We start from the raw sequence: 57,671 nt of genomic DNA, 5'->3' as shown, positions 1-57,671 counted from the left end.
CTGTACCCCGTCGCCGAGGCATTTCGGCGATATAGCTTTGCCCTCGCCCCTATCGGCACCGGCGCATCCGGCTTTCGCATCGGGCGGGCACACCGCCGCCGATCTTGCCGTGCGACAGGCCCTGCTTTCGGCGGGCTGGCGCGAGGAGGCCAATGGGGGCGTGATCGTCGAGGCAGGCTATGCGGTCCGGGCGCCGCGCCTTGCCGTGATGGGGCCTGACAAGGCGCCGGTTTCGAACGCTTCCTCCGCGCATGCCCGCAGCCCCAGCTTCTGCCGCCGACAGGCCCACGTCCTGACGCTGGCCTTTGTCGATCCTGCGAGTGGGAAGGTCATCGGCCGCAGCGGCGCCCGCGTGGACCGGTGCGGGGCGCGCAGCGATGATCTGCTGCCCATGCTCGCTGCCGCCGCCATTCCCCTCAGCCCCCCTCGGCAGCCGGAAGCCGCAAAGCGAACCGCGTCCCGCTAGGGGATCGTTGTTCGCACAGGATCGTCCCGCCGTGGCGGCTGACGGCGCCGCCGACGAAAGCCAGACCGAGCCCGGATGAGGGCAGCGTGTCGTCGGGGCTGGTCTTCTGCCCGAACCGCGCGAACAGGTTGTTGCGCCGAGCCTCCGGAATGCCCGGCCCCTCGTCCTCGATCTTGCATTCGACCCAGCCTTCGCCGGGATACGCCTCGCACCGCACGACGGCGCCGGGCGGACTGAACTTGACGGCATTGTCCAGCAGGTTTGTCAGCGCCCGCAGCAGGATATCGGGCTCGCCGCGAACGAGCAGTTCCTCCTGCGCAAGGGCAACGTCGATCGTGATGTCCCGCCGGGTCGCGAGCGCCCAGAGTTCGTCCGCCGCCTGGGTCAGCAGATCGGCCAGATCGACGTCTTCGGGCACGAAGGGTGCGACCTGAATCCGCGCGAGGTGCACGAAATCGTCGGACAGCTTCAGTGTCTTGCGGGCGAGCGCGGAGAGTCGCTGGGCAAGCGCGGGATCGCCGATCGAGGCCTGGTGCCGGGTCAGCAGCGCGATGATCGAACTGAGCGGCGAGCGCATGTCGTGGCTGAGAAATTCGAGGGCCTGCTGGCGGGCCTGCTCTGCCGTGCGCGCCGCCGTGATATCCGCCAGCTGGGTGATGAAGCCGAGATGCGCGCCCGCGTGATCGAGAAGCGGGTAACGGCGCACCGAATAGATCCTGTCGCGCCAGTGCAGCAGGGCTTGGGCGTCCCCGTCCTTCCCCTCGTCGCCGCCCTCCAGCGCATGGCGAAGACGGGCGCGCAAGTCGGAAGGCATCGCGTCGCTGTCTGCCGCGTTCCCGAACAGCGCACGGGCGGCATGGTTGGACAGGATGGTCCGCTCGTCGAAATCGGTGACGAGCAGCGGGTCGTTCACACTGTCGATCGTATCGCTGACCAGCCTGCGCAAGTTTCGGGTCTCGCCGATTGCCAGTCGCAGGCGGGCGACCTGCCCCCCCACCGGATCGTGATAGCCGGTGATCGGGGCGCCCGGCGGGAACGGGGCGGGCTCTGCCGCGAAGAGGTCCAGCTCTTCGCCCAGCGCACGATCGAGCGCCTGCAAGCGGCGCCAGCTCCACAGGGGATAGGCCAGCAGGAGGCCGAAAAGCGCGGGCAGGGGCGCGATCCAGATGCCCTGCCACAGGAGCAGCAGGACCGGCAGGCACAGCACCACGCCGATCGCCAGCAGCCAGCCCGCAAAAGCGCGGTTCGGGCGAAGCCACCAGAACGAGACCAGCAGCAGCACGAGCGGCAGCATGCCCGCCAGCAGGCGCTCTGTCTGCCCCGGTACGCGGATCGCCCGGTCGGCCAGCAGGGCGTTCAGCACATTGGCCTGAAGTTCCACGCCGCTGATCAGTCCCCCTTGGCGGGAGGGCACGCGGAAGCGGTCACCCAGCCCGGCGGCAGTCGCGCCGACGAGGATGATCTTGCCCTTGAGGAACTGCGCGGGAACTTCTCCGGCCAGCACGCTGGCGAAGGACACCGTGCGGAAATCGCCGCCGGTCGGCCGAAAGGGGATCAGCAGCGGCTGCCCGGTGACCCGCGCGGACAGCGGGGAGGGGTGCCCTTGCGCGATCCGGTAGGTCTGTTCCATCAGGTGTCGCCATGAACCGGTATCGGTCGGGAACAGCAGCCGGACAGACCGGGCGACGCCATCGTTGTCCGGTATCATGCCGACATGGCCCAGCGACCGGGCGCTGCGGGCAAGCAGAGGTTCGGGCGGCGAGACGTCGATGGCGCGCCCGTCGGTTCCGGGCACCTCGAACAGCACGGGAAGCGCCACCCGGCCGAGCTGCTTCATCGCACGGGCCAGATGGGCATCTTCCTGCGGGGATGCCGGCTCGGTGAACAGGACATCGTAGGCAACCGCCGCAACCTGCGCGCGGGCAAGGCGGTCCAGCAGTTGCGCATGGCGTTCCCGCGACCACGGCCAGCGGCCGAGTGCGGCAACGCTCGGATCGTCGATCGTCACCAGCACGATGCGGTCGGAAGCGGGCGGGGCCGCCGTGCCGATCAGGGCATCGTACAGGACATTGTCGAGCCGGTCGGTGGTGCGGCTCAGCTGGAGCACGGCGACCACGCCGCAGGTCATCGCCAGAATGAGCGCCCATTCCAGCAGGAGGCGGATACGCAAGGCTCAGTTGCCTGCCGATGCCGTGACAGTCAGCTTTTCAGGCGATGTCCAGTTGCTGATCGTGCCGTCGTCATCGGTCTGTGTCAGGCCGACGCGCCATAGATAGGCCCCCGGTCGCAGCCTGCGGATAACCGCCTCGGTTCCGGTCAGCCCGACGTCATCGACCACCGGCACTGCACCGGGGCGGTCGGGTGTCACTTGCAGGCGATAACGGCGCGTGCCCGAACCTTCTCCCGACCACCGGAAGGTCAGCCCGTCAGGCGCCTGGCGGACCTCCGCCCTGATCGAGGCGAGGTGGCGCAGGAAGGCATAGCTCTGGCGCATCCCGCGCAGGCCTCCGGCGCCTACGGCCGCGACCCGCACGAACTGGTTGCCGTTGGGAACATCGGCAAAGGAGACCTCCGGCGTTGCCGAGACCGCTTCGGCATAGGTGTCCAGAAAACCGGCATCGCTGCCAAGCTGCACATAATATCCGGTAGCCCCGGCCACCGGCGCGAAGGAAAATGCGACCTGCTCCTCGGTCTGCGGGCGATCGGGGTTTTGCAGCGCAGGGGCGGGCAGCAGGGCGATCGCAGTGGTGTTTCCGGCAGCGCCGGTGATGGCACCGCCCCCCTGCCCGATCAGCTGCGGCTGCTCGCCGCGCGGCCCGGAAACCGCGACGGCACCTTCGAGGACGGACGTCGCCGTGGCTCTTTCTTCCGGATCGAAGGCAACCTCGTACTCGGTGCCGCGCACCGCAGTCATCGCGACGGGCGTGTCGATCAGGAAGCGACTGCCGGACGTCCTGAGCGGCGTATCCTTGGTGTCGATCCAGCCCCGACCCACGCTGAACTGATAGCTGATGGCTTTGTCGATGGCATACTTGCGCAGGTTCGCGATCGTCACCTGCGTTTGCGAAGGGAGGGCGATCCGCGATCCGTTGGTCAGCATCAGGGTGGTGAAGCTGTTGGCGCCGGTGCTGATCCGGGCGCCTTCGCTCAGGACCGTGCCGGTTCCGGACGTCAGCACCTGACCTGCCCGGACCAGCTGCACCTGCCCGCGCAGACTGACGACCCGCGCCGTCTCGGGCGTCCAGCGCAGCCAGCGGCGCGGCACCCGGAAGGTGCGCCCGCGCGGCAGGTGATAGGGATCGGCCACATGCCAAAGCCGCCCGAGATCGCGCCAGCTGCGCTCGGAAACCAGATAGTCCCGCGCCAGTTCGATCAGCGTATCCCCGGCGCGAACGGTATAGACGGCATCTTCGGGCGCGGTGGCGGGCACTGAAGCAGCAGCCGGAGCGGCCAGCGCGAGGAGCAGCGGGATCATGACAGGTCCGCCGATGTGAAGCGCTCCAGACGGTAGCCGTAGCCGGCAATCGAGGCGATGCGAAAGCCGTGCTCCGGGCGAAGCCTGAGTTTGGTGCGGATTCTCGACACGTGCATGTCCAGCGTTCGGGTGGGCAGATTGGGGTCCGCGCGCCAGATCACTTCGAGGATATAGCTGCGGGCGAGGGGGCGGTGGAGGTTCTCGAAGAACAGCAGCGCCAGCGCGAATTCCTTGCTGTTGACCGTGACCGCCTCACCCTGAAACGTGATCACTTCGTGCAGCCGGTCGAACACGTAATCCTGAAAATGCAGGAACTGCTCGATCGGATTGTCATGCCGGAACCGGCGCGCGACAGCCTGCACGCGGGCCGCGATCACGCCGCCTGTCTCGGGCTTGACGATATAGTCGTCCGCACCGCTTTCCAGCGCGCGGGTGATGGCGTCCTTGTCGGACTGGTTCGTCAACATGATGATGCCGATGGCGTCCGCCGGGTTCGCGCGGACGCGGCACAGGAGATCGAAGCCGGAGATATCCGGCAGCTGCCAGTCCAGCAGCAGGAGATCGTAGGTCGTCTTTCTGAGCGCGGCGAGGAGGCTGGCGCCATTATGAAACTCATCGCAGGTGTGCCCGGCGGCCAGCATGGCCTCCCGAACAAGGCCCGCCATTTCCGGATCATCGTCGACAACTGCTAGGCGCATTTCATTTCCCGAACCGATCTGGTCCCCTGACACTCGGATGCCCGATACTTCCGGCTATGCTTAATCGAAAGCCATCTTAGCGGTTTGTCCGGTATTCTTAAGCCATGTTACAAGGTTTTACGTCTGTGGCACCGGCTTTCTGCTAAGTCGTGGGTCAATTGATCACGCAGTGGCCGTGCATTTCTGTTGAAAGGGCGAGCAAGACTATCCAGCGCAGGCCGTGGGGCCTCCCGAACATCGCGGGCAGGACCATGGCAGCGAACCTATGTGCCCATATGATTTTGTAGGAACCGAACTCCAAGGGCACCCCGCCTGACGAGAAGGGGGGAGTTCATTTTTGCGTTTTCCATCGAGTGTGAACCCTTCCTTGCATAATCATAATCCATGGTCGGCAACGGTGACGCAAAGCTGCCCGGCCACACCTGTCCGCTGCGTTGCCCGGCAATGCAGGGACCTATGGCCGGTGCCCGACATTGACCCCCCGCTTGGGCACCGGCCGTTTCTTTCCCGTTTCGAAAGCCACGGGCCTGTCACCATGTCATCCCGCGTTCCCGGATATGGTCCACACGAAGTCGGAGACGGTCATGGCCTTTGAATGCATGGCCTACAGGGATGCCAAGGGCGGCCTTCATTCGACGCCGGTCAAGGCAACGCTGGAAGATCTGGCGAATGTGCTCGGGCGCGTCGGTGAGGAAGGCGGCATGACCGCCGGTGTCGCCAAGCTGATCTTCGAGAAACGGCGCGAGATCGAACGTATTTTCTCCGAGCACGACCGGATGGCAGGCTCGGACCAGGCACCATCGGAGACGGCAGTCTGAGCCGCGCAATGGCTGCCGGAACAACAGGGAAAGGGGCAAGAGGATGGCAAGCAGGCAGGGAAACGTGGAGCACGATATAGAGCGCTCCACCATTACCGTTCATGGCAGGTTCTGGGCCTTCGTCATCGAATATCTGGCGGCGACGGGGCAGATCGATGCTGCCGATTTTCTGGCACGGATGGCGGATTTCACCACGCGTCCGGGGGATATGACCGCGATGGAGCGCAGCATCGTGGATGCCTGGCGAAAGCAGATCGAAAGCGGGTCGCACGCCCTCGTTCAGACCGTTTGAGGGGCGAAATCGCACGACAGGGCGTGTCGGCGCGTGCCGAAACAGGCCCGAAGTATCAAGGGGCGTGCTGTTCTCTCCGCCCATTCTGCAAGGTTCGACAGATGCCGGTCATGGCGCTCGAATGGTCTGTTCCCCTCAGTTTCCTGCTCTGTGGCGTGATGTGTCTGCTGGCGGAGCGTATGGGGATCGCCACGGCCCGATGGGGGTGGGGGCTGCTTTTGCTGGGCGGCGGCTATGGCCTGATGCTGATCCGCACCGCGAACTTCTCGCCGATAAAGCCGCTGGGTGAGGATCTTCTGTTGCTGGCAGGAGCCTCGGTGTTGACCCGGAATTTTATGGCACGGTTCGCCATCCGGCGCTCGATGGTCTTCGATCTGGCGGTGATGACCCTTACACTTGGTATGAGCGCCTTGCTGCTGAGGATCGAGCGCAGTGTGCGGCTGGAGACGTTCTACGTCCAGCTGGGCTGCATCCTGCTTGTCGTCCGGTGCATGTGGAACGTCAGGCCCTTTATCCGCACCACGCCCGACAAGGTGTTGTTCACTACGGCTGCGTTGCTGGTCACGGTGCTGTGCGTGCAGGTCGGCGGATATCTGACCGCGACGAATTCCGGAAATGTCGTGGGCGCGTGGAGCGCTTCACTATGGGGGCAGTCGATTGCGCTCGCAGGCCTTTTCATCAGCATTGTCCTGACGCTGGCGACCTTTCTGGCAGAATCCCTCGATCTGGCCGAGCGGTTCAGGCAGGACGCGCATGTCGATGCGCTGACGAAACTGCTGAACCGCCGCGGTTTCGAGGATTACGTGAACAAGGCCGGGATGGGCACTGTCCACCGGGGCGCGATGGTCATAGCGGACATCGATCACTTCAAGGCCGTCAACGACAGTCTGGGGCATCAGGCCGGAGATGGAGTGATCGCCACGTTCGCGAGGCTGTTCGCCGAAGGTGTAGCCGACGAAGGGCGCGCGGCCCGGATGGGCGGAGAGGAATTCATGGCCTATCTGCCCTTCGCCTCGCTGGAACAAGCCCGAGAGGTTGCGGAAGCGATACGCATGGCGTTCGGCCATCGCGTATGGGGCATGGCAGACCCTTCATGGCAGTGTACCGCCAGCTTCGGGGTGATCGCGGTGCATCCCGGTGAGACCCTCGCCACGGCCGCCCGCCGCGCGGACGAGCTGCTCTATGCGGCGAAACGGAACGGTCGCAATCAGGTTGTGGCGGACGCCCTTTCTGCGGCCCCGAACGATGCCGGGGCCGACACTGGCGGTCAGGTACTTGAGATCACGCGATTTCGTTGACGGGGGTCACGGCGTGCCCATCACGGAACCAGCCGCAAATGTTGGCGATCACGAGATCGGACATCGCGCTGCGTGTGTGCGTACTGGCAGAACCGATATGCGGCAGCAGGACGGTATTCTCCGCAGCGATCAGCGCGGCGGGCACGGCCGGTTCGTGTTCAAATACGTCGAGCCCGGCGGCCAGAATGGTGCCGTTCTCCAGCGCGGTGATCAGTGCGGTCTCGTCCACCACCGAACCGCGTGCGACATTGATCAGGATGCCGTTGGGGCCGAGCTTTTCCAGAAGATCGGCATCGACGATATGGTGCGTCTCGGGCGTGGCCGGAACGATCACGATCAGCACGTCCACCGCCTGCGCCAAGGCAGAGGGGCTGTCGCAGTATTCATAGGAAACGCCCTCCCGCCGGCGACGACTGTGATAGGCGATTTCGACCTCGAAGCCGGCAAGGCGCCGGGCGATGGCCAGCCCGATGTTGCCAAGGCCCAGAATGCCGACTTTGCGTCCGCGCAGGCTGGTGGACAACGGGAAGGCTGACTGCTGCCAGCGTCCATCCCGCACGTAGCGATCCGCTTGCGGGATCTTGCGAACGGTTGCCAGCAGCAGACCCAGTGTCAGGTCCGCCACCTCATCGTCGAGCACGCTGGGAGTGTTGGTCACGACAACGCCGTGCCGGGTCGCGGCAGGGACGTCGATCCTGTCGTAGCCCACGCCGAAATTCGCGACGATCTCAAGCTCGGGCAATCGCGAGAGCAGCGCCTCGCCCATGCGGGTCGGACCGTTGGCGATGACCCCGCGTATGCGCGGACCCGCCTCGGCCAGTAGCGCGTCCGGATCGGTGGCTTCCCACAGCTTGTGGACCACGAAACCTTCCAGATCGTGCGCGTGCCCCGATGCGGGAAGCGGGTTGGTCAGCAGCAGCTCGATAGGGGGCATTTCGTTCTCCGCTAAGGTGTTAGATGCACGTTTCTAGCACGAAGACTGGCAACGGCCAGCCCCGCGCTGTAGGTTGACAGCGTCTGACGCCAAGGCACTGGTTAAAAACGCAAGGTTCGCTACAAGATGGGCATGCGCACGCTCTATCCCCCGATCGAACCCTACGCCTCCGGCCACCTCGACGTTGGCGATGGGCACAAGGTCTATTGGGAACGCAGCGGGACACCCGGCGCCAAGCCTGCGGTCTTTCTGCATGGCGGGCCGGGCGGGGGCATCTCGCCCGATCATCGCCGTCTGTTCGATCCTTCGCGCTATGACGTGCTGCTGTTCGACCAGCGCGGGTGTGGCCGGTCCACCCCGCACGCGGAACTGGATGCCAATACCACCTGGCATCTTGTTGCCGATATCGAGCGGTTGCGCGCGATGATGGGCGTGGAGCAATGGCTGGTGTTCGGCGGCAGCTGGGGATCGACGCTGGCGCTCGCCTATGCCCAGAGCCATGCGGAGCGGGTGAGTGAACTGGTGCTGCGCGGCATCTTCACGATCCGGCAGAGCGAGATCGACTGGTATTATCAGCATGGCGCCAGTCGCATCTATCCTGACAAGTGGGAGCGCTTCGTGGCGCCGATCGCAGAGGGCGAGCGCGGCAACATGGTCGCGGCCTATCGCGCGGTGCTGACCGGCGAGGATCGCGCGGCCCGCCTTGCCGCCGCCCGCGCGTGGAGCGTGTGGGAAGGCGAGACGATCCGCCTGCTGCCCGATCCGGCCTTGTCCGCCACCCATGACGGGGACGATTTTGCGCTGGCTTTCGCCCGGATCGAAAACCACTATTTCGTCCATGGCGGCTGGCTGGAGGACGGACAACTGATCCGCGAGGCGGGCAAGCTGGTGAACATTCCCGGCGTCATTATCCAGGGCCGCTACGACATGGCCTGCCCGGCAGAGACCGCCTGGGCGCTTCACCGTGCGTGGCCCGAGGCACGCTTCGAGATGATCGAAGGCGCAGGCCACGCCTATAACGAGCCGGGCATACTGGATGCCCTGATCCGCGCGACCGACGGGTTCGCGCGCTAGGGCTGTGGGAATTCCGCGAGAGTTGACGATACCGGCGGCTAGGTAGCGCATGGCCTCGAAATGTTGGCCGGTTTTGCAAGCGCGCATGGCGAGGCGCTTGAACTCCTTGAGTTTGCCAAAGAAGTTTTCGATCAGGTGGTGCCCATTTGTAATCTCGGCGTCGATGACGAGTGGGTTCTTGCGTTGCGGTCGCTGTGAGATAACGACTTTGGCGCCTCGCCGGTCGAGTGCCTCGCCGCTTCTGGGGTGGAGCGTACGGCAGACGAAGCAATAGACCGGATTCAGGCGCTTCGCCTGTTCGCAAAACGCCGCCAAGGCTGAATTCCAGGACGATCGGCGCGAGGCCATTGCACGCGATCGAAAGTCCGGCCGCGCGCTGGAAGGGGCATTCGGGGCGTTCAGCGAACCGCCTCTTCGCAACAAAGCCTACCTGACTGGAAAATGCTCTAGCTGGCGCCGAGCCCCTTTTCGTGAACGACCTGGTATGCTTTCATCGCGCCCAATCGTGGATCATGCAAGGGTTTGAGCCATGCGGGCACGTTTCCTGCGGATAGTTGCGCCATCATCCCGTCTGGAGCCGCCTTGCTATAAAGTTGCGGCTCCGCGATACCGGGGCAGTACAGCACGTAATCACTGCGATAGGCTTGCGCGATCTTGTAGGCCTCCTGCGGACGCCCCATCCAGAACCGAATGACGTCGTTCATGGCGATCTTGTTGCGATGATGGCCACTGGCCACGACTGTTACGTCCGTAGAGAACAGCAAGGCTGGCCCGATATCCAGCGGAGCCAGCACGTTTCGACCTGAATGCAGGCCGTCAAGAACGGCGCCGATCTGTTCCAGTCGACGTGGCAAAAGGCATGCGCTCTCTCTTTTCGAAAGTATAGTATCCTGTTCTACGGCATTTTTATCAACGAAGCTCGACCAGTTGAAGAAAATTTCCGGAGCAATAAGCAAAATAGTCGCGACGGTAGCTATAATTCGCGCAGGCGGGGCTGCAATTTTCCTGGCCCGTATCAACAGGTTGTTTACAGCAAAAGATGCCGGAGGAATTGTCACGATCGTGGCGACACAGGATGCCCGCTCAACCAGCATGGATATCCCGACGGCAAGCCCCATAAGCGCTATGTACATGGAGCAGTTGCCGCGATGTTCCGGGTAGGTGCGCCACAACAGGACAAGGCCAAAAATGCCGACCGGTAACAACGCCAGCATTTTGACGACTACCTGAGCGGACTGGTCCCAGATAGGAAGGCCCTCTGCAACGTGTTGATACCAATAACGATGAACGAGCGGCGGCAGATCATTAAAGGCTCCGGTCACGCATTGTGGTGCCGGCGCCGCAAGAATGACCGCGCAGACACAGGCCGTTGCAGCCAGCCCCAGAAAGCGTGAAAGCGGGCCGGTTGCGATTTTCCGTGTCAGAGATGTTCCCAGCGCTGCGGCTACGAATGTCGCCAGATGAAAGGCGGACAGAGAGTCGCACCATACCTCGAAACCTTGCGGAAGGCGTGTCGCCGTCCACAGGGCGCCGGCTGTCAATGCAAGTGCCCATGTGGCACTTTCCATGCGCAAGCCGTCGCGGTCTTCCTCGCGCTGAAACACCCATCCCAGCCCCAGTGCCATGATGGTCCCGACGACCATCGGCAGACCTTCCATCGATATGACCAGCCAGGTCGCTGCGCTTGCGCCCAGCAGCCAGCCGCCGCGCCGGCTGTCCGCCGAAAAGGCGCCGACGATCATCAAGCCGGCGCAAACCGCCTGCCAGGCATGATGGTCCACTCGATAGAATTGGAATTGGGGAACGACCGTACCGGCCAGAAGGGTCATCAAGCAGGCGATCAGGGCCTCGCGCCGCCCGAAAAGGCCGTCGACAAGGCGTGCGAGCACCATGATGAGCAGCAATAGCGTCAGCAGCGGTACTATGGCCGCCGCGAAGATTTCCGCTTTGGCTTCTCCCATCCAGGGCCGCAGGACTTCGATGAAAAATGCAATCGGCAGATCGACCAGACGCGACCAGTGCATCGGCACGCCGCTGGGAACGTTCATGCGATGCTGCGAGACATCGAACCAGCCCTGTCCATTCACCCAGTCTCGGACTTCAACCATGCGCAGCAGATCGTCAGGGTCGGGAAATCGCAGATCGGCGATCTGTTTCCATGACGCGAGGGCAAGAGCGATTATGCTCCCTATCCAGACGGGCAGGACAACCTTGAAAAACAGGCCGGATCGATCTCGCGCAGAAGGTAGACTGCCTTCTGCTTTCGGCAAAAAGGTCAAATTTTTCCCTTTGCTCAAATTGTGTTCGTCGTCGGACGAAATACGACATGCTTGCGAAGCCACCACGTCGCTTGAAAGCTGAGGGCAATCGCCAGCAGTTTTGCTATTCTTGGATCCCAGTTTGCTTGTGTACAGGCCCATATCGTGCCGACTGTGATGCCCAGGCCGATCAATGCCGAGCCGGCAAAGCCCAACCGCTGCCGTCTGCGTTTTTCGCCCCTTGGCGCAAGCCTGTCGCTGAAAACGACCTGGCTGGAGCCGATCCAGTGTCCCAAAAGTCCAGCCAGATAACCGATGGCGCCTGCGACGGTGGAAGGTATTGTCAGCCAAAGCAGGGCCAAGAAGGTTGCGGTATCTACGGCTAGCGCCCCGACGCTGATAATCAGGTAGCGAAAATAGCCCGCTCGCAGGATCCGCCATGGCGGGGCTGTCCTAACCGAAGGCTCCCGACCGAAGTCATAGCGGATCGGATTCACTTTTCAGGCTGCTCGGATGATCTGCGAGGGCACCATGCGGTGCGATTGCAGCGCAGCGGCGCGGTCAGCGCCGATGGGCGGATTGCCTTCCTCGGGCGTCACGCTCTCAAGACGGAGGCGCTGCCCTTCGTTGCCGCTTTCATGATACTCGGCGTCTTCGTTGACATTCCAGACGTTATGGATGCGTTTGCCCGCCACGATGTTCTCCACCGTCAAAATGGCGGTCATCATCGCGTGATCCTGGTTGTTATAACGATGCATGCCGTTGCGACCGATCATGTGCAGAGTGGGATACCGTCCTTCCAACTCGTCGCGCATGGCAGCCACGTTGTCCGAATAGCTATCGTCATAGACCGGATAGGCCTTTTCCTGCCGCACGACACACCCGCCGACCACGCTATCGGGATCGACGAGCCCGAGTATATTCATTTCGGCTTTTGCCAGCTCGATCAGATCCTCATCGGACGATGACCACAGGCCATCTCCTTCGAAGCAGAAATACTCAAGGCCCACACAGGCCATTGCAGGGTCCGGCACCATTTCGGGGGACCAGCTGCGAAAGTTCTGGATACGACCGACCTTGACCTTGGAATCGTGGATATAGATCCAGTTGTCGGGAAACAGATCGTCCGAACGGATCATCAGGGCAACTGTCAGGAAGTCTCTGTATTTGAGATTCGATGCTTCCATGGTCGTTTCCGGCAGGGGGTGAAGCCGAGAGGCCAGCTCACGCATCGGTGCCGAACTGATGACGTGCCTGGCATGGATCAGCGCTTCGCTGCCGTCTTTGCGGCTTGCCGTAACGCACCAGTTCCCCGCCGCGTCTTGCGCCAGCTGCTTCAATGAATGCCCCATCAGGACGTCATTGCCACCTTCCAGAACATGGTCGCGGGCTGCGTCCCACATCATGCCCGGCCCAAGCCGGGGGTAGCGGAATGTTTCCAGGAGGGTCTTCGCCTGCCCGTTCATCCCGTCGTTGGGGCGTCTGTTGAGACCCAGGGAGCGTTTCAATCCATCCAGCACTGCCTTGCCAAGGCTCAACCCCTTGATCCGTTGAGCAGCCCAATCCGCCGACATTTCATCGCACGGCATGCCCCAGACTTTTTCGGTGTAGGTTTTGAAGAAGATGGAATAGAGCTTCCAGCCGAATTGACTGGCTGTCCAATCCTCAAAACTGCAAATAGTCTTTCTGGGAAGGATTTGGGCCTTGGCGTAGCTCATCATGCAAAGGGTCGAGCGCCAGACACCCAAGTTCCAAAGAGCCTCGAAAGCCCGCAAGGGATAGCTGTAGAACTTCCCTTCGTAATAGATTCTGCTCATGCGGGGGCGCTGAATAAAATCATCGGGCAAAATCTCGTTCCAGAGATTTACGACTTCCTGACTTTTTGAGAAAAACCTGTGGCCGCCGATGTCAAAACGAAACCCCTCGTGCTCGACGGTCCGGCTTATGCCGCCCACATAGCGTTCATCGCGCTCAATAACGGTCACGCGATATCCAAGTTTCGTGAGCTTGTAGGCAGCCGTCAAGCCTGCAGGGCCGGCCCCGATAATCGCAACATCGACAGGATTCTGAAAATCCGAACTCATAACGCCCCCAGACAATCGACAGATCCGGTATTGCCGATTTATCCTTAAATAATGTTTAATTCGAAGGGCGAGGGTGGGGGCCGGATTCCATTTTCGACAGGGATTTCAAGGACGACATTATGGGCAGGCTCGCCGAGCGCGGCATCGGCAATGCCGATTGCGATCGAGCATCGACATGAGCCGATATACTCTTGTCCGATTTTGAGGGGGGAGAGGTCGAATCGTCGCGGCCTCATAAACCGCGGGTCGTCGCTCGCATCAGTGCCTGTCGCGGGCTGAACGACAGCTTCAAGGTATGCGTTTCGATGTGCCACGGCGCGAAGGTGCGAAGCATATCGCCCGTGGGCTACCGGCGACATCCAGGCTTGGGCGAGGGCGGGGCATGTTTGTTTGCGAGCCTCGATATCTTTCGGCAAAATCTCCAGCTCAAATCAGCTTCGATCCTGTCAGAGTTCGTTTGAAAATTCGGGGAATGCGAATTTGGCGGCATCTGCCCTCTCACCCACCCTGCTACCCGCAGGATACTACCGTTGGGTGGCAGGGTAGGGGGGAGGGCGGGTGCCGCATCAAAATGCCCGGCAGGTATTTCCCAAACGGTCTCTAAGGCGTCCCTTATTCGGGATCGTTCAGCATACGGGTAACGAGTTGCAGCCAGTCTTCGAGCAAGGCGCGGAAGTATTCGGGGCGATCAAACAATACGGTCTGCACGCCCATGCCGCGCAATAGCGACATCGTAAGGCGCACAGCACTGTCCAGCTTGCGGTCTTCCACATCGCTGCCGCGGTTGAGGATATAGAAGCAGTCGTCCACCTGTTGATGAAAGCGCTCCGTCACCGGCGTCAGCGCGTCGCGCAGTTCGTGGTCGGTGCGCGAAGCGACGATCAGTTCGATCGTGACGGCAAAAAGCTGGCCTGAGAAATACCGGTCCCATAAGTGACGAAACACCGTTGCCGGGTCGGAATGACGCTCGCGGATGCGCTCGGTCTGTGCGCGCAGGTCCAGGATCAGCGCGTCGAGCATATGCGTCATGGCGGCCTGAAACAGCAGGCTCTTGGTCGGGAAGTGATGCCCCTGTGCGCCGCGCGATACGCCCGCGCGCGCCACGATGCGATCCATCGTGGCCCCGGTGCATCCCAGTTCTGCAATGCATTCTACCGTAGCATCCAGCAGCTTTCGGCGAGTTGCCAGGCTGCGCGACTGCTGCGGCGCGGGCGAAGACGCGACGGGAGTTTGCGTTGCGGATGATATGCGGGACGGCTCCATCCTGCTCTCCCGTGGCTTGGCGGATATATCGGTCATCGTTGGCGACATGGGTTGCAGAACTGTGGCTCATTGGCAACGCTTGATTGCGTTTATACCCAAAAATCAATCTCGCTAGCCTGCTCATGAAGTGGTCCAGTCAGACTGATATTGGCTACGTGATTGCGTTTTCTTGCAGAATCCTAAGGGCGCGCGATATATCTGCAAAACAGAACCGATCTGATGAGACTGTTTTGTGCTGGACAGCGCATGACGAATCTGTAACACCAGCAAAAGCAGTCTGATCAGACTGTAAATGAGGTTCAAGGGGATAAGCATGACGGGGAAAACCATGCGCCGGTTCGGCGTCGCACTCTCGCTGCTGCTCGGGACGGTGAGCACGGCAGCCATGGCACAAACGGCGACAGACACCGCGCCGCCAGCGGATGCGGCGGGCGGCGACATCGTCGTTACCGCGCAGAAGCGCGCCGAAACGGTGAACACCGTGCCGCTGGCCGTCACCGCCGTGGGGCCGGAGCAACTCAAGGCCGCCAACGTTACCGACGTGAAGGGGCTGACCGCCGTAGTGCCCGGTCTGCAGATCCAGACCGTGGGCGTTGACAGCTTCGTGGGCGTGGCCATCCGCGGCATCTCCAACCGCAGCTATTCGCCTGCTGCGAACTCGGCGATCTCGACTTATGTCGATGGCGGTTATGTCGATCTGCCGGTAGGCTTCTCCGAAAGCCTCTATGACCTGGCGCGCGTTGAAGTGCTGCGCGGTCCGCAGGGCACGCTCTATGGCCGCAGCGCCACCGGCGGCAACATCAATATCCTGACCGCGGATCCCGAGAACAAGTTCGATGCCTCGGCCGATGCCTCCTACGGCAGCTTCAACGACGTTGCCACGCATGCGATGGTCAACGTTCCCGTGACCGACACGCTTTCGATCCGTGCGGCAGGCATGATGCACCGCAGCGACGGCATGTTCGACACGCAGGGCACGACCTCGCGCAATTACGGGGCGGCGGACAGCTTCGGCGGTCGCCTGACGGCGCTGTGGAAGCCGTCGAGCCGCTTCAAGTGGCGCCTCCAGCTGGACCAGTACGATAACAAGGGCACACCCGGCCTCTCGGTGCTGACCGGTGCCGATGCCAAGCCTGTCAACGGCCTTTCGCCCTACAAGCAGCCGGTCTACAGCGATCCGGAACCCTACAACAAGATCATCAGCACCGCCGTGCGCTCGCGCATGGACTGGGATGCGACCGACGACCTGTCGATCAGCTATGTCGGCACCTATCAGGACATCCGCGCGGCCTACCGCTGGGTGACCACGGGCGATGCCGATGCGCCGAACAATCCCGGCTGGCAGCAGGCTTCGGCCTACAACTCGAAGGCCACCTTCCACGAGATCGACGCCTCCTATTCCAGGGGCCGCTTCAAGAACGTGATGGGCGGATCGTTCTTCTATGAGAAGATCAAGGATCCGGGTAGCGCCGCCGTCTATGCCGCGATCGATTACGTTTATTACTCGCCTTATGGCGCGGATACGACCAAGCGCAGCTGGGGCGTGTTCGATCAGGCGTCTTACGAGATCCTCGATCACCTGACGCTGACCGGCGGCGTGCGCTATTCCAAGGACTATCAGGCGCAGGGTGCCTCGCTCACTTATTCCTGCGCGCTCAGCGCCTATCCGGTGACGAACTTCTCGCAGGTCTACAACCTCACGGCGACCACGCCGGGATGCTACGGTGCCTCGACCGGAGCTTCGGGTTCGGGCAGCTGGGACAAGGTGACGTGGAAGGCCGGTCTGGACTATCAGATGACGCCGACGACGCTGATCTACGCCTCGGCGACCAGCGGCTACAAGCCGGGTGGTGTCCAGCCTGCCGCGCCCGACGGTGTGTCCAAGACCTACAACCCCGAAGATGTCGTCAGCTACGAAGCCGGTGTGAAGACGCGCCTCCTCAACGACAAGCTGACCCTGCGGGCTGCGGCGTTCTGGGTGGACTACACCAATCTGCAGGTGTTCCAGGTTGCTTCGACCACGTCGGGCGTCAGCCTCGTCACCTTCAACGCTGCCAAGGCGCGCAGCCGTGGCGTAGAGCTGGAAGCGGGCTGGGAGATTAGCCCGGTCGATCACTTCAGCGGCTTCATCAACTACCTCGATGCCACGTACACGCAGTACACCAACGGTATCGACGGGCGTGACAGCAGCGTGATCCCCAGCCTGACCGGCTACCAGCTGCCGCAGGCGCCGCACTGGCAGATGCGCGGGCAGTACGCCCACGACTTCCTGTTGGGCAACGGAGGCAAGATCACGCCGATGGCGGCGGTCTATTTCCAGACCGAGAGCTTCACCGAGGCCAACAACGTCAGCTGGTATCGCGTGGCGCCGTACACCAAGACGACGCTGACCCTCACCTGGACCGATCCCACCGACAAGTGGCAGGTCTCCGCCTTCGTCGACAACCTTGAGAACAACAAGGTCCGCACCGGTGACTGGGCAAGCTCGGGCGAGGTCTATTCGGACTTCGCACCGCCACGCACCTGGGGCCTGCGCGCGTCCTGGCATTACTGAGACCCACCCTTGGCCGGGGCTGCTTTTCCGCAGTGGCCCCGGCCCCCTTTTCAATACCCTGATGGAGCGCCTGAGATGATCCGCAAACTGTCCCTGATGCTGCTCGCGGCGACCACGCTGTGTGCAGGCGCATCGGCTGAAGCGGCTCCCAAGGCACCGACCGTGAAAGTCCAGCAAGGTGTTCTGTCAGGCTCCATCGATCGGGGTATCACCAGTTTCAAGGGCATTCCCTATGCCGCTCCGCCGGTCGGGCCGCTACGTTGGCGCGCACCGCAGGCCCCGGCGCGCTGGCAGGGCGTGCGCCGCGCCGACAGGTTCGGCTTCATCTGCACCCAGCCCGATATTCCCGGCGGCCCCGGCCTGCCGCAGAGCGAAGACTGCCTGACGCTCAACGTCTGGAAACCCTCGGCACCGCCCAAGACCGGGCGCCCGGTCATGCTGTGGATCCACGGCGGCGGCAGCTTCATGGGGGCGGGTTCCGACCCGCTTTATGATGGTAGCGCACTGGCGCGCGAAGGCGTGGTGGTGGTCTCGATCAATTACCGCCTTGGCGCGCTCGGATACTTTGTGCATCCGGCGCTGAGCGGGGCTGCTGCGGACGTGAAGGCGGATGGCGGGATGCTCGCCAATTACGGCCTGATGGACCAGCTTGCCGCGATGCGCTGGGTGAAGCGCAATATCGCCGCGTTCGGTGGCGATCCCGCCAATGTGACGATCTTCGGGGAATCCGCAGGCGGCTGCTATGTCGATATGTGGATGACCTCGCCCGTGGCGCACGGGCTTTTTGCAAAGGCGATCACCGAATCCTGCCCCGGCTTCATCGAGAGCCGCAGCATGACGGAAGGGATCCAGCGCGGCGAAGCGCTGGCCAAGTCGCTGGGCGTCGAGGGCGCAGGCCCCGAGGCGCTCGCCCGCCTGCGCGCGTTTCCCGCCGCAGACTTCGTGACCAAGGCGGCTATCAAGGGCACGTATCCTTTCATCGACGGGAAGATCGTGCCCGAAGATTCGTTCCGAGCGGCGCAGGCAGGCCGCGTAGCGCGGGTGCCCTGGCTGATCGGCTCGAACAGCTTCGATGCCAGCTATCTGCCTTACTTCGGTGTCGATATCTCCAAGCCGCTGGCCGCGTATACGCCCGCTGACCAGTCGCGCATTCTGGCGACTTACACGCCGCCCGGTGCAGATGAGGTGGGTAAGCGCCGCGCGCCGATGGCGTTCCTTTCCGACATGGTGATGGGCGCCAGCGACCGGCTGTTCGCCACCCAGGCTGCCGCTGTCGGCGCGCCGACGTGGATCTACAGCTTCCGCTACGAAGGTTCCCCCGCAAAGCCGGATTCGCTGGGCGTTCCGCATGGCGGCGAACTGCCATACGTTTTTGGCAATGCCGGGCAGGGCATCACGCTGGCTGGTGCAAAGGATCATGCGGTGTCGTCCGAGGTGCGTCGCGTCTGGACCGACTTCGCGAAAGGCCGCCTGCCGCTCGCGCAATCGTGGAGCAGCGCGCGCCGGACGCTGGTGTTCGGCGCCGATGGCACACTTTCCACACCGCAGGACTACCACCGCGCCCGGCTCGATCTGGCGACACCTTTCGCGCGTGACAATGCGGGCCGATGGGACCCGTGAGCCCGACCGGCCCCACTCCGAACACTTTGCATATCAAGACGAATGGAATTGACGACGTGACTGTTTCTCCTGCCGCTCCCGGCGACGAATACGCGCAAAGCCTGGAGGCGCGCGGGATGCCCGCATTGCCTGCCGCGCCCGCGCGTGACCGGGGCGAAGGACCGTTCGAGCGGCTGGTGCTGCGCGGCGCCACGGTGATCGACGGCACCGGCGCGCCACCGTGGGGCCCGGTGGACATCGTCGTCGAAAACGGACGGATTACCGGGCTGCACGCGGTGGGCGTCCCCGGTCGCACGATCAATCCCGAGCGTCGTCCGGGGGCAGGAACGCGCGAGATCGACTGTCATGGCAAGTTCGTGACGCCGGGCTTCGTCGATGCCCATGCCCATATCGGCTGGCCGGCCCATGCCGCGCGCGGCGCCCAGCCTAGGGCGGATTACATCTATAAGCTGTGGCTGGCCCATGGAGTCACCACGGTCCGCGAGATGGGCTCGATCAACGGCCTCGGCTGGTCGCTGTCGGAAAAGGCGCGTGCGGCAAGTCACGAGATCGCGGCGCCGCGCCTGCTGGTCCATGCCTATTTTCCTGCCGTCAACGACATGCTCAAGACCATCCATTCGCCCCAGCAGGCACGCGAATGGGTGCAGGGCATCGCGGCACGCGGCGCGGACGGGATCAAGTTCTTCGGCGGCGCGCCCGCGCTTATGCGCAGCGCGATCGAGGAAGCGAACGCGCTGGGTCTGCGCACCGGCTGTCACCATGCTCAGCAGGCAGTGGGGCGCGCCAATGCCATGACCACGGCGAAGTGGGGCCTCACCAGCGCCGAGCATTTCTATGGTCTGCCCGAAGCGCTGTTCGACGACCGCCTGCTTCAGGCTTATCCGGCGGACTACAATTACGCCGATGAATATATGCGCTTTTCCGAGGCGGGATTCGGCTTTCACCTTGCCGCGCAGCCGGGTTCGGATCACTGGAACAAGGTGCTCGACCAGTTCCTTGAACTGGACTTCACGTTCGTGCCGACGCTGGGAATCTACGATGCCAACCGCGACCTGATGCGCGCGCGCCGAGCAGACTGGCATGACGAATATACCTGGCCCGGCCTGTGGGATTCCTTCCAGCCCGATCGCGGCGCCCATGGCGCGCACTGGTTCCGCTGGTCGACAGCGGACGAGATCCGCTGGAAGCAGAACTACCAGTTGTGGATGGCGTTCATCAACGCCTACAAGAACCGCGGTGGTCGCGTGGCGGCGGGCAGCGACAGCGGCTTCATCTTCCAGACTTACGGCTTCGGGTTCGTGCGCGAACTGGAAATGCTGCAGGAGGCGGGCTTCCATCCGCTCGAAGTGCTGCGCGCGGCGACCAGTCAGGGCGCTGACCTCATGGGGCTGGGCGACGAGATCGGCGTGATCGACGTGGGGCGCGTGGCCGACCTGCTGGTGCATGACGTCAACCCGCTGGCGGACTTCAAGCAGCTTTACGGCACCGGCGCGATGCGTCTGGATGACGAGAACGGTGGCGGCACCGTGTGGCAGCGCGCGCTGCGCTACACGATCCGCGAAGGGCTGGTCTACGACGTGGCCGAACTGCTGGCAGACGTGCGCGACATGGTGGTGCAGGAACGCGAAAGGCTGGCGGCGCAGTGATCGAGGGGCTCCCGCGCGCGCCGATCGGCACCGATCTGATCGAGGTGGTGCTGGTGACGGGCTTCCTCGGCACCGGCAAGACCAGCTTGATCCGCGCGGCGCTGGAAGGCGTCGATACCGTGCGTACGGGGGTGATCGTCAATGAAGCGGGCGATACTGATTTCGACGGTATCCAGATCGCCGAGGCGACCGGCGGCATGTCGGCCATCCGCATGCTGGGCAATGGCTGCCTGTGCTGCGAGGCGGAAGACGATCTGGCCGAAGCGATCCGTGCGCTGGTCGTTCGCCATCTCGAACGAACCGGCCTGCCCAGCGAGCGGATCATCGTCGAGGCGAGCGGCCTTGCGCGTCCGGGGCGCCTGCTGCGCCAGTTCCAGCAACTGCGCGAGCTTGCCTTGCGCGTGCGGGTGGTGGCGACCGTCGATGCCATGCTCATCGCCGATCCCGAACGCCATGGCGAGATCGCTGCGCAGTGGGCTGCGGCGGGAACGCTCGTGCTGACGCGAGGCGACATGGCCGCCGATGGCGGTGCGCGCGCGATGGCGATGGCGCAGGCGATCAACCCTCTGGCTGTTGTGGTGACACAAGGATCGCAGGCCGAGCGTGCCGCCGCGCTGTTCGAGGCAGGCTGTCCGACGATCCCTGCCTTGTCTGACATGCCGGAAGCGGCCCCTTCATCATCCGGTCATGGCCGCGTCCGCGCGGTCACTTTGAGGCAACGTCCCGGCGTCAGCTGGGATGCGTGCGCGGAATGGCTCGATAACCTCGGTGGAATCGGGGGCGAGCGGGTTCTTCGGGTCAAGGGACTGGTCAGTCCGGTCGGAAGCGACTGTAGCTGGCTGGTGCAGGCCGTGGGTACGACATTCGCCGTGCCCACGGCTATCCCTCGCGCCCCGCACGGACACATGGTGGTGATCGGCGAGGAAATTGACGCCGCATTTCTTGCCGACATCGAGCCGCCGGGCCTGTTCGACCTGCCCGATTCCGATCATTCTCACGACCATCACGCAAACCATCCCCATCATCATACGGACGCTGCGCATGCCTGATCTTTCCGCCGCCTCCGGCCAACCGCAGTCTGCCCGACTGCAATCGACCCTGTCCGCAAGGCTGGATGCCATGCGCTTCGGGCGGTTCCACCGCCGTTTGTTGTTGATCGGCGGCTCAGGTTACACCTTCGATGCGATGGACGTGGCGATTATCGGCTTCGTGTTGCCCGTCGTCACCCAGCGCTGGGGCCTGACTGGTACGGAAGCGGGGATCGTCGCCGGATCGGGCGCGATCGGCGGGATCGTCGGCGCGCTGGCAGCGGGACGGCTTGGCGATGTGTTCGGGCGCCGTCTGGTCATGATGTGGGCCCTGGCGATCTATGCCGCCGCGACGCTGGTGAGCGCGCTGGCCGCCAATTTCGACCAGTTTCTCGTCGCCCGCATCATCGCCGGGATCGGCACCTCGGCAGAGAGCGTGATCATTGCCCCGTTCCTCTCCGAATTTGCGCCGCTGCGCCTGCGCGGGCGGTTTACCGGTGCTCTTACCGGGTTCTTTTCGTTCGGCTTCATCGCGGCGGCCTTGCTCGGCTGGGCGCTGGTTCCTGTGGGCGCGGAGGCATGGCGCTGGGCTCTGGGTTTGACCGCGCTGCCCATCGTCCTGCTACTGTGGTGGCGCCGGAGCCTGCCGGAATCGCCGCGCTGGCTGGAAGGCAAGGGGCGTTATGCCGAAGCCCAAGCCATCGTTGATAAAGTCGAGGCCGAGTGCGGATTGATGGCGCGGGTGTCGATTGCCGGATCGGTGATGGAGCGCCAGGGCGCCGCGCCGGAAAAAGCCGGGCTTGCCCTGTTGTTGCAGGCGCCTTGGCGGCGCCACCTCGCGGTCGCTTTTGTGCTCTGGGCGGTAATGGGCTGCTGTTACTATGCGTTCATGACCTGGATTCCGGGTCTGCTGATTGCGCGTGGCCTGACGATGTCCAAGAGTTTCGGCTTCACGATTGCCATTTATGCGGCACAGGTGCCCGGCTATTTCTCCGCCGCATGGGCTAACGATCGGTTCGGACGGCGCGAAGTGATTGCCGGTTATCTGGGGCTCGGCGCGGTGGGCGCGCTGTTTCTCGCCAATGTCCAGACACCGGCTGGACTGCTTTGGGCCAGCATCGCGCTGTCCTTTGCGCTGAACGGTGTCTATGCGGGGCTTTACGCCTATACGCCGGAGCTGTTCCCGACCGCGATCCGGGCAACCGCGCAGGGTATCGCCACCGCGACATCGCGGGTCGGCGCGATGGTGTCGCCTGTTCTGGTCGGCGCGCTCTATCCTGTGTTGGGTTTTACCGGCGTGTTCGTGGCTGCGCTGGTGCTGCTTGCGACCGGTGCATTGACCGCGTTGTTGGCCGGGCCGAGAACCAGCGGGCAGTCCCTGAGTTAACGAATCCCTGAGCTAACCAGACCCTGAGCCAAGCTCGCGTCAGGAGGTGAGCTTGTGCGCATCGCCATAATGTGCTCGACCCTATGGTAAGCACCTATATCGGTTGCTGAAAAACGGGAACCGCGTGTGCATATGGTTATCGATGTCGCAGCAGAAGTTTGGGGTGAGCGACGCGAGGGCTGGACGCCGGGCAGGTCCGACGCGCGTGATGCGGCGGCGACGGATTACGGGCGTATCATCCACTCGTCCTCCTTCCGGCGGTTGCAGGGCAAGACCCAGATCCTCAATCTGGGGGACTCGGATTTCTACCGCAACCGCCTGACGCATTCGATTGAGGTCGCACAGGTTGCCGGTGGCATTGCGCTGCAGCTGAGGAAGGACTTTCCGGACCATGATGCGGCGCCATGGATACCAGACCTTACCCTGATCCAGGCAATCGGTGCGACGCACGACCTTGGCCACCCACCGTTCGGGCATGGGGGCGAAGTGGCTTTGCATTATGGCATGCGGGATCATGGCGGGTTCGAGGGCAACGGCCAGACCTTGCGCATTCTCAGCAGGCTTGAGAAGTTTTCGGACCACAACGGCGCCAACCTGTCGCGGCGATCGCTGCTGGGCGTGCTTAAATACCCTGCTGCAATGAGCGCCGTGCGCAGTACGGAGGACAAGCTGCGTCCGAGGCTGTTGCAGGGTACGTCTGTCGTGCACCTGATCGACCGCAAGGCCTGTCGTCCGCCCAAGTGCTATCTCGATACCGAGATGGATGTGGTCGACTGGCTGCTCGATCCCCTTCCGTCTGCTGATCGCGATCTGTTCACGAGCTGGAACCCAATTGCGGGAGACCATGGCAAGACCAGGCACAAGTCGTTCGATTGCAGCATTATGGACCTTGCCGATGACATCGCATTCGGCGTGCACGATCTTGAAGACGCGCTGGCGATGGGCCTGATGAACGCCGATGATCTGGCCGCGACGCTCCCCGAAGAGGCATGCAGGAGCTTTCTCGATTATATTCAGACCCGCGAGACCAATTTCGGGAATGATGTTCGGCAGGGACTGTTCAGCGCCCTGTGTCACGAGAGAACGCGCAAGCGCAATATCGGACGGATGGTCACGCACCTGATCACCTCCGTCGAAATCAGGACCGAACAGGACTTTGAAACACCCCTGCTGCGATACCGGGTCGATCTGCCGAAGCCGCAACGCGATTTCCTGAATGCCTTGAAGAAGGCCGTGATGGAAAAGGTGATCAGGAGCGCGGGCGTTCAGCAGCTTGAATTCAAGGGACAAAGTATGGTCGTGGCCGTGCTCGAAGCCTTTGTGACCGATCCGAAATCACTGCTGCCGGACAGCACCAGAGCGCGCTACGAGACTGCGGACGACAAGATGCGCGTGATCTGCGATCATGTGGCGGGCATGACCGATGGCTTCCTGCTGCGCACTTACGAACGCCTGTTCAGTCCGCGTATGGGCTCGGTGTTTGATCGGATTTAGGCGGAAACGATGACGGTGCATTCAGGATATTGGCCCGCATAGCCAGATCAACAGGGTCAGCGGTACGCCGGTCATCATGAATACGGCCCAGACATGGGCAACGCTGCGGGCATGGAAGGCTGCCATCGACAGGCAGGCGAAGATGGCGAAACTGGCGAGCGTCGCGGCTGTCACAGCCTCGACGCGTGCCATGCCGAGCCCGGCCAGCGCAAGGGAGAGGGCCATGGTGACAAGCGCGGTCAATCCGTAAGCGCCCAGCGTTACAGCGAGGATGCGTGCGGCTGTCAGAAAGTGGGGGTGAACCCTTGCAGACTCCTGCATCGGCATGGTCTTTCCTTTCAGGAGAACAGGCGCAGGATGCGCTCGCGGTTGGTCTGGGCGGTGAGAACCACCAGTGCGCAAAGGCTCAGCCAGCCGCACCAGGCGACCGTTCCGTAACCCCAGCCGTGCCCCAGTCCGGCGATAAGGAAGGCAAGGGCGAGCAGGGCGAACCCGCCGCGACGCAGTCGTTGTGAAGTGGCCGGGGCCAGCTTGCGCCGCAGCCACTCCTGCTGATGGCGGGCCATTGCCAGCAAGAGCAGCACGAAGCCGGTCAGAGCGGACAGGGCCGTAAACAGATGGACCATCATGCCGCCATTCCATGTGGGTTTCGCGGGCGTCGCGCGGAAGCGGGCTTTGGCTGGTGGCGCAGAACTTTCCACGCGGTGAAGGCAAGTCCGCCCGCCAGAGCCATCATTGCCCCGTCGAAGCCAACGAACACCCAGTCGAGGTTCCACAGGCTGGAGAGCGGGCCACGCGAGGTCGTGACGGCGTTAACCAGTGGCACCAGTGCGTAAAGGGCAGCAGCCGCCCCCAGCGCTTCGACCCATGCCCGCTTGGCGGGCCGGGCCAGCGTCCATGCGAAGATGGCCCCCCATGCGATGAACAGGCTGTCGATTTCCCAGTCGGCTCGCTCGGGCAGAGCTATGGGCAGCAGGCGATTGGCGAGAAAGTAGACGGCAATCCCGGCAGGCGCTCCGGCGATAAAGCCGATGTTCAGGCGCTCGACCAGTCGGAAGCCGAAGTGCGGGCGTGCGGGATCGGTCAGTTTCGCGCGGCGCTTCACGCACCACAGCGCAAGGCCGGTCGCCACCATCGCCGTACCGCCAAGGCCGGAGAGGAAGTAGAGCCAGCGCAGGCCGTATCCGGCGAACCAGGCCGTGTGCAGATCGACCATGACATCCTGCGTCATGCGTGCGCCGCCTTCGTTCGGAGTTGCGCCCGGCAAGGCCGTGCCCTGCACCGCATCAAGGCGCAGGGCCTCGCCCAGACCATCGCCCCAGCCGGTGCGCCGGGCATAGAACTGCGCGCTCGCTGCGGCATCGCCGGGATGCTCGATAGTGATCGAGCCCGGCTGGCCGCCGTGCCATGTCCGCTGGGCTTGTGCGACCAGTACGCGAAGCGGCAGCGTCGGCATGGGGGTGCCGCTTGCGGCCCTCTCCTCGCCTTGCGGATAGGCCTCGGCATAGAACGCCTCACGCGTCGGGTAATTGGCAGAGATCGCCCACGGCATCAGCGTGAACAGCAGCGTGACGAGCCCGGTATAGGTCATCATCACATGGAACGGCAGCGCCAGCACGCCGGTGGCGTTGTGCGCGTCCAGCCAGCTGCGTTGCCCCTTGCCGAAGCGCATCTGGAAAAAGTCGGTGAAGATCTTCTTGTGCGTGACTACGCCTGAAAGGATCGCCACCAGCATCGCCAGCGCGGCAAGGCTGACGATCATGCGGGCCCACATCACCGGCATGTAGTGCAGGTCGAAATGGAAGCGATAGAGGAAGAACCCGCCGCGCGTCTCGCGCACGGCGAGTTCCTCGCCGGTCTGCGGATCGAGGGTGATCGGCGCCTTGCGGTCGCGATAGCCTTTGCCCGGCATTCGCCACGATACCGTCAAGCCGGTGCCGCCGCGCGCATTGGGCAGTGAGACGTTCCAGCTCTCCGCGCCCGTTCCGCGCTGGCGCAGCAGCGTATCGGCAGCATCGAGCGCGCGGAGGCTGACGCGGGTTTCCGCCGACAGTTCGGGACGCATCCAGGCATCGATCTCGTACTGGAAGAACGCTGCCGTCCCGAACACGAAGATGACATAGAGCACCCAGCCGGGCAGCAGCCCAACCCATGTGTGCAAGGATGCCATCGACTGGCGGAAACCCTGTTTCATGCCGCGATCACCTTCGGCACGTCGCTCTTCACAGGTCCACCTTCACCGAGAAGGCCACATTGCGCGGAATGCCCAGCGAGTAGGACGTCGCCCAGTAGTTGCGGTTGGTGAGGTTCGCGACGTTCAGATCGAAGCGCACCTTGTGCTCGGCGATCGCGGTCGCATAGTGCAGGCCAAGGTCGAAGATCGTCGAGCCCGCGATCTTCTGGAGATTGGCGCTGTCCTTGTACATCGTGCCGTTGTGATAGGCGCCGCCGCTGACCGACAGGCCCGGCACCCACGGCAGGCTGTAATCGAGGTAGATCTTGGCCAGCGTGTCGCTCACCCCGGTCGGCTTCTTGCCGAGCAGCGAGGCGGTGTCGGTTTTTGTGACCTTCAGATCCATGATGGTGCCGCCGACGATCACGTTGAGATTGCGCGTGACATGGCCGGTCGCGGTCAGCTCGAAGCCCTGGTGAACTTCGGTGCCATCCTGGTTGATCACAAGCAGGCCGCTGGAGTTGGTCTCCTCGTAGGAATTGGCCTTCTCGATGCGATAGAGCGCGCCGGTGATCAGCAGGGCATCGATGGGCGCATACTTGGCGCCCACTTCGTACTGCTTGGAGATATAGGGCTTCAAGACCTGACCCGGATTGGCATAGGCTGCATCGTTGGGCACGATGTCGCCTTCTTCCAGCCCTTCCATATAAGTGGCGTATGTCGTGACGCGCGGCACCGGCTTGAACACCAGCGAGACGGTGGGCGTATAGGCCGACTTGTCATAGCGCGTGGGATCGCTGCCATCGGTGGTGTAGCTCGTCGACTTCACGGTGGAGCGATTGACGCCGACCATCAGGCTCAGCTGATCGGTGAATTGGATATCGTCCCCGACGATGGCATTGAAGTTGCTCGAATAGCTAGACTTGTAGAGCGGCCCCCACGACGTGGCCTTGAGCGCGTCGGGCATGGCCCAGGTCATCATGTCGTTGGGATCTGCGAACGCGGGCGAGCCGCTGGCGCTAACCGAGCCGTCCTCGTGCTCGTCCACCCGCAAGGTGTCGCCCGAAGCGCCGACGGTCAGGCGGTGGCGGATGCCGAAGGTCTCGAACTCGCTGTCGAGATAGGCATAGGCGCCCTGCGCGATGTCGTAGGACGGTCCGCTGCGCGAAGGCCAGCCGACCTTCCAGCCGGAATCCGCGAAATAGGCGGGATAGACGTTGACCGATTCCTGCGCGTCGCGCTTGTAGAGATAGGCGGCGCGGAAGCTGAAGACGTCACTCAGCTTCCACTTCAGGTTGGCGCCAATGCGGTCGGTCTTGACCTGAAGGAAGGTCCAGTCCGGCGTCCAGGTCTTGTCGGCGGCCAGCGGCTTGATCCAGTGATCGAGCGCACCGTAATCGCTGTCGGCATAGGCATAGAAGCGGGAGTCGATGCCGTCGATCCGGTAGTAGGTATGCGCCGCCTCGACCTGGAAAAGCGCGTCCGGAGTGATGTGCCAGTCGATCGCCCCGCTGACGAGCGTGCGCGCGATGTTCTGGTTCTTCTTCGAGGTCTCACCGTCCTGATAGGACACGTTCACGCGATAGGCGAACTTGCCCTCGTGGTCGATCGGACCGCCCACATCGACATGCGCGAAGAACTGCTTGTTGCCATAATCGCCCAGCGTGATGCTCTGCATCGGCTTGTCGGTCGGGCGCTTGAGCACATAGTTGGTGACGCCGCCGGGGTTGCCGGTGCCGTACATGAAGCCCGAGAGGCCGTTCATGATCTCGACACTGGACAGTTCCTCCATGGCGATGCCGGTCAGCGTGGAAGACAGCCGCAAGCCGTCGATCACGCCTTTCTGGGAATCGAAGCCGCGGATCGTCACGTAAGGCGTGCCGTAGACGGTCGAAGGCGCCGAGTTCTGGACCACCGGGTTCATCTTGAAGATCTGGTCCATGTCCGAGGCGACCATGCTCTCGATCAGATCGTGCGGGACGACGCTGACGGCATAAGGCGTGTCGATCACCGGCTTGTCGCCCCAGGGACCGGCAGTGGAAGCCGCATCGATCAGATCGTGATGGCCGGTCACGAGAATGGGATCGTTGCGACGGGCAGCGCGTTCGCCTTCGTCATCGCTGTCGGCAGCGGCATAGCCGGTGGAGACGGGTGTCATACGCAGGGGATCCAGCGTCATCGCGCCGGTGGTCGCGCGGGTGATGGTCAGCGTGCCCTCGCTCGACGCGCGGGGGGCAAGGCCCGTGCCCGACAGCAGTTTCGCGAGTGCATCGCGCGGCGCGAACTGCCCCCGCAGGCCCGATGTCGTGCGGCCCTGCGTCAAGGCGGCTTCATACGTCAGCTGGATGCCGCTCTGTTCAGCAAAGCGGTTCAGAGCGTCGGTCAGCGAACCGGCCGGAATGTCATAAGGTCGGGCGCCGCTCTGCGATTGGGCCGCAGCGATACCGGGCACAAGGGCCGTCCCGCCCATCACCGTACCTGCCATCAGCGCGAAGGCGAGCCTGCGCGTGCGGCTGAATGTCGTCATCATTGAAATTACCCCCACATGGTCTTGCGACGCGCCCAGATTTGCTGCTGCGACGCACTTGCATTCCCAAGACGTGGTGGGTTTCCGAAAGACGACCATCCGGTGAAAAAAATTTTCAGCGGTGCAGGATGATGAAGCGATCGGAAAGACGGGTCGCCGCAAGCCCGTGGCTTCTGCGGATATTCTCGATAGTCTCAAGTGGATGATCGAGATCGTAGACGCCGCTGACCCGGATCGCGGCGGCGGGGCCGGAAACGGTGACATAACCGTGCCGGTAGCGACCGATGCGAGCGACGACCTGGCCCAGCGGGCGATCAACGACCACCAACCGCCCCCGCGTGAAGGCTGCCGCGTCGCCTCTCGCAGGACAGGGGCCGCGCACGCTCCGCGCGCCGAATGTGGCTCGCTGACCTTCGCCAACGACCGTGGCGCGGCCACCCCCTTCGACCCTGACGCTGTGCCTTGTGACGGTTACGGAGGCCCTGCCGTTCTCGTCGCGAACCACGAAGGCCGTGCCCAGAGCGGTCACGCTGCCGCCTTCGGCATTGACCGTGAATGGCATGGCGCGATCCGGGGCGACTTCGAATAGCGCGGCGCCCGTGAGCAGGCGTACCGTGCGCCGGTCCGGGGTGTAATCCAGTGCGATGGCAGAGGCACTGTCGAGCTGGACGCTGGAGCCATCGGCGAGGACGACCTTGCGACGTTCGCCTACACCGGTCATGGCGTCGGCGCGCAGCCGCAAGGGCCAGTCCTGCACCGTACCGAGCACGACAAGTGCAAGCGCGGCGACCATCGCGCCTGACACCATCCGCCCGCGATGTCTTCGCGAAGGCCGGAAGGCGGGGCGAATGCGGAAGGCGTGCTGCCACTTGCGTTGCGCAGGCAAGGGAGAGGGCGGCGGCGTTTCGGCCTGCGGATCTTCTGCATCCAGCAGGCCCCAGACCTTTTCCAGTCGGGCCAAGGCATCGCGATGTGCAGGCGTGGCGACCCATGCAGTGAAGGCGCGTTCTTCCTCTAATGTCAGCTCGCCGGTGTCTCGCCGGATGATCCAGCCCGCCGCAGCCTCGGCGATGGCGGAGGGCACGGGATGTCGTGCTTGCGTCATGATCTGCGCTCCGCCTCTTCGTGGATCGACAGCGGGCAGGGGCTTTCCGGGCCTGCCTTATACCAGGACGGAAAACAGCTGCAAAACACGACCTTGTGCGACAGGCTATCGAAAATAGGTATCATGATGCCTCGTCGATCTCGCCCAGTCGGGTCGCCAGCAGCAGCAGGGCATGGCGCAGGTGCTTTTCGACGGCGCCCCGCGTAATGCCCAGCCGTTCGGCGATGTCCGCCTGATGCAGTCCTTCGATCTTGCGCAGCGCGAAGACCTCCCGGCACCGTGGCGGCAGGGTTTCCACCAGTTCCAGAAGGGTGCGAAGCCGGTCCTGCCCCAGGACTGTGCGTTCGGGGGAAGGGGCATCGTCCGCGACGAGCGCCGCAAGATCTTCCTCGATCATCCATGATGACCATTTGCCGCGATCCCGTGCGCCGTCAACGACCAGATTACGCGCGATGCGATAAAGGAATGCGCGTGGATTGCCGACTTCGCCACGGCGCAGCGCCGGGATGGCTCGTGCCCAGGTCTCCTGCACGATGTCCGTCGCGCCCGGTGCCGGGCCCAGCAGCGAGCGAACGTAGGCGCTCAGCGAAGCGTTATGGTGTGCGACCAGCGCGGCGTCGGGCCCTTTCACGGAATGCTGTTCCGGACCGCGTGATGAAGGATGAATTCGACCGGCAGCGTGATCTCCATCTCGTCAGGCAGCACATCGGGGATGGAGGGGAACGGCGCTGCGCGGCGAACCACGGCAAGGGTCGCACGGTCCAGAGCGGAACTGCCGGTGGATTTGGCGACCGCAACACCCAGCAGCGCGCCGCTCCGGTCGATCCGGAAGCGAACGGTGCCTGTCGTGTCTGGCTGCGCCTGTGCCGCGATGTATCGGAACGGTCTGCGTGCCGCCGAAAGATGCGCCATCAGGGCATCCCGATACGCGTTTGCCGTCAGAGCGAGAATGTCCGGATGCCCTTCCGCAACCGAGACGGGCGCCTCGGGAGCGATTTGTATCGAGGACGGCTTTGGGACGACCGGTATGAGCGGAGATGGCGGGCTGTTGGCCGAAATGGGGCGCTGTCGTTTGTTGGGATGCCGGACCAGTCCTTTTTTCGGGGGCGCTTGAGGCGCTGTCCCGGTTGCCTGCGGAATAATTGTCACGGTTGTCAGATGCGGCGCGTCTGCCTGCCCCTGAGTACGGGGCCAGCCGATCGCGAGCATGGCGAGCGCGGCGAGATGCACCATGGCGGCTCCAGCCACTGCCGTCACGCGTATCGTTTTCCCGCGTACACGGTAGCCTTGCAGGCGCGCGGAACGAGGGGAGCCTGCGCTGGAATCCAGAGCGCTTTCACACGCACGCAACGATGTAGCGACCGCTCCCGACATGATCCCGCCCGTACACTAATGCGAAAGCCTTGCAATAGCGTCGCGGTAGGTTGCAGGGGGTGCGTCGACGGTGGTGTGTTCAGCAGCCTATCGTTGACAGCGGCCCGCGAGGTCGGCTTGTGCGGGTGGGGGTAAAGCAGCAAAACGGGGCGATCACCTGCTGGGCGATTGGTTCGGTCTACGCACCGATCTGCAGGATCTGGGAATCACTCCGGTGATTGCGTATGCCACTTCGGTCAGCGGCTTCTGGCGACCGGTCAGCACCTTGGCGTCGCTGATCGCGGTCTTGAGCGGCAGAAACGCCAGCGAGACGGTGACTTTCTTGATCCGGTCAACCGCAGCGGCGCCCGATGCGAGGCCTCCGAGCATCGGGTTGGCGGAAATGATGCGCTTTTCAAACATGCGGCTCGCCATCGTTATCGATGGCGAATGGCTAGCCGGGTAACTTATCAGCGTCTAAGCGCGAATATGCATTCTATCGATCAGAAATTTGCATCGTTTGCCTTGACGAGCAAATCCAGCATCTGTGCAGAAAGATCGTTGCTCAGTCGGATATGTCGCGCTGCATGCCACTCTGCCTGCGCTGTGATCGGCAAGGGTTTGAACACGATATTGTCGAAAGCAGCCGCGGCACTTCCGGCTGGCACGATCGCGAGACCAAGGCCTGTGCTGACGAGCGAGAGGATGGAATGCGTGCGTGACATGCGCTGTACCACTTCCTGCTCGGCACCGGCTGCCTGCAATTCGGCCCCGATCAGATCGCGAAGATAGCTGCCACGCTCGGAATAGGCGACGAAGGGTTCGCCGGAAACATCGGCCAGATCGATGCGCCTGCGCCCTGCCAGTCGATGGCCCACAGGAACAGCGAGCGCCAACGGTTCGCGGAACACACATTCGAGTTCCAGGTCGAAATCGTGCGGCAAGGGTCGTACGAGACCGACATCCAACCGATGAAAGTGGATTTCGCGCATCTGGTCCAGCGAACTGAACTCCACGAAGTCGAGATGGATCTGCGGCCATGCCGCGCGGGTCAGGCGAACCAGCCGGGAAATCAGGGAATAGCTGGCAGCACCGTCGAAACCGATCGAGAGCCGCCCGACCAGGGCACCGGCCGCCCGGCGGGCCGCCGCCCTTGCATTTTCCATCTGCGCCAGCGTTTTTTCGACTTCGGACAACAATGCGGCACCGGCAGCCGTCAGTTCGACATTCCGCCCGGCTCTGCGAAACAGGGGAACTCCGATGTCGGCCTCCAGCAACTGGATGCGCCGTGTCAGGGCCGGTTGCGTGACGAACAGCTGGCTTGGCGCCTGGCCGTAATGTTTGAGATGCGCCACGATGGCAAAGGAGCGGAGCTGAACCTCGTCGAACATGATGCCGTCATGCCGCAACGGGATATTCAAGCCAAGCCGATGTGGTGCGGGATCGGCTCGATGTTCGCCCGAAGCTTATTGCGGCACAGCAGTTTGATGCACAGCAGTAGTGTAAGTTAGGGGTCCGCTTGGGAGGTCTGAAAACGCAAGGCCAAGCGGCGTGGTCTTCCCTGTAAGCCGATTTAACCCGATCAGAGGTCGCTGGATTCAGCGGGCAGATTGTCGAAGATGGCCTGCGCCGCCGCGCCGGCGTCCACGGAGAGGTCACGCAATGCCTTCGCGGTATCTTGCAACAGGCTGTCGCTAAGCGGGCGCTCGCCATTGACGAACCGCCGGATAGCCCGCTCATCAATCCTGAGACGGCGGGCAAATGCGGTCGTTCCGCCAAGCAGTTGGACGCAGTAAGCGAAGTGGTCCTGTCGATCTTGCATAGGCCAATCATAGCCTGTCTGGCGATGAAGGCAATGTGACGCTGCCCATTGAGGATGTCCGGTATCGTCGTTAGGGACCAACCGGGAGAAGATCTTGGGATGCGGCATGACCTGGACTGACGGCTATATTGACGATGTGCGTTATCCGGCCTTTTTCTACAAGGAAATGCAGCCCTTGTGGCTGGCGACGGTGGCTGGCTTCCTGGGTTTCACGGCACCCGACCCGCATACCTCCTTCACCTTGTGCGAGTTGGGCTGCGGTGTCGGTGTCAACTTGCTGGTATCTGCCGCGTGCCATCCGCAGGCCCGCTTCGTCGGCATCGACTTCAACGGGGAACATCTGGCGTTTGCTCGCACTGCGGCCGAGCGTTGCGGGTTCGACAATGTCGAGTTCATCCAGGCTGACTTTGCCACTTTCGCAAGGACGAATGTGCGCAAGTTCGATTTCGTCACGAGCCATGGCGTCTGGTCGTGGATCGCGCCCGAGTATCGTGCGGCGCTGCTGCACTGCGCCTCCCGTGCGCTGAATCCTGGTGGTCTGTTCTATCTTCACTACATGTGCCATCCGGGCTCGACCGAGATGCTGCCCCTACAGCACCTGCTCAACTTGTGTGCCCACCATATGCCCGGCCCCTCGCCACGCAGAGCGCAGACGGGCATGATGCTGCTGCAGCAACTGGTGCGGGGCGGCCTTTATGCGGACAGGCCCGCGATGCTGGCGCATGTTGCCAATCTGGCGCGGCGCGAGCCCGCAGATCTTGCGCATGAGTTCCTGACAGACCACTGGACGCCGCAACATTCGGTAGATGTCCATCAGCAGGTCGCGCAGGCAGACCTGACCTTCCTTGGCAGCGCAGACGTGTTCAACAATCTGGATGTTTCGCTGTCGATTCCGGGTGGGCTGCAGGATCTCGTCCGCCGGACCGGCGTGCCCGCGCTGGCGGAAACGCTAAAGGACATGGCGCGGGGTGCGCACCAGCGCATGGACCTGTTTCAGCGGGACACGGAAATGCTCGGCGCAAAGCCGATGTTCGATTGCCTGCGCACGATACGGTTTCGCCTGCTGCCCGGCGCCCCGACGCAAGGCCCGATGACGTTCACGACGCCGATCGGGCCGGTTACCGGGCCGGAGGCGGTCTTTACACCGCTGCTCGAATGCCTGTCCTCGGGTGCTGTGAGTTGTGAGGAATTGCTCGCCCTGCCGGTGTTTGCGGGCGATGCCGGCATGTTGCTGCAGTCGCTGCAACTGCTCATGATGCAGGGGCTGGCGCATCCGGTCGCTTCTGAAACGCCCCTCGCCGTATCGGTTGCGATACAGGCCCGTGCCGTCGCCCTGTCGCAGTGGTTCGGGGACAACTGCATCGCGCTTGAAGTGCTATCGGATTGCGCTGTCGCCGTTACGCGGTGAAGGGTGAACGGGATGAACGTTCGGCGATGAAGGCCGTGAGCTTCGCCCACATTCCGGCACGTTCGTCGGCGATGTACAGAACAGGCCCCGGTGTGCCTGGCGGCGCACCGGGGCGGTGTTTTAGAAGTCTACACTCAGCGATGTGCTGAAGCGGCGACCGTCAAGGACGTAGGCATAGCCTTCCTCTGCCGTCACCTTCTTGTTGGTCAGGTTGTAGACGCCCAGGTTCAGGCGCAGGTCGCGCCGGGGCTTGATGACCATGCCCAGGTTGTAGAACGTGTAAGGCGGATAGCGGAAATCGTTGGTCGCAGAACCGCTGGCATTGGTGGTGCGGCCTGACGTCTTGCCGCGGTAGTTCAGCTGGCCCCACAGATTGAAGGCACGGCTCGCTTTCCAGTCGAGCGATGCGTTGAACATATGCTCCGGGATGTCGTTGAGCGGTTTGCCCTTGTTGGTGCCGGATGTCTGTTTGGTCTGCGAATAGGTGTAGCTGTGGCGATAGCGCAGGTGCCTGACAACGGTCCAGTCGACCGTCCATTCCACACCCTTGAGCCGCGCCGAATCGACGTTCTCATAGGTCGTGTAGCCGTATTGATGCGCCGGATAGGTAAGGCCGCCATATACGCACTCTTCGTTCTGGGCACAGATGCGGCCGGTACGCAGGAGTTTGTCCTTGAAGTCGCTCTGGTACGCGGTGAGGCTGGTCGAAATCCCGGCGGCTTTGTTGGCGTAGCCGACCCCCACTTCGTAGTTCATCGTCTTCTCCGGCTTGAGGTCCGGGTTTCCGATCACCACGCCGCCCATCGAGGTTGAGCCGAAGTCGGTGGCTGCCGATCGCAGGCTGGGAACCTTGTAGCCCGAAGTGACGCCGCCCTTGATGGTGAAGCTGTCTGTCATGTTGAAAACCGCATAGGCCTTGGGGCTGAAGCGCGTGCCGAAACTCTCGCTGTGATCGACGCGGCCGCTCAGCAGCAGCGACAGATCTTCGACGATTTCCCAGTTGTCCTCCAGGAAGGCCGCATATTGCTTGCGGTCCATGGTGATGATGTCGGTGGACGCCACGATGCCTTCAAGGTTCAGGCCATTGGTGGCGCCGTCCTTGAGCTTTTCGTGGAAGTAGTTGAGCCCGCCCACGATCTTGTGACGAGAGAGTTGCAGCGCGGCCTGGGTGTTGGCAACCAGCGTATCGAAATCGATGCCGTTGCCGGTCGTCGCGTTTACCCGTGTCGGGTTCGTCGACGTGTCATAGGTGACATAGCTGTTCCATGTCAGGTTACCGAAATTACCCTCGTGGGTGGCAAAGAAGTTGTCCCGCAGCGTCTTGCTGTAGGTCGCGTCTTCCCCTTCGGCCAGGCTCTTGCCCGGATTGGCCGTGCGTTCCTGGATCGTGTGTCCTGCACCGGCGGTGAAGGTGTTGGCTTCATCCAGGCGGAAGCTGAGCTTGCCTGCGATATTCTTGCGCTTGAATTCCGGATCGGCGGCGGCGTTGTCGCTGCCGCCGACGAAATCCGCTTCGTCCTGGTAGCGCAGGCCACCGGTAACCTGCAACGACAGGCGGTCCTTGATCATCGGAATGTTCAGAGCCAGACTGGCGTTGACACCGTCGTTCGTCACATCGTTGCCGGGGCCGGACTTGATGTATTCGGTTGTGAAGCTGCCGCTGAATTCGTTCATCACCTTCTTGGTGATGACGTTGATCACGCCGCCGATCGCGTCGGAACCGTAAAGCGAGGACGCCGGGCCGCGGATGACCTCGATGCGTTCAATCGAGTCCAGTGGTGGCAGGAAGTTGATCGGCGTCCCGGCCTGCGCGCCGTTGAGGCCGAAGGCCTGATTATCCTGCATGCGTTTTCCGTCGACAAGGAAAAGCGTGTAGTCTGCGCTCATGCCGCGTATCATGACCGACTGTTCGACACCGCCGCCCTGAATAAAGACGCCCGGAACATTCATCAGCACGTCGGTGATGTCGGTGTAGGAGCGCTGCCTGATCTCTTCGGCCGTGATGACCGAAATCGTCGCCGGTGCGTCCTTGATGTTGAGTTCATATCCGGTTGCGGAAACAACGATGTCCGATGGCAGTTCTCCATCGCGCGAATAGGAGCTGCCCGCCTGGGCCTCTGCTGCGAGCGCAAAGGCAGCCTGCGGTGATGCGCAAACGACGACAAGCGACGTCGTAGCGAGAATGCGCTTGCGAAAATCAGTCAATGAAAACCCCCCGTCTGTTCCAGAAAGGGCGCACGAACTCCATTCGCCAGTCGCGAGCGAATATCGGTGCGACCCAGTTGCTCTCCCGAATTTATGCCGCTCTTTGCTTAGTGCTAATGAGAATTGTTCGCGGCAATTATGAAGAATGGCGAGACAAGGCAACGATCAGAAATGAATATCGACTATTCATCTCTCGCTTCTTGACGAGTTTGATGTCGTAGGCCTGTCGCTGGGCGGGATGGTGGCACTCGAACTCGCGCTGCGGCATCCCGAGCGCATAGGCCGCCTGATCGTGGCGAACAGTTTCGAGAGGACTACAACGCCGTAATTCAAGGCGCTGGCCGAGAGTTGGGAAGGATGTTCGAGCAGCCACACGGCCCGGCACTGCGCCTGGAGCAGAACTGGCCCTCGCTTGTGTCTCAGGCCTTTCAGGAGACGGCGAAGGGGTTGCGTACCTGACAGGTCTGGCACGGCATTGCGGCCAGCGCCGATGGCCCGTCGCTGGCCCATGTCGCACGCGGGATCACGGATTTCGACCGCGCTGAAGACCTGGGAAAACTGGCTATGCCAACTCTGTTCATCGCGGGCGACGGAGACGGCATGTCCCCACCCGACCTTAGTCGCGCCATGGCGGAGCGCGCCGGGGATGGCATCTGTCATGTCATCGCAGGGGCGGGACATATCTCGAACGTGGACAGCGCCGACGAATTCTCGCGGATAATGCTGCAATTTCTGGGCAGCGCGAGTTCCTCTGCGGCTCCAATGTGAATTTTGGCCAATGATTTTTTGGAAAGGCGCGCTCGGCAAGGCCGGTCCATTGCCGAGCGTAAGACCATCCACTTATCAAACGTTAAAAGCTGTTCAGACGAGCCGAGGCATTTTTGACGACAAGCTTGAGTGGCTGTCCTTGGCCGACAACGACAGCCACTGCTCGCAATCGCTTCGTAGCGATAGAGGCGATGCGACACCCTGGAAAGCACGCCGGGCTTCAGTTAAGTTATTATGACGATTGATTATTTCCAGGTCGTGATGCGTTGGCATCTCGGCGCCTTGGTATAAGACGCAGATCATGAAGCCATAGCTTTGCGGCATGCGCGCGCAATTCTCGCCCTCGTCACCACCGTCGGCGCGTGGGATGGGCCTCATCGTGCAGGGCTAGTGAGCTGCCTTCTTCTCCGAATCGAGCCGTTTGACAAGTTTCTCGATCTCGTCGGGATTGAGGATCCAGGTACGGGTCTTGCGGCCTTCGCGGAACACGGGCCGCGTCAGCAGGATGCGTGCCTGCTCCTTGGCGAAAGGCTTAAAGAGTGAGAAGTGCATCACGCATTCGAGCATCGACCCGATTACTGGCGTCTTGCCATCAAGATCGATCAGCGTGGCGGGCTGGTCCCAGGGTATGTTCATCATGGTGTGCGCCTATCGCTGCTCATGCCGAATGCAAAGGATGAATGCTTTCCCCCAGCGCTACCTCGCATGACAGAGGGCGCCAGCCTAATCGGTTGCCTTGTTTCGCCTGCGGGACGATCTATACCTTTGCCGATACCGTCTGGAGATTGGCATGCCCGACATCGATCCGCATCTCATACACTCTCCCTTGTCGCAGACCGTGAGCCAGGATGGCGTCACCGTGCATGTCGAGATATTCAAGCTCGACAGCGATGACGGCTGGACTCTGGAAGTCGTCAACGAAGCCGGCACGTCGACGGTCTGGGAAGATCCGTTCGAGACGGATGCGGCTGCCTTGGATGCCTTCGAGCGCGCAGTCGAACTCGAAGGGATGGATACATTCCTGGATGATGACGCCGAGGGTTGGACGACCATCCACTGACTGCGATGATTTATCAGCTGATTTCATAAGATCGTTTGCAGTGGGGGCTGTCCGGCAAGCGGGTTCAGATGAAATGCTATTCGCCGCCAGCCTCCTTGAAAGCCGTCTTTAGAGAGGCTTCCAGCATCTGTGAGAACTGTTGCGAAATGCGGGCCTGTGGCACCAGTTCCTCGAAGCCGTGATAAGCGCCGGGCACAACGACGAACTGCGTTGGCACGCCAGCGTCGATCAGGCGGCGGGCATAGTCGATGTCCTCATTGACGAAGACATCTATCGATCCGACGCCGATGAAAGTCGGCGGCAAGCCATGCAGGTCGCGACAGCGGGCGGGCACGGCCATTGCCGGAACCGTAGGGCCGCCCGGTTTCTGGCCGAGAAAGGACGACCAGCCCAGACGGTTGTTGTCTTCGGTCCAGATCAGGTTGCCGATGGGCGCTGCAGGATGGTGTGTCGTGCCCGTGCGATCGTCGAGCATCGGATAGATCAGGCACTGGAAGCACAGCCGGACCTCGCCCCGATCGCGCGCGACGATGGCAAGGATGGCGGCATGTCCGCCTCCTGCCGAACCTCCCAGCACCGCGATCCGTTGCCGGTCTATGCCCAGATCCGCAGCATGGTCATACGTCCATTTGAGCGCGGCATAGTTCTGTTCGATGGAGCGTTGATAGCGCGCTTCGGGCGCCAGATCGTAATCGACGCTGACAATGGTCAGTCCCAGATCGCGCGCGAGTTGCTGAAGACGGCGCAGGTCGCTGAGCGGCGAGCCTGAAATGAAGCCCCCGCCATGAACATGCAGGATGGCCGGACACGCGGCACCGGGCGTGCTGTTGATCACATAGACCGTGACCTCGCCGCCTCCGCCGGGCTGGCCGTCCGGTACGGGAATGCGCTTCGACACATAGGGAACATCGGGCAGTGCCGCAGGGGTGTTCTGCATCCCTGCGGCCCTTGCTTGCGCAAGATTTGCGAGTGAAAGCGGTGGCCCGGCCTCGCGTTGCTTCAGGAACGTTTCGGCCAGTGGCCGCAGTTCGGGATCGACGGCTGACAGATCGTCAGTGGAGGCGGCTGTCAGGGCTCTGGCGATGGCACGATAAGGCAGAGCGCCAGCGCCCAGAGCGCCACAGGCGGCCAAGAAGCTGCGTCGTCCGCGATTGGCCATGTCTGTCTCCTCATACCCGGTTGGCGTGGGCGATGGCGGCAAGCACGGCCGCGCTGGGCTTGGGCGTGCGCACGAATGTGCTGCGGTCGAGGCTGTGCAGGCCGAACTTGGGTCCGTAGCCGGAGATCCATTCGAAATTGTCGATGAGCGACCAATGGATATAGCCGAGCACAGGCACCCCCGCGTTCATCGTGCGGCGCAACTCTCTCAGCGAGGCGGGGATGAACCGCGCGCGCTGCGTGTCGTCGCTGGTGTGAAGCCCATGTTCGGTGACGATGACCGGCACGCGCGCGACGGCATGGGCATAGCGGACGGCGCCTGCAAGAGAAGCGGGATAGATCTCGCCCCCGGCGCCATTGGTCTCCACCCCTGCGGGCGTGGGCAGCGGTCCCGTGTCCGACCACACCGTTCGCCCGTAGTTCTGCACGCCGATGAAATCGTCCTCCCGCGCCGCTTCCAGCCAGGGCTCATAGAACTTGGCCCGAACGCCGTCGCGCATCGAGTGCGCTCCTGCGGCCTGATCGTCGATGATGGCCAGACTGACACCGACTGGAAGGTCGGAGCGCACCGCCTTGATCGCCTGTCGCCCGGCGCGGTGAGCCGCGATCATGTTTGCCTGCGCGGCGGCGGGATCGGCGACCCACACCGCATTGCCGGGACTGAAGACCTGCGCGCCATAGGCCCGTGCCGCCGCCGTCGTCATGGCCCGATCGGCAGCCATCATCGTGGCGGCTGTATCGGCGGGCAGGATCACGGCAAGCTGCCCGGTCAGATTTGGCTCGTTCAGCGTCGTTGCGTGCCCCATGCCGTCCGCGAGATGGCGTGCGGCGTGTTCGCAGAAACGGGCGAAAAGCCGGGGGGCATCGCGGTTCGTCCAGCCGCCCCGTTCGGCGAACCAGCGCGGTGTCGTATAGTGGTTGAACGTGACGAAAGGCGTGATCCCGCGCCGATGGCACCCCTCCATGATCGCCTTGTAATGATCGAGCATGGCGATGGAGAAGCTGCCGGGCGTGGGTTCGATCCGCGCCCATTCCAGGCTGAAACGATAAGTACCAAGGCCCAGGTTTCGCACCAGATCGAGATCGCGTTCCCACAGCTCGAAGCTGTTGGCGGCATCTCCCGAAGGTTCGGCATAGGTGGTGGGCGTGAGATGCTCCAGCGCCCAGACGTCGGAATTGACGTTGTTTCCTTCGATCTGATGACCGGCCGTGGCCACGCCCCACAGGAAGCCCTTGGGGAAGGGAGGCAAAGTCTGTGCTGCTCCGAAGGCGGGATGGGAGAGCGCTGCACTTGCCCCTGCGGCCATGGTTCCGGCGAGAACCGTGCGCCGGTCGAGATGAATATCGCTCACTGTAAGGCCTTTCATCCGAAGTCAGCCTGCGTCACGACAAACCTGTAGGAACCGGAGCCGACATCCAGCGTCACCCGGTCATTACCCGTCAGCGATGTCATCTCCCGGCGGTCTGTACATGGACGTCCGCTTTCGCGTACCTGTTCCAGAGAGTGGGCAGGCAGGTGCAAAGTGCAGCGGGTGTTGGCCGGGATTTCGAGGGCAAGCGTAAATGCGCCATCGCGCCCACTGCCACGTTCCCACGCGGTGGAAATCACGCCCGAGCGGCTCTCGTGGCGGGCCCCGCCCGAGGGCATGCGCGGATCGTAGACCGGATCGAAGCGGAACCGGGCGAACCCTGGCTCGACCGGGTCTATCCCGGCGATGCGGCGAAACATGAACCCCGCCACGGCCCCCAGCGCGTAATGGTTGAACGAGTTCATCGCCAGATCGCCGGTATCGCCATTCCAGCGTTCCCAGATCGTCGTTGCGTTATGCGCGATCATGTAGCCCCACGAGGGATATGCCGTGCGCAGCAACAGGTCGTAGGCAAGCGTGGTTTCGCCTGCATCGACCAGAACGTCGAGGCTGTAGGGCGTGCCCAGAAAGCCGGTCGACAACAGCGTGCCGCGCCGCCGGATATCGGCGACGAACAGATCGGCAGCGGCCTTGCGCAGCGCGGACGGCAGGATGCCGAACTGGAGCGCGAGGATATATCCGGTCTGCGAGCCGTTGCCGATGTGCCCGTTCGGCTGGATATAGGCGGCGTTGAAGGCGCGGGCGATATCGTCCGATAGCGTGCGGTAACGCTGCACCGCGTCGCTGCGCCCGGTCGCCTGCGCCATGTCCACCAGGGCATCGGCGGCGGCTTTCCACATCGCGGTGCCGACGAGATCCTTGGGCGTGGTGGGATCGCCCGGCTCCTTGGCATCGAGCGCGAGCCAGTCCCCGTAGTCGTTGCCGCGATTGTTCTTCCAGAGCAGGTCGGGGTTAGCGGCCCGGATCGAGGCGAGAAAGCGCTCCATCGCTTCCCAGTGCTCGTCGATCACGCTGGTATCTGCAAAGCGACGCCAGCTCGTCCAGGGGAGGAAGACGCCGGCGTCGCCCCAGCCGGGGGAGGAGCCCGGGCCGGTGAAATGTTCGCGGTCGTTGTCGGGCGCGATATCGGGGAAGGAGCCGTCCGCCCGCTGCGCGTCGCGCACGTCGCGCAGGAATTTGCGCGTGAATGCCGCTGCGTCCATGTTGAAGCAGGCAGCGTCCCAGAAGACATGCGCATCGCCCATCCAGCCAAGGCGCTCGTCGCGTTGGGGACAGTCGGTGGGAATGCCCATGAAGTTGGAGCGCTGGCTCCACAGGCCGTTCTGCCACATCCGCTGGGGCACGTATTGCGGCAGGTCCAGCGTGGCCGTTTCGGGCAATGCCGAATGGACGACGATACCCTCGATATCCGCGCTGGTGAGCGGCCCGGTCAGTCCATCGATCTGGACATAGCGAAAGCCGTGATAGGTGAAGCGCGGTTCGAAGCGTTCGCCTGCGGGATCGCCGCGCAAGGTCCAGATGTCGGTTGCCAGTGCGGAACGCAGGTTCGCCTGATCGACAGTGCCATCGGTGCGCAGCAGTTCGGCAAAGCGCATGGTGATCCGCTGCCCTGAGCGGCCCTTTGCCTTCAGGCGCACCCAGCCTGCGAAATTCTGGCCGAAATCGACGACGACCCTGCCGCTGCCGAGCGGCGTGATCGACTTGGCGTGCAGCGTGAGCGAAGTGGCGATCGGCTGGACAGGCGAGCCGACCAGCGCAACGTCGGCAGTTTCGATCGGGCGGGCAGGCTCCCAGCGACGATCGGGGTGAAACGCTGGCGTGGCCCAGCCGGGCTGTTCGCGGCGGGCATCCACGGTTTCGCCATCATAGATATCGCTGGCGAGAATTTCGCTGGGCGAGACCGACCAGCCGCCATCGCTGGTCACCGTTTCACGCCGGCCGTCGGTGTGGATGATCTCCAGTTGCGCGCGCAGACGCAAGGGTGGTCCGCCGAAGCCGTAGCGCCCGCCCGGCGCCATGTAGCTGCCGTACCAGCCGTCCCCGACCATGGCGCCCAGCACATTGTCGCCCGGCTGAACGAGGTCGGTCACGTCATAGGCCCGGTAGAGAACGTGCTTGCGGAAATCCGTCCATTCCGGGGCGAGCAGGGCGTCGCCGACCTTCTGCCCGTTGAGCCATGGCACATATCCGCCCATGGCGGTGATATAGAGCCGGGCCGAGCGGATCGGGCGCGCCGCCTTGAAAGGGTGGCGCAGCAGGAATGCGCCGTTGCCCGGAAACCTCGCTTCGCCGTCGCCGGGTGTGACGGGAAGCCACGCCGAGCCGTCTGGCGGGGCTTTGCCTTTTGCAGTGCGCAGGTGTTCTCCGGAGAAGTGCAGCGTCCTTCCGGACGCGAGTGTCGCACGGACCAGAACTGCCACACGCGGTGGTGGGGGCGTGGAGGGGGGATCGCCGGAGGGCTGGGGATCGGGCCGCAGAACGAAGGACAGGCGATGCGCTCCGGCCTTTGCCGACACCGTGTTGCGATCGGTCGGGGGCGGCCCGAAACGGAAGGAATCGCGCCGCTGCGGCAGGTCTTTACCGTCGAGGTCCAGATCGGCAACGCGGTTCGCGCAGGTATAGACGATGAGTTCGGCGTCCTCGGCCAGCTCGAAATCGAGCCGGAACGCGCGGCCATCGCTGTTGCCGGGCGGGGCGCCTGCTTCCGGGCCCATCCAGCGCAGACCCGCCAGCCGATCTTCGCGCAAGGCCGTGGTCTCGGCGGCAATCCAGCCGTTCTTCCAGTCCTTTACAGACAGCAAGCCCATTTCCCAGCTGGCGATGTCGCTGGTCGCACTGCCGCCCTGATCGTCCCATACGGTGACGGCCCAGAAGCAGCGGGCACGGGATGACAGGGTTTGGCCTTCATAGGGAATATCGAGCATCTGCGGGCCGGTGATCCGGCCGCTGTCCCACAAGTCGAACGCGCCAGCCTTGGCCTTGTCGATGCTGCTGGCAACGCCGATGCGGTAGGCAACCTGCCGGCAGGCCCGCTGGTTTGAGCGCAGCTTCCAGGACAGGCGGATGCGCTGGGAATGCAGCGCGCGCGGTTCGGTGAGGCAGTCTGCCTGCAGGGCCTCCACCGCCAGCGGCGTGTCGGATTTCGCGTGCAGGGTTGCGGCCTTCAGCGCCGGGGTGGCGACCGCCCCTGCGCCAGCGCCAACACCGACAATCGCCATGAAACGGCGCCGGGATGTATCCATCGACAAGTCATTCTCTCCCGTAGATTGTTCTGGGGCTTTTTGTGGTCAGCCGAAGGCGATGCTGTGCAGGGTAATCCGGGCCGCTGGCCCGCTTTTCAGTTGCGGATCGAGCCGCAACTGGGTGACAAGGCCGCGATAGTCCGGGCATCGGGACAGATCGAAGGACAGGCTCTGCATGCCGCGCTCAGGCCGAACTTTGGCGATCGCAGTAGGACTGCCCACGAAATCCGGACTGTCGAGCGGGCGCCACAACAGCGCGACTTCGTCTATGCCCTCGAACACTCCGCGTATTGTCAGGCGCTTGGCCTGCGCCGACTGCCAGGCCACTGGAGGGCCGATGATCTGCGCGCCCTTTGCGGGGCGAATGTCCAGTTGCCCGTGTATCGGCCAGCCGCTGTCGGTTGCATCGACATAGGTCCATCCTTGCCTGTCTCTGACGAACTCCCATGACGGCAGTGCCGGGGGGCGAGGCTGAGCATAGACCCACTGGCGGATCGCGCCCAGATCGCCGCAGATCAGCGTGTAGCGATAGTCATGCACGATATCGTGATCGATGATTTCGAGCCGACTGGGGCCGATGTAACCGGTCGGTTCATCCTTCGGACCACCGCTGCCTTTCTTGCCGTAGAAACCACCGGAGAACCATGTCGTCTCCGGGCTCCAGACGCCAAGGCCGTGGCCGCTGTCGTCGAGCAGCGCGGCCCAGTTCTCGGTCGCGGTCCATTCCGCCCAGGGGCTCTCGTTTTCGAACGGATGCTGGATTTCCGTAGGGGTATCGCCTGTGAACGGCCTGTCGCCGCGATAGCTCCAAAGCTGATACCACGGACCGTTGGTGTAGACGGCGGGCAGTTCCTGCTGCCGGGCAGGCCACTGCGTGCGATCCTGCCGCGCCATGACCAGACGGCACCGGGCCTGCACGGTGTTGCCGTCCAGAAGCAGCCAGGATTCAAAGGTGCATTCGCCCGGCACATCGTCAAGTGGCCAGTGCATCGGCACGCACTTCACGTAGATTTCACGCCCGTCGTTGCGATGTTCCAGAATGCGCGAGGCATTGCCGAAATCGTCGCCGACCTGGATCGGGTTCCAGCCGATCTCTTCCCAGCGCGGTCTCGGCCCGGCGTGTCCGGGGACGCGATAAGGCACCGGGCCGGAATAGTAGCTCATCTGGACCTGCCGCCCCAGATCGAAGCTGTTGATGAGGTTGTCCGGCCCGCGCGTCAGGTCGGCCAGAAAGGTGATCGCCCCGCCCTTGGCCAGATCGATGCCCAGCCGGAGAGTGCCGTTGGCAAGGTATGACATGCGCTCGGGTTTGGCATGGCCCAGTCGGGCGCTTTCCACCTGGGCAAGCACGGGTGAGGCCAGCATGGCGGTTCCCGATACCGCCGCGCTCTGGAGGAAAGCGCGGCGGCCGAGGCCGGGAAGAGCGTTGTGACGCCCGGATGTCCTGTCCTGTGTCACGCGGCGCCTCAGAACTGCAACCGTGCGCCGATTTCGCCCATGCGGCCGATCGGCGAAGCACCGTTCAGGAGATAGCCGGGCGAAGTGTAGGAGAGCGGCGGGTCCTTATCGAACAGGTTGTGGACATCGAATGTCAGTTGCAGTTTCGACCCGTGCCAGCCTTGGGCGACATCGACGGCAAGGTGGAGGTCGAACGTGGTGTTCGCCTTCACCCGCTGGACCGGAACGACGGACACGTTGTTGAACGGTCCTGTGTAGTTGACGAAGACGTTGGCGGCCAGATTGTTGCGCTGCCAACCCAGCGTTCCGCGCAGATACCAGCGTGGATAGCCGGTGCTGTCCTTGATGTTGTTCACGAAGGCCGAACCCGGCGCCGGCTGGGATTCGTTGGTGAGATAATAGGTGCCGTCGATGCCGGCGTTGAACCGTCCGGCGTTTTCGGTGGGGATGGCATAGGCCACGCTGTAATCGAGGCCCGAGACGTTCTGGACGCCAAGATTGGAGCGGCGAAGGTCGATGATCAGGTCGAGATCGGCGGTCGGGATCACCGTTCCCCACAGCGCCGGTTCCTGCGCGATCGCGGCGTCGACCTGCTCCTGTGTTGGGTTGAAGGTCACGAAGCGGCTGGTGAGAGCCGGGTTGGTGAAGGCGCCGCCTGCAAGGCCCACGATGTTGGAATAGTGGATATTGAAGTAGGTGCCCGAGACTTTCAGCCGCGGGGCGAAGGCAGGTGCGAAGTCGAAGCCCAGCGAGTAGGCGCGTGCCTTCTCCGGCTGGAGGTTCGCATTGCCGCCTGCCAGTAGCAGCACGTTGTAGCCTTCGTCCCGTACTTCGACAGGGGTGAAGAAGTTGGGCGCGTTGATGTTCGGCAGATACTGTGCGCGGCTGTCGGTGGAGTTCAGGTCAGCAATGCTGGGCGCGTGGAACGAGCGGGTGTAGTTGCCGCGCAGGGTCAGGCCGTCGACCGGGCTCCAGTCGATGCCGAACTTCGGGTTCGTGGTGCCGCCGAAGTCGCTGTAATGGTCATAGCGGACCGAGGCGTTGAAAGTCAGCTTGCGCAGCAGCGGCAGGGCATTGTCTTCCCCGAAGATCGGCACGAGCAGTTCGCCGAACAGCGAGTTCACGTTGCGCTGGTCCACCCGATTGATGATGTCGGGATCGATGGTGGTGCCACTTTCCAGCGTGCCGTTGTAATGTTCCCAGCGGTGCTCGCCACCGAACGCGACTTTCACGTCGCCGCCGGGCAGATGGAACAGCGATCCGTTGATCGTCGCTACCGTCTGGAGCAGGCGATGCTTGGCGTAAGGGATGTTCATCGCATTGAGGATGCCGTCCAGCGTCGACTGCGTGGTGCCGTTGCCGAAGGGATCGAACGCGGTGTCCGGATCGGTCGAGGCCAGGGCAGCAGCAAAGGCATCGGAGTTCACGCCGTAGGGCTGATCGACCTTGGAATAGCCATGGCCGTAATTGACATAGGCCTTGGCCGACCAGTTCGACGAGATGTCGATGTCCGCGCCGCCGCTGGCGCTCCAGTACTTCACGATATTCGTATTGGCCTGGTACTGTCCCAGTTCGCGGACGAGGCTGTATTGCACGATCTCGGACGTTGCACCGGCCACTGGCGACTGGAAGAACGGGTTGGCGTCGGTGATCGTGAACGTACCGTTCGACTGGTTGCCGAGCGAGACCGCTTTCAGGCTGCCGAAAGTCGCATCGCCGAACAGGTGGACCGAATCCCCGATATCCTGCCGGAAGTTGGCGACGGCAGACCACTTGTGCTGTGCCGGGATCAGGCTGGTGTCGCGCGAGCCATCGGTGCGTGCAATGCCGGAGACAAACGAGGTGCCGTTCCAGTAGAAGTTCTGTCCATCGGCAATGACGTTGGGGGTGTCGGTATAGATCGTGCGGGCGTCGGAGCCGCCGGGATAGGCGGAAAGATCGTCACGCACGTAACTGCGTTCGTAGCCCATCAGGGCCGAGTTACTGAAGTACTGGCCGGCGATCATGAACGAGCCGGTGCTCCAGGTCTTCCCCGCAACCGCGCTGATCGTGCGCTGGGCATAGCCGTCGGCAAGGCCATAGTCAGCCTGGATGTCGAGGCCGTTCAAATCCTTGCGAAGGATGACGTTGATGACACCGGCTACCGCATCCGAGCCATAGGTGGACGAAGCACCGTCGGTCAGCACTTCGACCCGCTCGATCGCGGCAAGCGGGATCGAGGTCGGATCGGAGGCCGTGCCTACCGAGCCGAGGCTGACCAGACGGTGGCCATTGACGAGGCTCAGCGTTGCGCTGCCGGAGAGGCCGCGCAGTGAGGGTGGGTTCACCGGATTGGCGGAATCGCTGCCCACGCGCGGGGTGGTGCCAAAGCTGCCCAATTGCGGGATTGTCGCCAGAAGGTCGGCGGTGTTCTGGACGCCGGAATCGCGGATCTGCTGCTGATCGACCTGGATCAGGTGAGAGCCGACCGGCGCGGCGCCCTTGATGCTGGTGCCGGTGACGATGATTTCCGGCCCTTGCGTTGGGTCGCTCGGGGCCGTTTGCGGATTGGCGGGTGGCGCTGCTGGATCGTCAGTCTGGGACTGGGCATGCACGGCAGACGGGACGACAGCCAGAAGGCAGATCGCCAGCGCACTGTGGCTGCTCAGAACGCCGGACAGGCGGCGAATTCCTTTTATGGATGTATACATTGTTTCCCCTCCATGTGGCGAGTTCGATTGTATCGACTGCTCTAGTTTGGAAATGAAATATTCTTCGGATAATATTTTACTTAATTAATTATTGTATTGATTTTCTTAGCGACGCCTTGTCCATTTTGCCGGTACTGTTTCTTGGCAGTTCGGACCGTGATATGATCCTGTCCGGTATCGCGTAGCGGCTGATCGTGCCGTTCCTGATGGCCGGTCTCAGAAGTTCGTGAATGCTGGCGAGCGTGGGCGGTGGGCGTTCGGGAACAGGCACGACGAACAGGACGGGCCGCTCGCCCCAGCGATCGTCGGGAATACCTACGACAGCCACTTGTGCGACATCCGGATGGTGCGCGCACAGGCCTTCCAGCGTCAGGGATGACACCCATTCGCCGCCGGTCTTGATGACGTCCTTGATGCGATCGACGATGGAGATCGCACCATCGTCGTCGATACGGGCAAGGTCCTGCGTATGGAGCCAGCCATCGGCCCAAAGCACTGCCGATGCCGTCGTATCGTTCAGATATCCTGCGGTGAGCCAAGGCGCGCGCAGTTGCAGTTCGCCTGCCTGGTTGTCGTTTCCCGTGCGGGCGCAACGCGCCCATACCAGCGGCACCGGGAAGCCCGCCCGCCCCAGCAAGGCAGGCGATCCGGTCCCGACGCTGCGAGACAGCGCGACGACCGGGCCGGTTTCCGACATGCCATAACCGCCGATGGCTATAATGCCGTGTTTGTGTGCCTCTATCCGCAAGGCTTCCGACAGGGCACTGCCGCCGATGATGATCGTCCAGCGCAGAGGCCGTGCGTCGATTGCCCGGCAATCCAGCAGCATGCGCAGGATCGTCGGCACGCAGTGCGAGAACGTGACGCCTTCCTCGCGTTGCAGACGGAGCAGTTCGGCGGAATCATAGCGTCCGGGATAGACCTGCTTGGCGCCCAGCATCGTCGCTAGGTACGGCATGCCCCAGGCGTGAACGTGGAACATCGGCGTCATCGGCATGTAGACGTCGCAGCGCCGGAAGCCCTCGCCATCGGGCTGGTTGGCAAGCGTTCCCGCCATCGCAAGCGTGTGCAGCACCAGTTGCCGGTGGGTGAACGAGACCGCCTTGGGATCGCCACTGGTGCCGCTGGTGTGAAATGTGGTGGCGACGGTGTTCTCGTCGAGTTCGGGAAAGTCGAAATCGATCCCAGCAGCGGCAAGGCGGTCTTCATAGTCCGCCATGGCGAACAGGCGGGGCGGCGTGGTCGATGACGATGCGAAGTCCTGCGCCAATTCCCGGAAATCGGGGTGGTAGAGCAGCACCTGGGCACCGGTCTGGCGCAAAGTGAAGGCGATCTGGGCCGGTGCAAGGCGCACGTTCACGGTCTGCAATACGGCGCCCGTCATCGGGACGGCGAAGTAGGCTTCGAGATAGCGATGGCTGTCCCAGTCCATGACGGCCACCGTCATGCCGGGTTTGACGCCCAAGTCGGTGAGCACATTGGCGAGCTGTCGAAGGCGCCTTGCAAACAGGGCATATGTGAACCGCTTCCCGTCGCTGACGATTTCCTGTTCGGCGAATTGCGGCAGGTTTGCCAGCAGTTGCCCGATCAGCAGCGGATAGTTCGATGGTGCCCCGGTCATTGTCCGGCTCCTGCCGATGGATGGGGAAGCGCTGCGAGGATCGGGCTGAACCACGGGTTCATGTCGAAGGGTACAGCGCCGGTCGTCCAGCCCATGCGCAGGATGACAGCCCGCCGCGAAGGCACGATCAGAAGGCTTTGTCCATTGTAACCCTGCGGGGCGTAGCTGTCGGCAGGCAGGTCCGGGAACGTTCGCGCGCTGCGATCGGGCTTGAAGCCGTTCAGCCAGACTTGCGCGCCATAGTTCGCGCCCGGATCTGCCGGGGCCGGTTTGCGGACATAGTCCACCCACGATTCCGGCAGGATGCGGTGGCCGTTGATTTGCCCTCGATCGAGGTATAACTGCCCCAGCCGCGCCCAGTCTCGCGGCGTGGCGTAGACATAGGAACTGCCGACCGGTGTGCCTGACTGGTCCTCCTCGAACACCACGCTGGTCATTCCAGCCGGTGCGAACAGGCGCGTCCGTGCAAAGTCCTGCATGGCAGCGCTGCCGCCCAGCGTGTGCCTGATGATCGCCGAGACCACATTGCTGCTGCCCGAGGAATAGGACCACACGGTTCCGGGCGGATGGTCGAGCGGCAGGCCGGCGGTATAGCGGGCCATGTCGGGCTGTTCGAACAGCATGGTCACGGCGTCCTTGCCGGGCAGGTAGCTCTCATCGAAATGCAGGCCGCTGGACATGCGCAGCAACTGCGAGAGCGTGATGGCGCGGCGGGGATCATCCTTGCCGGACCATTCGGGCAACCCTGTCGGTGCATCGAGGCTGAGCCTGCCGTCAGCGATCAGCAGTCCGGCAAGGCTTGCCGTGACCGCCTTCGACATCGACCAGCCCAACTGGCGGGTGTCCCGCGTGAACCCCGGCGCATACCGTTCGGCCACGATCCGGCCATCGTAGACCACGATGACGGCTCTGGTGCGGGATTCGTCGGTGCCGCCTTTTCTGCTCGGGGCGAACATGGCTGCGACGGCGCGATCCAGCGCTGCGCGATCGAGGCCGTGGAGAGGGGCGGCTGGAGTAACCCGATCCCCGCGCGGCCACAGCGCATATGCGTCACGGTTCGATGCCGGGGCTGGCAGCGACTGTTTCGCCAGGTGCGAGGTGCCCGGCGTCAGCAGTGTGCAGCCCAGCCCGCGACGATAAAGGGTGGTCCGTGAAGTTCTGCCACGTGTGACGGTCAGCGCCCCGGATTTGGCATCGATCCGGTACTGCATGCCCTTCAGGATCGGGAGCAGGGACTCCACGTCATCGCGGACGATCCCGGAAAGCGCACGTCCTTCCACGAAATGGGCCGAGCAGGCGAGCTTGGCGCCGATCCCGGCTGCGACCGAGTCCACCTCTTGCGTTTGCGATGGCTGGGCTTGCGCGCTGCCGATGCACAGCAGCATGGTAAGGGAGAGCGATGCAGCGCGGCGGGGGCGCAACCGGAACGTCATCACGCTATCTCCACATGCGCGACATAGCGCGGGCTGAAGGTAAGCGAGGTCAGGGCGGCCCTGACACCGACAGCGCGTTCCTCCGGCTTCAGCGTCATCGATCCCGCCAGCTTCACCGCATCACCGCCGACCAGCACAGGCTCGACCCGCACCAGCAGTCCGGCGCCTGACAGCGCCGCCTTGAAACGGCGCAGGCCGACGGCCCAGGGGATGCCGTTATTCATCGTATCGGCAACCAGGATGCCGGTTCCCGCATCGAAGATGCGGCAGACATCGCCGGAATAGGCAATGTCCAGAAAGATCTCGTCCAGCCCGTCGAAGGCTGTGGCGGGCAGCTTCACGAGCACGCGCTCGTCGCCGAGGCGCGTGATGTTGGCCGTGATGGAACGCGGACTGGCAGGGCGTGCGATATGGCCGAAAACGCCGTCGCCACGGCCTTGCTCCAGCGACGGGAAAAATGAGGCTTCGAGCGCCTTGCCGTCCCGCGATGCGATCGAGATCGTGTCGTCAGAACGCGTCACCATGGACGGGCTCAGCGCGAACAGCGGGGCATCCTGCGTGCCCAGATCGGCAAGGTTGCGCGCGTCGGTTTCGGTCAGCACCAGCAGCCGGATCGTAGAGCCTTTGGTGCTTCTGATCTTCACGACGGAGCCACGACCGGGCTCCACCGTGACCACAGCCGGGCCATCGGTCGCCTGCTTTATCCTGACATGCGGGGACGGCTGGATCGCCGACACGCCATCGCGATCAAAGACGAGTTCGGCAGGCAGCGACCCAATCTGGGTGAAGACGTGCCATTGCTCCTCTTCGGACACGAAGCGGCAGACCGGCTGGACGGTCGCCGAGCGCAGGACGACGCCCGCCCCCAGATCGAGATTGACCGGCCAGATCGCCATCGTGCCGCTGGGCAGGGGGAGCGTTCCCTCATAAGGGATGCGTACCGCCCCGCGATCGGTATCGAGATCGAGCACGAAGTCCGGCCGCGCCGGCAGCGGATTCACATTGCCGTAGTTGCTGACGAACACGAAGCCGCGTCCATCTCCGATACGCGCCTCGGCGCGGATGCCGTCCTCTTCGGGCCTGGTGACGGGCTGCAAAGGCGAACGCGGTTCGGCACGCGCCAGATCGGCAGCGTAATGGCGCAGGAACAGGTTGAAGGGACGCGCGCGATAGAGGCTGTCGCGCCATTCGCCATATTCACTGATGGGCGCCCAGAAATCGTAGGACACCAGCGGGAACATCGCATTCTTGATGGTCCAGCCGCGATCGCCGTCGACCGGGTTCGAGCCGCCGCGGAATATGTAATATCCCACCATCAGCGAACGCGAGGCGCCGAACAGCGTCATCGTTGAGGCATAGCCGGAATCGGCAGGTGGACGCGGGCGGAATGTGTCGCGCTGGGGCGACCCATAGCCGATCTCGATGAACCCGACCGGCACGGTGTCGTCGTATTCGCTGCCCTGTCGCTGGAATACGGTCAATTCGCTGTTCTGCGCGCCCGGAGGGCTGAGGTCCATGTACCCGCCGAACGTCGGCATCACCACTTCGGTGGGATAGGGATCGTTCGCGCCCCAGGCCGTCACCGAATAGAACGGTGCGCGCAGCCCTGCCGTTACAGCCATCGCGTGCAGCTTGCGGTAATGCTCGGTGAAGGCGGGGCCGGTAGGTCCGGTGTGTCCATCCGCCGGGGCGCCATAAAGGAACGGGCGGTTCCATTCTATCGGCGCGACCGAGAGTTCGTTTTCCAGCTGGATTATCGCGATCGGGCCACCATGCTCCCAGAGCAGGTCATGCACCTGTGCGCCCAGTTGGGCGTAGTATCGCGCCACAAGATCGAGGTAGAGGGGCTCGTTGCTGCGCTCGGTGGTCGGCAACCCGTAGAGCCAGACGGGAAGGCCGCCCAGCAGGAATTCCGCATTGGTGAACGGCCCGATGCGCAGCACCACCATCATGTCGTGCTTCGCGCAGAGGCTGAAGAATGTGTGCAGATCGTTGCGGCCAGAAAAGTCGTATTCGCCGATGCGCCGTTCGATCTGGTTCCAGAAGATGTAGGATGAGACGGTATTTAGCCCCGCAGCCTTCATCTGGACGATGGCAGGCTCCCATTCTTCGACCGGAAGGCGCTGGGGATGAACTTCGCCCGCAACGATGGGGAGGGGCGCACCATCGCGCTCGAGATGACAGGTGTTGGCGGAAAGACTGCCGCGCGGGCCCTTGCCGCCCCAGTTGGCGACAGCGCCCCGCACGTCGGGGTGAAGGCCCGCCCCGCGCACCTCGAAGCGGATGTGCGATCCGGCTGTTCCGGTCTTTGCCGCAGGTGACGCAGCTTTCGACCAGCCCGGCCGCGAGAGCGCGGCAGCGCTGGCGGTCAGGCCCGCCAGTACGGTCCGACGCCGGATCATGCCGCGCAGCCTTCGGCGATTCGCGACTGCTCACACAGGAACAGAAGCGGCGCAGCAAGACACATCGGTGGGAGCCCCCCTCGAAACATCCTCTTCCCTTTCTTGTGGGGCGCGGCACTTTTTCGCGCCGTCGGCCCCTTATCTTCTGAAAGGAAAGGTCTCTCTTTGTCCGCTCCGTGTCAATTAAATTTCTTCCCGAAAGAAGAAAGTTTTCAAGGTGCTATTTTTGCGCGTTTTTCTCGCTCTGATTGCACAGTGCCCGAATGCCCGCAGCAGCGAAAACCGGAATATGGCCAGCGATGGCGTTGAAGTCGGAGGATGACACGGCTCCTCCCGAGATCCGGTCGATTCGACCGGTTTCGCCCAGCGAGAACGTAAAGGCGCCGGTCAGAAAATGATAACCCCAGTAGATCGCCTCGGGCGGTGCCTCCGGCATGACCCGGCGCATATGATGGACCAGAGCTTTCGAGATGTCGTCGAACACTTCCGACATCAGCGCATATTGTGCGCCCCTCGAACTGTTCACGTAGGCGACGATGGCGGCGTAGTTGCGGTGCCCCTGGCTGAGTTGCGCGGCCTCGAAGGCAGGGCGCACGAAAGCCTCGATCACGCCTTCGAGCGTTCCGGCATCGCCGAATTCGGCTTCGTAGTCCGCAAAGGCCTTGAAGCGGGCTTCGTTGACGGCGGGGCCGCGCCGCCGGAATACGGCCGCGAACAACTGCTCCTTGTCACCGAAGTAATACCGCATGAGTGCGGCATCGATTCCGGCGACGGCTGCCACACGCGCAAGAGTCGTCCCGTTGTAGCCGTTGGCCGCAAATTCCGCTTCTGCATGGTCGAGAATGAGAGTCATCGACTCTTCGCGGCGCTCGACATTGGGTCGGCGGGTTCGGGTCGACTTCTTTGGGGTCTTCTCGTCCATTATCCTCATCCCGCCATATCGACCGTTTGCCCATGTGGGGGCAGGTGTTGCCGGGTAGCATATTCGCGTCGCCGGATTGAAGGGGGCAGTCGCGTTATTGCCGTTCATCGGCGAAGTGAAGAGCGGTAATCGCGGTATCGCTGCTGTCGATGCCGCCTGACGGGGACGAGTCCGGTTAGACGGATATGTGCTTGAGTGCAGGCCTTAAAATATTGCTATTCAGTATCAATAGCTGTATTTGCTCGTGAAAATCACGAAAAATGAGGGCCTTCATCTTGGCTATGCGTGCTTGCGCCATTGTTTCCGTTGCCGCCATTTCAGTTGCGCTGGGCATGGCGGGCAACGCCACCACCGCTTGCGCGGACGCTCCAGCGACGGCTGGCACTATCGTCATCACTGGGCAGCGGATCATAGACAGCAGCGACACCGCGACCAAGACCGATACGCCCCTGATCGAGACGCCTCAGTCAATCTCCACGATTTCCGCCAGCCAGCTTCAGGCGCAGGGCGTACAGAGTCTGGGAGAGGCATTACGTTACTCTGCCGGTGTCAATGCCGAGGAATATGGCGGCCTCGATTCACGCCTGGACCAGTACATGATCCGCGGTTTCCAGACCTCGATGCCCTATATTGACGGGTTGACCACGCAGAGCCGTTACACGCTGCTTTCAGCCAAGGTCTATCCTTCCGGTGCGCAGAGTATCGAAGTGCTGCGCGGACCGTCTTCGGTACTCTATGGCCAGAACGTACCCGGGGGTCTCGTGAATGTCGTCAGCAAGCGTCCGCAGGATGTCGCAAGCGGGGAAGTCGGTCTCCAGACCGGCAGTTATGGTCGCATCGAAGGCCATGCCGACATTACTGGGCCGCTGACATCCGACGGCACCCTGCTCTACCGTCTGACCGGAGAGGCGCTTTCAAGCGGAACCCAGATCCACCACGTCGATCAGCGCCACTACTTTGTTGCGCCGTCGTTGACCTGGCAGCCGGACACCCAGACCAGCGTGACTGTCCTGTCGCATTTCGTGCGTCAGAACGACGGTTACGCCTGGCAAAGTCTGCCGGAGGAGGGCACACTTCAATCCGCCTCCTTCGGTAAGATCCCGACGAGTTTGTTTACCGGCGAGAAGGCGCTGAATTTCGCTACGCTGACGCAGTGGGACATCGGTTACAACGCTCAGCACAGTTTCAGCTCAGACTGGACCATTCATCAGAACCTGCGCTTCAGTCGCGCTGAGGTTGGGCTTGGCTATGTCGCGGGTAGCGGACTGGAAACCGACGAAGAGGGCAATGCCACCTCGATCATGGACGGCTATGCCCTCAAGGCGCATGCCCAGCAGAAGAATTTCGCTGTCGATACCAATCTGGAAGGCAGATTTGTGACCGGACCTGTCCAGCATACACTGCTGGTCGGCCTGGATTACTCGCATGCCTATGACCACTGGAAAGAATGGGATGGCAGCGCCGATCCGCTGGATCTGACCGATCCCGTCCATAGCGACAACATCAGCCTCGATCTCGACTTTATCACCCGCGATACGCTCGATCAGGTCGGCCTTTACGGACAGGACCAGATGAAGATCGGCAAGCTGTCGCTGGTCGGCAGCGTGCGCGAGGACTGGGCACGGACCCGGACGACCGAGAACGACAAGTATTCAGTTTCGAACCTGTTGCAGAAGAACCACGCCCTCACCGGTCGCCTCGGGGCAGTCTATCAGTTCGATAATGGTCTGGCTCCCTATGTGAGTTATTCCACTTCATTCCAGCCTACGATCGGTACGACCTACGATGGTTCTGCGATGAAGCCCACCACGGCCAAGCAGTGGGAAGGTGGCGTCAAATTTCAGCCCAAGGGTTCAAGAAGCTTCGTGACGGCGTCGGTCTATTCGATCCGTGAGCGTAATGTCACAACTGCGGATCCCGATCACGACAATTTCGAGATCCAGACTGGCGGCGTGCGCGTGCAGGGGCTTGAATTGTCAGGAGATCTCGATCTTGGGCATGGGCTTACTGCCAATGCGGCCTACGCGCATATGAATTCCAAGATCACCAAATCGAACGACGGTGATGTGGGCAATCGGATGGAAGATGTACCCCGTGATTCCGGCAGCCTGTGGCTGGATGAGAGATTGTTGGTGCGGGACGCTCAGCATCTGAATATGGGGGCAGGCGTGCGCTATATGGGGCCCCGCTATGGCGATACCGCAAACAGTCTGCGGATTCCGGGGAGCACTCAGTTCGATGCCATGATCGGCTATGAGATCGGGCGCTGGAGCATCGCTCTGAACCTGCAGAATCTCACGGACAAGACTTCGGTTGCGACTTGCACGAGCGCATCACGCTGTTTCTACAATGACCGCCGCTCGATTCTGGGAAGTTTGAATTATCGTTGGTAGCAGAGGTTCGAGATTTCGATGAATGCCGTGTGGTCTGGGGTCCTGACCCTAGCACTACTTTGGCAGAATTGTGTTTGGAGGTCTGGTGAGGGCGCATCCACAGTGAGGGCAACGCCCTGACGGTAAGCCAGACAATCGGTCAAGAATGGCCTGGCGCACTGCTGGCAGGCTG

Annotated in this window: 46 protein-coding genes (1 of these 46 running past the window's edge); 17 read left to right on the top strand and 29 right to left on the bottom strand. The window is 62.8% G+C overall.

Annotated features, from left to right (window positions below; translation table 11 throughout):
- Nucleotides 1–466 carry the 3' portion of a hypothetical protein gene (locus tag AC3EC3_RS16715; RefSeq protein ID WP_488490736.1) on the top strand. 56 nt of this gene lie to the left of the window's left edge, so only the last 466 of its 522 coding nucleotides appear in the window; its start codon lies off the left edge, out of view; it ends in the stop codon at nucleotides 464–466.
- Here the strand turns inward: AC3EC3_RS16715 and AC3EC3_RS16710 are convergent.
- Genes AC3EC3_RS16710 through AC3EC3_RS16700 form a run of 3 tightly spaced genes read right to left on the bottom strand, consistent with a single transcriptional unit; the run spans nucleotide 417 to nucleotide 4,639 of the window.
- Complete coding sequence (locus tag AC3EC3_RS16710; protein ID WP_488490735.1) at nucleotides 417–2,636, bottom strand: CHASE2 domain-containing protein; 2,220 nt, start codon at nucleotides 2,634–2,636, stop codon at nucleotides 417–419. The genes AC3EC3_RS16715 and AC3EC3_RS16710 overlap by 50 nt on opposite strands.
- Before the next feature lie 3 nt (nucleotides 2,637–2,639).
- The gene (locus tag AC3EC3_RS16705) at nucleotides 2,640–3,941 is read right to left on the bottom strand and encodes a FecR domain-containing protein (protein ID WP_488490734.1); all 1,302 of its coding nucleotides are present in this window, start codon (nucleotides 3,939–3,941) and stop codon (nucleotides 2,640–2,642) included.
- Nucleotides 3,938–4,639 carry a response regulator transcription factor gene (locus AC3EC3_RS16700; RefSeq protein ID WP_488490733.1) on the bottom strand — a complete coding sequence of 234 codons (702 nt, stop codon included), beginning with the start codon at nucleotides 4,637–4,639 and terminating at the stop codon, nucleotides 3,938–3,940. The genes AC3EC3_RS16705 and AC3EC3_RS16700 overlap by 4 nt, the downstream gene beginning before the upstream one ends.
- A gap of 599 nt (nucleotides 4,640–5,238) precedes the next feature.
- Here AC3EC3_RS16700 and AC3EC3_RS16695 point away from each other — a divergent pair.
- The 3 genes from AC3EC3_RS16695 to AC3EC3_RS16685 all read left to right on the top strand — a co-directional run bounded on the left by AC3EC3_RS16695 (nucleotide 5,239) and on the right by AC3EC3_RS16685 (nucleotide 7,047).
- Entirely contained in the window at nucleotides 5,239–5,457 is a 219-nt protein-coding gene (locus AC3EC3_RS16695; protein WP_488490732.1) for a hypothetical protein, read from the top strand.
- Between the two features lie 43 nt (nucleotides 5,458–5,500).
- Complete coding sequence (locus AC3EC3_RS16690; protein WP_488490731.1) at nucleotides 5,501–5,749, top strand: hypothetical protein; 249 nt, start codon at nucleotides 5,501–5,503, stop codon at nucleotides 5,747–5,749.
- A 101-nt stretch (nucleotides 5,750–5,850) separates the two neighbouring features.
- Nucleotides 5,851–7,047, top strand: a complete 1,197-nt coding sequence (locus AC3EC3_RS16685; RefSeq protein WP_488490730.1) for a GGDEF domain-containing protein — start codon at nucleotides 5,851–5,853, stop codon at nucleotides 7,045–7,047.
- Here AC3EC3_RS16685 and AC3EC3_RS16680 read toward each other — a convergent pair.
- Complete coding sequence (locus tag AC3EC3_RS16680; protein ID WP_488490729.1) at nucleotides 7,031–7,981, bottom strand: 2-hydroxyacid dehydrogenase; 951 nt, start codon at nucleotides 7,979–7,981, stop codon at nucleotides 7,031–7,033. The two genes, AC3EC3_RS16685 and AC3EC3_RS16680, sit on opposite strands and share 17 nt — an antisense overlap.
- A gap of 132 nt (nucleotides 7,982–8,113) precedes the next feature.
- Between AC3EC3_RS16680 and pip the strand changes: the two genes are divergently transcribed.
- Both pip and AC3EC3_RS16670 read left to right on the top strand, forming a co-directional pair.
- Entirely contained in the window at nucleotides 8,114–9,055 is a 942-nt protein-coding gene (gene pip, locus AC3EC3_RS16675) for a prolyl aminopeptidase (protein WP_488490784.1), read from the top strand.
- A 60-nt stretch (nucleotides 9,056–9,115) separates the two neighbouring features.
- Nucleotides 9,116–9,253, top strand: coding sequence for a hypothetical protein (locus tag AC3EC3_RS16670; protein WP_488490728.1), 138 nt, complete (start codon nucleotides 9,116–9,118; stop codon nucleotides 9,251–9,253).
- Between the two features lie 248 nt (nucleotides 9,254–9,501).
- On the opposite strand, the gene AC3EC3_RS16665 is transcribed toward AC3EC3_RS16670, so the two are convergent.
- From AC3EC3_RS16665 to AC3EC3_RS16650, 4 genes are all read right to left on the bottom strand, one after another.
- Complete coding sequence (locus tag AC3EC3_RS16665) at nucleotides 9,502–11,397, bottom strand: hypothetical protein (RefSeq protein WP_488490727.1); 1,896 nt, start codon at nucleotides 11,395–11,397, stop codon at nucleotides 9,502–9,504.
- A complete protein-coding gene (locus AC3EC3_RS16660) occupies nucleotides 11,349–11,810 on the bottom strand; it encodes a GtrA family protein (protein WP_488490726.1) in 462 nt (153 codons plus the stop codon). The genes AC3EC3_RS16665 and AC3EC3_RS16660 overlap by 49 nt, the downstream gene beginning before the upstream one ends.
- Before the next feature lie 3 nt (nucleotides 11,811–11,813).
- Complete coding sequence (locus AC3EC3_RS16655) at nucleotides 11,814–13,397, bottom strand: NAD(P)/FAD-dependent oxidoreductase (RefSeq protein ID WP_488490725.1); 1,584 nt, start codon at nucleotides 13,395–13,397, stop codon at nucleotides 11,814–11,816.
- A 612-nt stretch (nucleotides 13,398–14,009) separates the two neighbouring features.
- Nucleotides 14,010–14,660, bottom strand: a complete 651-nt coding sequence (locus AC3EC3_RS16650) for a TetR/AcrR family transcriptional regulator (RefSeq protein ID WP_260929469.1) — start codon at nucleotides 14,658–14,660, stop codon at nucleotides 14,010–14,012.
- Nucleotides 14,661–14,973: 313 nt separating this feature from the next.
- Between AC3EC3_RS16650 and AC3EC3_RS16645 the strand changes: the two genes are divergently transcribed.
- From AC3EC3_RS16645 to AC3EC3_RS16620, 6 genes are all read left to right on the top strand, one after another.
- Nucleotides 14,974–17,214 (top strand): TonB-dependent receptor, encoded by a 2,241-nt coding sequence (locus tag AC3EC3_RS16645; RefSeq protein ID WP_488490724.1) that lies wholly within the window; start codon nucleotides 14,974–14,976, stop codon nucleotides 17,212–17,214.
- A gap of 75 nt (nucleotides 17,215–17,289) precedes the next feature.
- On the top strand, nucleotides 17,290–18,834 hold the full coding sequence (locus AC3EC3_RS16640) for a carboxylesterase/lipase family protein (RefSeq protein ID WP_488490723.1): 1,545 nt from the start codon (nucleotides 17,290–17,292) through the stop codon (nucleotides 18,832–18,834).
- Between the two features lie 56 nt (nucleotides 18,835–18,890).
- The gene (locus AC3EC3_RS16635) at nucleotides 18,891–20,480 is read left to right on the top strand and encodes an amidohydrolase family protein (RefSeq protein WP_488490722.1); all 1,590 of its coding nucleotides are present in this window, start codon (nucleotides 18,891–18,893) and stop codon (nucleotides 20,478–20,480) included.
- Nucleotides 20,477–21,529: a CobW family GTP-binding protein gene (locus tag AC3EC3_RS16630; RefSeq protein ID WP_488490721.1), complete on the top strand. Its 1,053-nt coding sequence runs from the start codon at nucleotides 20,477–20,479 to the stop codon at nucleotides 21,527–21,529. The genes AC3EC3_RS16635 and AC3EC3_RS16630 overlap by 4 nt, the downstream gene beginning before the upstream one ends.
- Nucleotides 21,522–22,895, top strand: a complete 1,374-nt coding sequence (locus AC3EC3_RS16625; protein WP_488490720.1) for an MFS transporter — start codon at nucleotides 21,522–21,524, stop codon at nucleotides 22,893–22,895. The genes AC3EC3_RS16630 and AC3EC3_RS16625 overlap by 8 nt, the downstream gene beginning before the upstream one ends.
- Before the next feature lie 132 nt (nucleotides 22,896–23,027).
- Complete coding sequence (locus tag AC3EC3_RS16620; RefSeq protein ID WP_488490719.1) at nucleotides 23,028–24,389, top strand: anti-phage deoxyguanosine triphosphatase; 1,362 nt, start codon at nucleotides 23,028–23,030, stop codon at nucleotides 24,387–24,389.
- Nucleotides 24,390–24,410: 21 nt separating this feature from the next.
- Here AC3EC3_RS16620 and AC3EC3_RS16615 read toward each other — a convergent pair whose 3' ends face one another.
- The 10 genes from AC3EC3_RS16615 to AC3EC3_RS16570 form a co-directional block, all read right to left on the bottom strand.
- Entirely contained in the window at nucleotides 24,411–24,716 is a 306-nt protein-coding gene (locus tag AC3EC3_RS16615) for a hypothetical protein (protein WP_488490718.1), read from the bottom strand.
- A gap of 11 nt (nucleotides 24,717–24,727) precedes the next feature.
- Nucleotides 24,728–25,018, bottom strand: coding sequence for a DUF3325 domain-containing protein (locus AC3EC3_RS16610; RefSeq protein ID WP_488490717.1), 291 nt, complete (start codon nucleotides 25,016–25,018; stop codon nucleotides 24,728–24,730).
- Nucleotides 25,015–26,583, bottom strand: coding sequence for a PepSY-associated TM helix domain-containing protein (locus AC3EC3_RS16605; RefSeq protein WP_488490716.1), 1,569 nt, complete (start codon nucleotides 26,581–26,583; stop codon nucleotides 25,015–25,017). The genes AC3EC3_RS16610 and AC3EC3_RS16605 overlap by 4 nt, the downstream gene beginning before the upstream one ends.
- Nucleotides 26,584–26,611: 28 nt before the next feature.
- Nucleotides 26,612–29,092 carry a TonB-dependent siderophore receptor gene (locus AC3EC3_RS16600; protein WP_488490715.1) on the bottom strand — a complete coding sequence of 827 codons (2,481 nt, stop codon included), beginning with the start codon at nucleotides 29,090–29,092 and terminating at the stop codon, nucleotides 26,612–26,614.
- A gap of 112 nt (nucleotides 29,093–29,204) precedes the next feature.
- Complete coding sequence (locus tag AC3EC3_RS16595) at nucleotides 29,205–30,194, bottom strand: FecR family protein (RefSeq protein ID WP_488490714.1); 990 nt, start codon at nucleotides 30,192–30,194, stop codon at nucleotides 29,205–29,207.
- Nucleotides 30,195–30,315: 121 nt separating this feature from the next.
- Entirely contained in the window at nucleotides 30,316–30,825 is a 510-nt protein-coding gene (locus AC3EC3_RS16590; protein WP_488490713.1) for an RNA polymerase sigma factor, read from the bottom strand.
- A complete protein-coding gene (locus AC3EC3_RS16585; protein ID WP_488490712.1) occupies nucleotides 30,822–31,403 on the bottom strand; it encodes an energy transducer TonB family protein in 582 nt (193 codons plus the stop codon). Before AC3EC3_RS16585 ends, AC3EC3_RS16590 begins: the two co-directional genes overlap by 4 nt.
- A gap of 318 nt (nucleotides 31,404–31,721) precedes the next feature.
- Nucleotides 31,722–31,970, bottom strand: a complete 249-nt coding sequence (locus AC3EC3_RS16580) for a hypothetical protein (RefSeq protein ID WP_488490711.1) — start codon at nucleotides 31,968–31,970, stop codon at nucleotides 31,722–31,724.
- Between the two features lie 80 nt (nucleotides 31,971–32,050).
- The gene (locus AC3EC3_RS16575; RefSeq protein ID WP_488490710.1) at nucleotides 32,051–32,938 is read right to left on the bottom strand and encodes a LysR family transcriptional regulator; all 888 of its coding nucleotides are present in this window, start codon (nucleotides 32,936–32,938) and stop codon (nucleotides 32,051–32,053) included.
- 191 nt (nucleotides 32,939–33,129) lie between these two features.
- Nucleotides 33,130–33,369 carry a helix-turn-helix domain-containing protein gene (locus AC3EC3_RS16570; protein ID WP_488490709.1) on the bottom strand — a complete coding sequence of 80 codons (240 nt, stop codon included), beginning with the start codon at nucleotides 33,367–33,369 and terminating at the stop codon, nucleotides 33,130–33,132.
- A 106-nt stretch (nucleotides 33,370–33,475) separates the two neighbouring features.
- Here AC3EC3_RS16570 and AC3EC3_RS16565 point away from each other — a divergent pair, with 106 nt between their 5' ends.
- Complete coding sequence (locus AC3EC3_RS16565; RefSeq protein WP_488490708.1) at nucleotides 33,476–34,777, top strand: class I SAM-dependent methyltransferase; 1,302 nt, start codon at nucleotides 33,476–33,478, stop codon at nucleotides 34,775–34,777.
- Between the two features lie 120 nt (nucleotides 34,778–34,897).
- Here AC3EC3_RS16565 and AC3EC3_RS16560 read toward each other — a convergent pair whose 3' ends face one another.
- Nucleotides 34,898–37,144, bottom strand: a complete 2,247-nt coding sequence (locus AC3EC3_RS16560; RefSeq protein WP_488490707.1) for a TonB-dependent receptor domain-containing protein — start codon at nucleotides 37,142–37,144, stop codon at nucleotides 34,898–34,900.
- 13 nt (nucleotides 37,145–37,157) lie between these two features.
- On the opposite strand from AC3EC3_RS16560, the gene AC3EC3_RS16555 reads away from it, so the two are divergent.
- Both AC3EC3_RS16555 and AC3EC3_RS16550 read left to right on the top strand, forming a co-directional pair.
- Nucleotides 37,158–37,310 (top strand): alpha/beta fold hydrolase, encoded by a 153-nt coding sequence (locus AC3EC3_RS16555; protein WP_488490783.1) that lies wholly within the window; start codon nucleotides 37,158–37,160, stop codon nucleotides 37,308–37,310.
- A gap of 146 nt (nucleotides 37,311–37,456) precedes the next feature.
- Nucleotides 37,457–37,750 (top strand): alpha/beta fold hydrolase, encoded by a 294-nt coding sequence (locus AC3EC3_RS16550; RefSeq protein WP_488490782.1) that lies wholly within the window; start codon nucleotides 37,457–37,459, stop codon nucleotides 37,748–37,750.
- 387 nt (nucleotides 37,751–38,137) lie between these two features.
- On the opposite strand, the gene AC3EC3_RS16545 is transcribed toward AC3EC3_RS16550, so the two are convergent.
- Entirely contained in the window at nucleotides 38,138–38,389 is a 252-nt protein-coding gene (locus tag AC3EC3_RS16545; protein WP_488490706.1) for a hypothetical protein, read from the bottom strand.
- 151 nt (nucleotides 38,390–38,540) lie between these two features.
- On the opposite strand from AC3EC3_RS16545, the gene AC3EC3_RS16540 reads away from it, so the two are divergent.
- A complete protein-coding gene (locus AC3EC3_RS16540; RefSeq protein ID WP_488490705.1) occupies nucleotides 38,541–38,810 on the top strand; it encodes a hypothetical protein in 270 nt (89 codons plus the stop codon).
- A 76-nt stretch (nucleotides 38,811–38,886) separates the two neighbouring features.
- Here AC3EC3_RS16540 and AC3EC3_RS16535 read toward each other — a convergent pair whose 3' ends face one another.
- The 9 genes from AC3EC3_RS16535 to AC3EC3_RS16495 all read right to left on the bottom strand — a co-directional run bounded on the left by AC3EC3_RS16535 (nucleotide 38,887) and on the right by AC3EC3_RS16495 (nucleotide 55,106).
- Nucleotides 38,887–39,969, bottom strand: coding sequence for an alpha/beta hydrolase (locus AC3EC3_RS16535; protein WP_488490704.1), 1,083 nt, complete (start codon nucleotides 39,967–39,969; stop codon nucleotides 38,887–38,889).
- A 10-nt stretch (nucleotides 39,970–39,979) separates the two neighbouring features.
- Nucleotides 39,980–41,275 carry a family 1 glycosylhydrolase gene (locus AC3EC3_RS16530; protein ID WP_488490781.1) on the bottom strand — a complete coding sequence of 432 codons (1,296 nt, stop codon included), beginning with the start codon at nucleotides 41,273–41,275 and terminating at the stop codon, nucleotides 39,980–39,982.
- Nucleotides 41,276–41,331: 56 nt separating this feature from the next.
- A complete protein-coding gene (locus AC3EC3_RS16525) occupies nucleotides 41,332–44,580 on the bottom strand; it encodes an alpha-L-rhamnosidase (RefSeq protein ID WP_488490703.1) in 3,249 nt (1,082 codons plus the stop codon).
- 45 nt (nucleotides 44,581–44,625) lie between these two features.
- Nucleotides 44,626–46,038, bottom strand: coding sequence for a hypothetical protein (locus AC3EC3_RS16520; RefSeq protein ID WP_488490702.1), 1,413 nt, complete (start codon nucleotides 46,036–46,038; stop codon nucleotides 44,626–44,628).
- Nucleotides 46,039–46,046: 8 nt separating this feature from the next.
- Nucleotides 46,047–48,728 (bottom strand): TonB-dependent receptor domain-containing protein, encoded by a 2,682-nt coding sequence (locus AC3EC3_RS16515; protein WP_488490701.1) that lies wholly within the window; start codon nucleotides 48,726–48,728, stop codon nucleotides 46,047–46,049.
- Nucleotides 48,729–48,816: 88 nt separating this feature from the next.
- Nucleotides 48,817–50,349: a long-chain-fatty-acid--CoA ligase gene (locus AC3EC3_RS16510; protein WP_488490700.1), complete on the bottom strand. Its 1,533-nt coding sequence runs from the start codon at nucleotides 50,347–50,349 to the stop codon at nucleotides 48,817–48,819.
- Nucleotides 50,346–51,782, bottom strand: a complete 1,437-nt coding sequence (locus AC3EC3_RS16505; protein WP_488490699.1) for a serine hydrolase domain-containing protein — start codon at nucleotides 51,780–51,782, stop codon at nucleotides 50,346–50,348. The genes AC3EC3_RS16510 and AC3EC3_RS16505 overlap by 4 nt, the downstream gene beginning before the upstream one ends.
- Nucleotides 51,782–54,184 carry a beta-galactosidase gene (locus AC3EC3_RS16500; protein ID WP_488490698.1) on the bottom strand — a complete coding sequence of 801 codons (2,403 nt, stop codon included), beginning with the start codon at nucleotides 54,182–54,184 and terminating at the stop codon, nucleotides 51,782–51,784. Before AC3EC3_RS16500 ends, AC3EC3_RS16505 begins: the two co-directional genes overlap by 1 nt.
- A gap of 220 nt (nucleotides 54,185–54,404) precedes the next feature.
- Complete coding sequence (locus AC3EC3_RS16495) at nucleotides 54,405–55,106, bottom strand: TetR/AcrR family transcriptional regulator (protein WP_488490697.1); 702 nt, start codon at nucleotides 55,104–55,106, stop codon at nucleotides 54,405–54,407.
- Nucleotides 55,107–55,387: 281 nt separating this feature from the next.
- Here AC3EC3_RS16495 and AC3EC3_RS16490 point away from each other — a divergent pair, with 281 nt between their 5' ends.
- Nucleotides 55,388–57,499 (top strand): TonB-dependent siderophore receptor, encoded by a 2,112-nt coding sequence (locus AC3EC3_RS16490; RefSeq protein ID WP_488490780.1) that lies wholly within the window; start codon nucleotides 55,388–55,390, stop codon nucleotides 57,497–57,499.
- The last annotated feature ends 172 nt before the right edge of the window (nucleotides 57,500–57,671 follow it).

It is taken from the genome of Novosphingobium sp. BAM6 (genome assembly GCF_057784955.1).
This window is presented reverse-complemented; position numbering and strand designations above follow the sequence as displayed.

What these genes read in the sequence shown, in the direction of transcription:
- AC3EC3_RS16705 (WP_488490734.1), bottom strand. Translation starts at nt 3,941, where the DNA reads ATGATCCCGCTGCTCCTCGCGCTGGCCGCTCCGGCTGCTGCTTCAGTG.
- AC3EC3_RS16700 (WP_488490733.1), bottom strand. Translation starts at nt 4,639, where the DNA reads ATGCGCCTAGCAGTTGTCGACGATGATCCGGAAATGGCGGGCCTTGTT.
- AC3EC3_RS16695 (WP_488490732.1), top strand. Translation starts at nt 5,239, where the DNA reads ATGGCCTACAGGGATGCCAAGGGCGGCCTTCATTCGACGCCGGTCAAG.
- AC3EC3_RS16690 (WP_488490731.1), top strand. Translation starts at nt 5,501, where the DNA reads ATGGCAAGCAGGCAGGGAAACGTGGAGCACGATATAGAGCGCTCCACC.
- AC3EC3_RS16685 (WP_488490730.1), top strand. Translation starts at nt 5,851, where the DNA reads ATGCCGGTCATGGCGCTCGAATGGTCTGTTCCCCTCAGTTTCCTGCTC.
- AC3EC3_RS16680 (WP_488490729.1), bottom strand. Translation starts at nt 7,981, where the DNA reads ATGCCCCCTATCGAGCTGCTGCTGACCAACCCGCTTCCCGCATCGGGG.
- pip (WP_488490784.1), top strand. Translation starts at nt 8,114, where the DNA reads ATGCGCACGCTCTATCCCCCGATCGAACCCTACGCCTCCGGCCACCTC.
- AC3EC3_RS16670 (WP_488490728.1), top strand. Translation starts at nt 9,116, where the DNA reads ATGTTGGCCGGTTTTGCAAGCGCGCATGGCGAGGCGCTTGAACTCCTT.
- AC3EC3_RS16655 (WP_488490725.1), bottom strand. Translation starts at nt 13,397, where the DNA reads ATGAGTTCGGATTTTCAGAATCCTGTCGATGTTGCGATTATCGGGGCC.
- AC3EC3_RS16650 (WP_260929469.1), bottom strand. Translation starts at nt 14,660, where the DNA reads ATGGAGCCGTCCCGCATATCATCCGCAACGCAAACTCCCGTCGCGTCT.
- AC3EC3_RS16645 (WP_488490724.1), top strand. Translation starts at nt 14,974, where the DNA reads ATGACGGGGAAAACCATGCGCCGGTTCGGCGTCGCACTCTCGCTGCTG.
- AC3EC3_RS16640 (WP_488490723.1), top strand. Translation starts at nt 17,290, where the DNA reads ATGATCCGCAAACTGTCCCTGATGCTGCTCGCGGCGACCACGCTGTGT.
- AC3EC3_RS16625 (WP_488490720.1), top strand. Translation starts at nt 21,522, where the DNA reads ATGCCTGATCTTTCCGCCGCCTCCGGCCAACCGCAGTCTGCCCGACTG.
- AC3EC3_RS16620 (WP_488490719.1), top strand. Translation starts at nt 23,028, where the DNA reads ATGGTTATCGATGTCGCAGCAGAAGTTTGGGGTGAGCGACGCGAGGGC.
- AC3EC3_RS16615 (WP_488490718.1), bottom strand. Translation starts at nt 24,716, where the DNA reads ATGCCGATGCAGGAGTCTGCAAGGGTTCACCCCCACTTTCTGACAGCC.
- AC3EC3_RS16610 (WP_488490717.1), bottom strand. Translation starts at nt 25,018, where the DNA reads ATGATGGTCCATCTGTTTACGGCCCTGTCCGCTCTGACCGGCTTCGTG.
- AC3EC3_RS16605 (WP_488490716.1), bottom strand. Translation starts at nt 26,583, where the DNA reads ATGAAACAGGGTTTCCGCCAGTCGATGGCATCCTTGCACACATGGGTT.
- AC3EC3_RS16600 (WP_488490715.1), bottom strand. Translation starts at nt 29,092, where the DNA reads ATGATGACGACATTCAGCCGCACGCGCAGGCTCGCCTTCGCGCTGATG.
- AC3EC3_RS16595 (WP_488490714.1), bottom strand. Translation starts at nt 30,194, where the DNA reads ATGACGCAAGCACGACATCCCGTGCCCTCCGCCATCGCCGAGGCTGCG.
- AC3EC3_RS16585 (WP_488490712.1), bottom strand. Translation starts at nt 31,403, where the DNA reads ATGCTCGCGATCGGCTGGCCCCGTACTCAGGGGCAGGCAGACGCGCCG.
- AC3EC3_RS16580 (WP_488490711.1), bottom strand. Translation starts at nt 31,970, where the DNA reads ATGTTTGAAAAGCGCATCATTTCCGCCAACCCGATGCTCGGAGGCCTC.
- AC3EC3_RS16575 (WP_488490710.1), bottom strand. Translation starts at nt 32,938, where the DNA reads ATGTTCGACGAGGTTCAGCTCCGCTCCTTTGCCATCGTGGCGCATCTC.
- AC3EC3_RS16570 (WP_488490709.1), bottom strand. Translation starts at nt 33,369, where the DNA reads ATGCAAGATCGACAGGACCACTTCGCTTACTGCGTCCAACTGCTTGGC.
- AC3EC3_RS16565 (WP_488490708.1), top strand. Translation starts at nt 33,476, where the DNA reads ATGACCTGGACTGACGGCTATATTGACGATGTGCGTTATCCGGCCTTT.
- AC3EC3_RS16545 (WP_488490706.1), bottom strand. Translation starts at nt 38,389, where the DNA reads ATGATGAACATACCCTGGGACCAGCCCGCCACGCTGATCGATCTTGAT.
- AC3EC3_RS16540 (WP_488490705.1), top strand. Translation starts at nt 38,541, where the DNA reads ATGCCCGACATCGATCCGCATCTCATACACTCTCCCTTGTCGCAGACC.
- AC3EC3_RS16535 (WP_488490704.1), bottom strand. Translation starts at nt 39,969, where the DNA reads ATGGCCAATCGCGGACGACGCAGCTTCTTGGCCGCCTGTGGCGCTCTG.
- AC3EC3_RS16530 (WP_488490781.1), bottom strand. Translation starts at nt 41,275, where the DNA reads ATGGCCGCAGGGGCAAGTGCAGCGCTCTCCCATCCCGCCTTCGGAGCA.
- AC3EC3_RS16525 (WP_488490703.1), bottom strand. Translation starts at nt 44,580, where the DNA reads ATGGATACATCCCGGCGCCGTTTCATGGCGATTGTCGGTGTTGGCGCT.
- AC3EC3_RS16515 (WP_488490701.1), bottom strand. Translation starts at nt 48,728, where the DNA reads ATGTATACATCCATAAAAGGAATTCGCCGCCTGTCCGGCGTTCTGAGC.
- AC3EC3_RS16510 (WP_488490700.1), bottom strand. Translation starts at nt 50,349, where the DNA reads ATGACCGGGGCACCATCGAACTATCCGCTGCTGATCGGGCAACTGCTG.
- AC3EC3_RS16505 (WP_488490699.1), bottom strand. Translation starts at nt 51,782, where the DNA reads ATGACGTTCCGGTTGCGCCCCCGCCGCGCTGCATCGCTCTCCCTTACC.
- AC3EC3_RS16500 (WP_488490698.1), bottom strand. Translation starts at nt 54,184, where the DNA reads ATGATCCGGCGTCGGACCGTACTGGCGGGCCTGACCGCCAGCGCTGCC.
- AC3EC3_RS16495 (WP_488490697.1), bottom strand. Translation starts at nt 55,106, where the DNA reads ATGGACGAGAAGACCCCAAAGAAGTCGACCCGAACCCGCCGACCCAAT.
- AC3EC3_RS16490 (WP_488490780.1), top strand. Translation starts at nt 55,388, where the DNA reads ATGCGTGCTTGCGCCATTGTTTCCGTTGCCGCCATTTCAGTTGCGCTG.